Raw genomic sequence first — 57,671 nt, forward strand, 5'->3', positions numbered from 1 at the left:
ATGTTAATGATACGGTCGGGAAACCAATATCAGTTTAACATTTTAGGAGGCTTTTTTAATACCTCGCTGGAAGCTCTAAGGAACCACCCGCATAGCAGGTGGTTTTCAAAACATATAAAAAAAGGATCAAAAATCTTTTACAGATTTTTGATCCTTTTTTACTAATTTTTAAAGACTATTTCTCTTTTAAGTTCACACTGATGACTGCTCCCTCAATTCCTTGACCAACGCTTCAATCTCCTGACAGGCTCGCTCAAGTTCTGCTTCGTTCTCCCCGTAGTCTTTGCGATTGATGGTTGATAATAACCCGATAACAGCACTAAATTTCAAGTCATGACGCCAAAAAGGCATGTGACTTCCCCCGCTTAACTGGACGTAAGTATGTCGAGTTGTTTCCCGACCGCGAAACTTAAGCTGCATAACTGCTTCTTCCTCCATAGTTGCCACTCCTTATTGACTTGCTGGTCCGCTCTCATTGTTGTCCTCTCCTAAACCAAGGTCTCTCAGTAAAAACGGCGCTCCTTTTACCACATTTTGACAGAAGACTGATGTTTCCGTAAAATTGTCGAAATACCTGCGAAAATCAGCGAGACTAATAAGAACGCCCCTCCTACGTATATCAACACCATTAAACTACTAGACAAATACGTGGTAATTAATTTGTAAAGCGGTGGCGAGGCGATTGACACGCGTTTGATAATCCCACTCCACAAAATTGCTGCTGGCAACACGATCAACATCAAACCGCTGCCGCTAAAAATATACGCCATATAACGCAACAAGCGATGCCACCAGCCGTGTAATAAGTAAACGATCAACATCAACATTAAGAGCACACTGACCCCTAAAATGACTTGTAGTAAGACTAAATTACTGGCAAAGGCTTGAATTCGCTGACCAACAGCTGGCAAGTATGGTAAATTAATAAAATCACTGTAAACATCGTAGGACTTCTCTGAAAACAACTTAACCCCCTGAACATTTTCAGGTGTTAGTTTTTGACCTTTAGTGGCACCATAATCGTAGATGAGACCGCTGATTTGTTCTAAAAACGGCGCTTGCTCGATGGTCAAAGCATTCCCCATATAGGCCTGATAGCTGTAAGACTCAAAATCACGTTGGACTTGTTTGACATCTACGACTTCCTCCAGCACATCCTGAGGAATGCCACTGCCTAGCCCAATATCTTGAATTTGAACTGTGACTTGTTTGGTTAATGCTGTGTAATAATCCGATTTAACCGCTGCTTTATTTAAAAAATCAGCCGACATAATGGTCCGTTCCATTATCAGAATCAAGGTTAACCCTACCAGCAGGATACTACACATAAACGCAATAAATCCGACAGAAATATTACGGATGGTTCGCTTATTATTTTTCATGACTCAACTCTCCTCGTCTTGCTGATACTCTCTTGCTTTCTTCTTAATTTTCCGGATCAATCAATGGTCCCGACTGCAATTCCGCATAAACAAACAACCGCTCATCGGTTAACCCAATCATCTCGACTGGTGAACAGGTGTATAAAATCAAGTGATGGCCTTCTCGTTCAAAGACCGACTCAATCGCAGAGGCATCATCAAACCTGGCTTCCTTTGTGTCATTTACCTGATACACATAAGTACCATAATGAGTGAACACCGTAATCTTGTCACCTTTTTCGATCAGATTTAACGTTGCTAAATCGGTCGTATTATGACCACCAATCAAGGTAGTCCCCACTTCTCCTGGAAAAATACTGCCATTATAATGACCGACACCGACACGCAAATCTTCAGGTCGATCACCAAACGTCATAGCTGATTTGATTCCCAATTTTTCAATGACCAGTTGACCGTATTCATCGCCAATACTGGGATAGTTGACTTTACTGGAAGGAATCGTTTCAGAGGTATTCTTAGCTGGCTCGACTTTTTTAGTTTCATCAAAGAGTGCCACTCTTTCTTCTTTAAAGGTTGGGGCTTCGTTTAATACTAATAGATTAACTGTTGACGTTACAACGTTTAGAACGGGTGCTAACACGATGTAAAGAATCCCATAACCTGCGATAAAAAAAAGAAGGGGCATATAGAGATATGCCCATCCCTTCTTCTTCATAACCCTTAAGCTGCTGTTGCTGAGTATTTTTTACCAATAACAGCTGCGCCTAAAGCGGCAACCATTAATGATCCAAATACTAAGAAACTAATTGTGTAGTTAGCACCCGTTGCTTTAACTACTGGATTGGCTTTCGTTGTTGGTACAATCACTGTTTTACCAGCTTTGTTCACAACGGTTCCGTTTGAGCTAATGGCTAAATCCAAAGCATCTGCAGCTGCATAAATGTGATCCAAGATTTGATCTTGAATCGCTTTAGGCAATTGACCTAACAAGTTATTTAAGCTTGTTGCTGTCAAACCAGCAGAGTTGTTCACAACCAAGGCACGTGCTGCTTGGATATGTCCAACAACTGTTTGACACGTCGCTGCGTCAAAATCATTGGCTTTCAATTCATTTTCTGCTTGAGCGATATCACTTGCTGCAAAATAGAATGTGCCTCCACCGGCTGTTACACCAGCATTCAACTCATTCAAAATACTTTGTTCAGCAGCTGTAATTGCTCCGGCTGCTGATGCGGGTAATGCGAAACCAATAGCGACTAACGCTACTAGCAGCATACTCAACATTTTTTTCATTTTCTTCCTCCTATAAACTTAATCGCGCCGTTCGCCTATTCTTTTTCCTAACGGTTTTACGAACGGCACCATCTTAGTTTAACATAAGATACCTTAAAACAAAAATCATTTTCCGCTTTAAAATCACCAATCTACAGGCTTGCATTTAAGAGTAATTCATTAACCGATCGTTTATTTAATTTTATATAATGAACATTCCGTTACATAAAACTATGTAAATCACTGACGGCTAAATTATCTCGTTCTCTTTCGGCTTGTTCATTAACCTTCGTTTCTGATTTAATATCACTATAAACCTGACAAAAAATACTCCTAAAAAAAGCACTCAAAAGTAATCATTACCAAAACTTGAGTGCTTTTTTTCTTTATTTAGATGTGTTTAATCTGAAAAACAGCCACTATATTGACAAAAACACTTTAAGTAGTTGTTAAATTGTACAATGTGCTAAAACAATCAAATCAGCTCCTTCTACTCCACACATTTTTGCAAGGTTTCAATAATTGAGGCTCTTACGTCATAGGCTTTGTAACCTAAAATCGGCATGGTATCCTGAGGATCAAGATACAGGTTCTCCTCCTGTAATTGGGCGCTGACTGCGGCGTGGATACCATGTTCTTTTCCTGCTTCTGCGGCTTGTTGATCAATTCCTTGATAGACTTCTGCTAACTGTGAAAATGGCAGAACTGGGAGCTCAGTCTTTTGACCTAAGACATCAACCATCAGCTGATAAAATTCATGATAGCTCATGTTAATTCCAGAGATGGCGTAAGTTCCTCGATGCTGACCATTTTCCATAGCGCCAACTGCGGCTTCTGCCACTTGCTGAACGGTTACCATAGCAGTGCCACCACCTAAGCAAGGGAAGACCTCCTGGCCTTTGATTTGATCAGTAAACATCTTCCATAAAGGCGTGCGACCTGGCATCGTTCCAAAAATATAAGGGAGCCGTAAACTGCTGACGGTCATGCTCCCCTCTCCTTCAGCGAAAGCAATTTGTTCCTGTAGTAAGCGAGTATTGGGGTATGCTTGATTTCGCAAATTGAAAGATTCCAAGCGCTCGGCAAACTCAGCAAAGTAGGAACCAAATACAACAAATTTTTCTACTTTAGCCTTTTTAGCTAAGCGGGCTAATCGTTGAGTCGGCAACACATTAGCTTCATAAAAGAACTTAATCGCAGGAGCTTGGGGGATGATTCGTTCATCTGCCCCAGCAGCATAAATAAAACCATAACATCCTGACAGTTTTGCAATAATCTCTTCGTCAGTTAACTGATTGATATCACCTAATTCACACTTAACCCCTGCTGGTAATAGATCATCAGCTGGCATCGGTGGTAACGCCATTGTTTCCACCTCATAGCCTCGATTCAGTAATTCTTTTAAGGTGTAATATCCAAGAAAACCCGTACCGCCTAAAATAAATACTTTTTTCATTGTCACTCCGTCCTTTCTTTTATAACGTAATACCACCGTCAACACTAATAACTGCACCAGTCATGTAACGGGAGGCCTCTGAGGCTAAAAACGAAACGAGCTGGGCAATATCTGAGACGTCCCCTAAAGCGCCTTCATTTAATAATATATCTGGTGCTCTAGGAGGGATAAACTGATCAGCGATCATCTGTTGGCCAACCATTTGAGTCAGGGGTGTCACAATACCACCGGGACAAATCGTGTTTACCCGAATATTTTTCTTAGCATATTCAATGGCCGCATCTTGAGCTAAACCAAGAGCCGCTTTCTTAGTGGCTGAATACACGCCAAAACCTGTTTCAGATTTAATTCCTGAAGAAGAGCCTAAAACCACAATATGTCCTTCCTCTTGTTTTAACATCTCTTTTACGACATGCTTAATCCCAAAGAAACAGCCTTTAATATTAGTATTGATCACATAATCTGCATCCTCTTCCGTTATCTCATGAAATAATTTTGCCTGATGAATGACCCCTTGATTGTTTAAATAAAAATCTATTTGATCGTATTTTTCCTTGGCAAAGGCCACAAATTTGATAACATCTGCTTCCTTGCTCATATCCGCCTCAATAAAATCTGCCTGAACACCTAACTTACGACAGTCATCCGTCGTTGCTAATCCCGCTTCTTGATTCCAATCACAGATAACCAAGTCAAACCCATCTTTCGCCAATTGCAATGAACTTGCTCGACCGATTCCCAAGGCACCACCAGATACCAATGCTACTTTTGACATGAAAACCCCTCCTTGTGATTTTAGTAACATGTTAAGTATATAGTGAAACCGAAAAAAAATCTGGACAAACCGTTGACTATTCTTATCCTACTTGATCTGAACAACACTGACAATCGTGCTATAATAGCCTTAGAATCTAGTCTATTTCATTAAACATCAGGAAAGGATTTGATAAAAGTGACCAACCACCATCTTGAGCAGCTGCTGCCTTTTTCCAGCACCGACTATAAAGAACAGCCGATTAATATTGACGATATTTTTGTCAGCCAACAGACAGTAGTGGAACCAACCACAGCTGCTGTCCATTCCTCATTCCTGCTGATTTTGATAACCGCAGGGGCGGGCGAGATCATCATCAATAATTTGACCTACTCGATTAAAGAAGGAACTTTTTTGTGGCTATTTCCCTACCATACGTATTTCCTTAAAACGGTCACTCGTCCTCTTAATTGCCTGATATTTAAAACCACTTTAAACGTGTTGATGTATGCCTCGGTTTCCAATGATACCAATCAAAGCTTTATTTCCCAGCTTGAATACAATGATGTGCCATTGGTTCAAACTGACCCGTCTACCTTTTCTGAGCTCAGCTATTTATTCAGCTCATCTCTGACGGAATATCGCACTCGTCAGTCCCACTTTGAACTGGTACTGCTGGGAAATTTATACAAGATAATTGCGAGCTTTTCACGAATTAGAGAACAGAGTAAACCATTAAAAAGGAAACAGAAAAACAATCCTTGGGTTATTTATCAATATCTCCACTACCACTTTTCAGAAGACTTAAACATCACTGCTATCAGCCACCAGTTCGAGCTCTCAGCTAAGGAAATTAATGCTTCCTTAACAGAACTGACAGGCAATAATTTTCGTGATAATTTAACCGCTATCAGAATGATGAATGCCCGTTCTATGATGCGCTTTTCTGGCTTAGCCATTGACTTTATTGCTAAATTTGTTGGCTATCAATCAACCCCAAGCTTTAACCGCCAATTTAAAAAGCTAACTGGGCTAACGCCTAAAGAATTTCGCCATCAGCAGTTGGATAGGACTCTGACAATTCATTTTAAACAAAGTACGCCTTTTAATATTTTGCAATATTTATTTGAAAATTATTCTGAGCCTTTAACCAGTGTCAAAATTGCGCAGGTCTTTTACAGCAATAGCGCCGCTATCAACCAGTTACTTTATGATGAGTTCGGCTATAACTTTTCTCAGTTATTAATTTTTGTGCGGATGATTTTCGCGAAAAACTTCGTTGTCTTGACTGATAAAAAGATCATCGATATTTGCTCGTTTACGGGTTATAACTCCCTTCGCAGCTTTAACCGTCATTTTAAGGAGGTCTGGCATGAATCGCCTTCTGTTTATCGGGAGAAATATGGGAGTGGTGAAGTAGGAATTGATGGTAAATAGCCTCGAATCCATACTTATAGGAGTCGAGGCTATTTTCAATGTCGAGACTTATCAAGCTTAAGTACTTAAATTAAGCAATAAAGTGTGCCTTATCAATCAATCCAATCAACTCTCCATTTAAGTTAATTTCAATCCAAGTCCCTTGAGAACCATTCGTAAATTGAGTCACGATTTCTTTGGTTACTTTGACTGATTCATTTTGGAAATCCTTCGAATTAGCAATCACTTTTGAGCCTGGCACTCCATAAGGAATATCATAAATTAATTGCCCAGTTTTTAATGTTCCTTGGTACGACACTTCTTTACTTGACATCACTGTTGTGCATGGTGTTAAATGGGCTTTATCCACTAACCCCAACACTGTTCCATCTAGCCTAATTTCAATCCAAGTCCCTTGCAATCCGTTAGTAAATTTCGTGACTATCTCTTGGGTGACAGTAATCACTGAATTAACGTACTCTTTGGTATTACCAATTACTTTAGACCCTAATGCCCCATAGGGCAGATCATACACCAATTGTCTCGTTTTCAACGTTCCTTGATAAAATACCTCTTTCATCGATAAAATCGTCGTACATGGAACGAGATGAGCTTTGTCCAACAAACCCAAGACTTTTCCACCAACACTTATTTCAATCCAAGTTCCTTTCGAACCATTCGTAAATTGGGTCACAATTTCCTTAGCTACTGTCGCTGTTTTATTTTGATAGTCTTTTGTATTTGCTACAACTTTTGAGCCTAAAGCGCCATAAGGAATGTTATAAATTAATTGATCGGTATTCAATGTACCTTGGTAAAAAACATCTGTCGTTGATAAAATTGTTGTACATGGGACGAGATGAGCCTTATCTAACAAACCTAAGACTTTACCATCCACACTTGTTTCAACCCACGTTCCTTTGGTGCCATTCGTAAATTGAGTTACAATCTCCTTAGTTATTGTTGCTGTTCTATTTTGATAATCTTTAGTGTTTCCCACAACCTTCGATCCGAGTGCGCCATACGGACGGTTGTAAATTAGTTGATTAGTGTTTAATGTTCCTTGATAGAATACACCCTTCGTTGATAAAGTCGTCGTACATGGGACGAGGTGATTTTTATCTAACAAACCCAGTATTTTTCCATCCACACTTACTTCAATCCAAGTCCCTTTAGTGCCATTCGTAAACTGAGTCACAATTTCCTTGATTGCGGTTGCCGTTTTATTTTGATAGTCTTTTGTGTTGCCGACAACTTTCGACCCCACTGCACCGTAAGGGATGTTATAAATCAATTGATTACTATTTAACGCCCCTTGATAAAAAACATCTTTTGTAGATAAAACAACTGTATGGGCGGGAACTGAAACCGCCGTCTTAATCACTACTCGCGGATCCAACCAAACACCATTATTTGTAAAAGCTGAAGACTGGGCTTTTAACCAATCCGTTTTCGTCACACCTAAATGTAAATGATTGGTATTCCGAGTTGCGATAACTTGACCTAATGTTACTTTTTGACCGACTGATACCCGAATATTCCCTGCACTTGTCCCAAATTCTTGATACACTACATAATACCCATCTGTTGATTTAGTTGCTACGACGGTCCCTAACGCTTCATAACCTGAAGGTGCCCAACCGGCAAAAACGACTGTTCCCTCATGCACTGCACAAATTTCACTTCCCGGATGATCTACTGAACCGAAATCCAACCCGTTATGAAAACCATTTGGTCGAAATTCGCCACCGGGATTCTTTCCAAATAATTGACCGCCTAAAAAGCTTCCTTCCCCTACTTTTGGAAAAGGCCATCCCCATCCATTTGACATATTGTTTCCTCTTTTCTTTTTTCTATTTAAATACGCTCAGTCTATGTTGATATCACGTCTGATACCTTTAAATCACACAAATTTGTATACTCTTATTTTAAGGGCTGATCATAATAGAAAATGGTAAAGAAAAAAGGCGATTCTGGTAATCGTAAGGTAATAAAGGAAGACCTATTCATATTCTCCTAACAATATGAATAGGTCAATAATTGACAGATCAACGTAATGATTTCTTTCTCATCTTTTTTTAAAGATCATGAAAACAACCAATTTTTTTATATACTATTCGCTCAAATCATGGATAGTTAGTCACTTTTAAGATAATTAAAAAGTTGGAGTTAACATGCTTAATAATTTCGAAATTAGCTATCATTGATTAAAAGGAACTGTTTTTAACTGCCAAAATAATAAAAAAACTGGAAAAACAATCGTCATATTGATGGTTATAGCGATTTTCAGACTGACCGGTCAACGTCAACGGATTGCCGATTTGCTCCACAAATAGACACTTCTTAAACACAAACAAACCAACTCCCGCAAAACAAGAGTTGGTCTGTTATAGAACTAGCGTAGGAGCAGTTTAAGAGTTGACCTTTTTCTGGCGCTCCCCTTAAAAGGACCAAGCCCTCCTTTGCTAGACACTATCCAGTTGCTTCCACTTAACCCTTACTCAATGCCTTCAGCCTTTGCCAGCTCACTCAAACAAGCGACAATGGCCTTCACCCCTGCTTCTAAAGTCTCCCGAGGACAACCAATATTGACTCTAAAGAATAACCCGTCTTCCTCGAAAAAGTCATCGCCTGACTGAATGGCCACGCCGCTTTCCACCATCTTGGTTCGCAGTTCTTTCCCGGTTAAATTTATAGATGACAACTCAATCCACACAAGGTAGGTCGCTTCTAGCTTCGTCACTTCCACAAAGCTAAAAGGCTTCAGTTCTTCCACCAAATACTCGTAATTACTAAAAAGATACTCAGTTAAGCTATCCACATAATCGGCCCCATGTTCATAAGCCTTGGTTAAGGCCAGATAAGCAAAACTGTTTAACAAATCACCGGTGTGACTGTAGGCTTTGACTTGATCAATTTTCTTGATGAAGTCTTGATTGTCGGTGATATAATAAGATGCTTGTATGCCCGCTAGATTAAAGGTTTTAGTTGGGGCACTTAACATCACCACTTGATCATAGTCCAAGGCTCGCACCACCTTCATCAACGGGGTAAAGTGTTGCTCGGGCATGATCAAATCAGAATGAATTTCATCCGACACAATCGGAATGTTGTTGGCTTGACAGAGGGTCACCAGTTGAATCAGCTCTTCTTCGGCCCAAACTCGCCCAGTTGGGTTGTGTGGGTTACAGAGAATAAAGAGCTTGATTTGATGGTCTTCAATCAGTTGTGTCAAGGCGTTAAAGTCAATCTCATAGTAGCCCGCTTCTTTCAACAGCTTGGCTCGAACAATTTCTCTCTTCGCAAAGAGGGGTTCTTTTTCTAAGGGGCCATAGGTCGGGTTAAACAACAAGACCTGATCCCCTTCCTCTGTTAGGGCTCGCACCACATTGTTTAACGAAACCAAAACATTAGGCGTGAAAAAGATACTGTCCTTCTGATAGGTGATCTTGTTACGGCGCTGATGCCAATCAATGACCGCTTCTTTATAGGGAAAACCATAAAACCCGTAGCCAAAAATACCGTGTTTGGCCCGCTCAATCACTACGTCTACTACTTCTCTCGGCGGTCTAAAATCTGTGTCAGCCACCCACATCGGAATTAAGTCACTGTTACCATATAAAAACTCTAAACCGTCCCATTTCCCAGCAATCGTCCCTCTGCGATCAATTACTTGATCAAAATACTCACCATTATACGTCATTTTGTTACTCCTTTCTAAACGATCTTGCCAACTAATTTTTTCTCACCATCGGTCACTAAAATTAACGTCGCAATTCCCAAAGCAAAACTTAAGGCCACCATAAAGGAGGCTGTTGCCAGATTATCTGAAAACAAGCCTGCTATCCCATTCATCAACATCGGAGCGAAAGCAAAACCGAGACTGGTCAAGGCGGAAAACAAACTCATGCCCATCGGGACTGAGGTGGATTTCAGCAATGACGTGATCAAATACAACAAGCGGGTCATGACCGTGCCATAGCCCAAGCCAAAAATGAAAGAGCCTCCGACTAAGCCGACTTTTGCATGAAGGACGCCGATGATCAACAAGCCCCCCGCCATCAAAAGATAACTAATCCAAAGAGTATTCGATTTTAAGGCTTTGACTACTTGGCTTGCCACAAAGCCTGCTAAAATAGTGCCCAGGCTATTGACCGATAAGGCTAAACCTGAAACGGACGAATCGCCAATGCCATTAATATCCGCATGTAAGGCCATATTATTGGACAAGACAGACGTCAACATGGTCAACGTGACAGCTAAGGTCAATAATAAGATCACGGTCAAACTTCCTACGGCAAATTTTTGCTCATCAGATTCAACAGCCGTCCGCTCTCCTTCTTTGGCTGTTTTCAACACGGGGTCATTAGGCAGTAAAAACAACCCTAAGACAAACGCAATAATCGCTATCACAAAAATCGCGTAGTTGTATTGCCAGCCATAAACAGCTAAAACACCGCCGATAAAGGTCATTAACATCGTACCCAACCCTTGATAGCCGGTCTTCTTCCCTAACATGGAGGTCCGAGCTTCTCCCTCAAAATAGCGGGCAATTAAGGCGGGAATCGTGGCGGTCATCAAGCCACTTCCACCACCAAGAAAGACGGAAACTATTAACAAAAAGGTAAAATTTGACTGAACAATTAACGGCAAACAGCCTAACCCTAAAAAGGCGGCCCCGGTTAAAACGACGGTCTTTTGGCTGACTAGCGATTGTAATTTCCCTGCCGCAAGTGAGGCTAAAAAACTCAACAAGGCCGCAATCGATATAATTAATTGTAGCTGAGAGCGGCCGACTTCTGGGAAGGCATTGCCGATTTTAGCCAATGCTGGCGTAATCCCAGTGGCGATATTTGCCACAAAGATCAAGATAATTAAACCCAGTTGTAACTTCTTTTTTTCCACAAGATGCACTCCTCTTCTAAAAATGATTCAAACAAGTCTAGAATTTCTCCTGTGTTCAACTAGTTGCTAGCGAATTTGATCCTGTTGACGACATCATTTTTAAGAAGCGCTTCTTGACACCATTGGATAGGCCTGTCCAATGGCTAACACACCCCGACAACTCACTCATGATTATGACACCACCAGTTTTCCCAACGATCACTCTCTCGAAAAAAGGGATAAAAAAACAAGAAGTCTAGCTAGCAGATCGAGTAAAACAGTGAATAGAACGCAAAAAACGAGACCAGACTTGTCGTCTAATCTCGTTGATTTCCTTCTCCACTAACTAATGACACCGGCAACGATACCCAAATAAACCTAAGCAGTTCCTGTTTTTCACGAAAAAAACTAGAAAAAAACGCTTAAATTAGGTACAATAGATGAAGCTAGTGTAACAGCTAGCTTTGGCAACTGGGGGACTAGTTACGATAGTCTTTCTGGGCTTGTAAGGGGATTGCCGTCTCCTTGCAAGCACGCCATAAAATTTATTTAGTTGTCGTGGCTGTGTTAACAGGGTCATTGTACGATAAGATGAAAACGTTGTCAATAGTGTGTTTTTTAAATAACAAGTATTTTGAAAGATACAGTCGCTATAAGTGAAGTCAAAAAAAGTAGAAATCCGAAAATAGCAAAAACGCTCTCTCACCTAAGAGTGCGTTTTTTACTATCTATATAATAAAAAAATTTGCTACTGATACATTTCTCGTTTTTTTATGTCCTAATTCAAAATTCGTCTTGCGAAGGCTGGTGCCCAATCTTTGAAATATCCAACTTTTACATTTTGACCTTCTTGCGGAGAATGAATATACTGACCACTAGCAATAAAGATGGCAACATGACTAGTGTTTCCTCTCGGTCCCCAAAAAAGGAGGTCTCCTGGTAATAATGAATTAAGTGAAACTTCCTTACCTAATTTTTCTTGGTTTCCAGTAGGCGCTGAGACCGTCATCTTCACTGCATTTGCATAAACATATTGCACTAACCCCGAACAATCAAATCCATTGCGATCTTTCCCAGCCCATTTATATGGAATCCCTAATTGTTTTTTCGCTTCATCAACAACTAATGTTCCCTTGTCAACAGCTGGTTTTACAGTTGTTGCTCTGACATCTTGCTCTACTACCCATTGATTGAGTTCTTTCAACTTGTAAATACGGACACTGTTTGATCGTTTCACAATACTTTTTTGATCCGTAATTGTATAACTCTTTCCTCTAACAGATTGCGGAATACTTGAATTATCATAATATTGTGAAGCATTTGATTGTAACACAACATAGCTATTAACTGCTAAGTAAGGAAATGTTGTACTTTGCAAAGTAATATCTTGCTCTACTGCCCATTGATTTAGTTCCTTCAACTTATAGATACGGACACTATTTGATCGTTTCACAATACTTTTTTGATCCGTAATTGTGTATGCTTTACTTCTTACAGAAACTGGTATTGCTGAGTTATCAAAATATTGCGACGCATTAGCATTTAGCATGACCGATGAATGATTTGCAATATAAGCAAACGTCGTGTTTTGTTTGGTTATATCTTGTTCTACGACCCATTGATTGAGCTCTTTTAACTTATAGATACGGACACTATTTGATCGTTTCACAATACTTTTTTGTTCTGTAATTGTGTATGCTTTACTTCTTACAGAAACTGGTATTGCTGAGTTATCAAAATATTGCGATGCATTGGCATTTAGCATGACCGATGAATGATTTGCAATGTAAGCAAACGTTGTTGCTTGTTTCGTTACATCTTGCTCCACTACCCATTGATTTAACTCTTTTAATTTATAAATACGGACGCTATTAGATCGTTTCACAATACTTTTTTGCTCAACAATTGTATAAGCTTTACTTCTAACAGACGCTGGAATTGTCGTTAAGTCAACATATTGTGATGCGCCAGCATTTAAAATCACTGAAGAATAGTTGCCGATATAAGCAAACGTTGTTACTTGTTTCGTTACATCTTGCTCAAGCACCCATTGATTCAATTCTTTCAATTTATAAATTCGGACGCTATTTGATTGTTTGGTTATATTTTTAGCTTCAATTACAGTGCAAGCGGTCCCTCTAACTGCTTGAGGAATAATTGAACCATCATAGTAGTTTGTTGCCTTGGTAATTAATATTACAGAAGAATATACCTCAATAGCTGGGTAAGTTGAAGCTGGTGGGGTCACTGCTGTCAAAAATAAATTAACTTCATCATTTCTGCGATTCACTAATCCCTGCAGCACAGAACCACCTGCATAGACGTATTTTTTCATCTGTGTGCCAACATTTTGCCACTGACTTTTGTTGATATAACCTAGTAATGTTGCATCATTTTGTAAAACATACGGTCCCAAATTAAAATGGAAACTAGCTAGCGCATCGAACTGATTCTGATTTAAATTGACACTAATTACTTTTTTCATATGAACCACATGACTTGTGATATCATCTTTAAGATATGCCTCTGCTTGTGCTTGAGAAATAGACATTCCACTGGTGACACCTTTCGTATGTCCATATCCAATTGTCCAAACTCCAACTGAATCTTGATATGATGTTAACCGAACGCCTTCCCATTTCTTAATTAAATTGATCCCACCTTGAGATATTACCATGTTTTCATTTGCCATTTTTCTCACTCTCTTTTCGTTTGTTTTTTGAAATTTTTCCTATCACGTCTGACAGGCTTAATTCATATAACTTATATACTCTTATCATAAGGTTGATTGGGTATTAAAAACGGTAAAGAAAAAGGAATAATATGGTAACTCCCATGAAAAGCAAAAACGCACTACAAAGAGTGCGTTCCAATTATTATTAAAAATGTTTTGACTTAAAAAGGAATAATGTGTTCTTTTTTAAGTCAAAAAGTAAAACGTTACATCTTGATAAAACTTGAGTTCTATATTTCCCCTATTATTTAGTTTAGCGTTCCCCTTCAATTAAGAGTTTTTCTTTAATAAAACTCCCCCACTAATCAATAGACTCAACCAGCCAAAAATAGAGAGATATAAATTATTTTCTTCATCTGTTTTTGGCAATAAACTGGATGTCTTCTTCTTGAAATCCTGTTTTTCCTGCTTTTCATCATCTGTTTTTACTTCCGTTTTTATTGGAACTTCTCGATGAAAAGTTAGGAGACCTACCTCAAATATATCGTTGTCAGAATCAAAAGAAAAAATGAATGGTTGGGGGCTCCAAATTTCAGGTTGACCATATCTGTCTGTATAAGCCTTCTCATCCCAGTAAAGGGTGTAATCATTACCATCAATACCATAGGCCGTAATCTCATAAATTACTCCATTAACATTTAACGTCTTTCCTGATATTATCCACATTACTTTTGACCCTTCGCCTTGAGCACTCCAAGTTCCCTCTAGGAAAGTAGGTAAATTCTGACCTTCAATAAATTGGGCATGCTTGAATGTTGGTTCCCCCTCTGAAGATCCTTGACGATAGTATATAATAGAACCAGTTTCTAAAGTATCGGTATCTTTTTTGTAAGTAAACATGAATGGTTGTGGGCTCCAGATAACAGGATCTCCATATTTAGCAATATAGGCATCTTGATCCCACACAATCGTATAGACATTATTAATAGCTGTATAGCCTGTTACAACGTACTCAATACCATCTGTAATTAACTGATAATCTCCCAAAACTAAACTCAGGGTTTCCCCCTCAAAATTTGCTACCCAATTCCCTTTGATTTCATCTGGTATATCTTGTCTCTTCTTTTCATTTTTCGATGCATTTAAATTTACTTCCTCAGAATTAGCAACTTCGCTAGTCTCACTCGTTTCAACTTCAACGGCCTTAGTAGTTTGTTCAGTCGATAATACCTCACTTGAATTGACTTCCGAATCATCAGCTAATACTTTAATTGAATTACCACCAAGCAAACAAGTTAACATCACTATAAACATCATTTTTTTCATTTTCGCGATTCTCCTCTCACTTTTCAATGTCGATAAACTTCACTATTTCAACGTATCTTGTGCCCTGTCTTGAACGACCAATACAGAGTCAGAGCCATCATAATAGACATACTGGATATAATTAATGTGTACATCTCCATAAACCTTAGGCAAATCATCGATCATTTGTCTTGAAACATTGTCCATTAATGCAAGGCCCCCAGAAAAAGCGCTCTCATTCAATGCTTTCATGATTTTTTCATGATCTTCTTTGGTGTTAGGCAATATATCAATAAAAAATTCCTGACGTTTAGTTTCTTGATTAAAAATGGATGATTTAACACTAAAGTGTGTACCTTCTACAGAATAATTGGCTTGTACATATCCAGCCACTGTCTCTGTCGTTGTTGAAGCAGTTAACTCATTACTTATTTCTTGCTTAGCCTCTTGTTCACCAGCCACAGCCGACTCACTAATTAATGGCGTTTCAGCACTACTTTGAGATTGAGACTCACTAGCTTCAGGTTTAACCGACTCACTCGTTGTCTTTGTACGTTTATCTAGCTGACTTGTGCTCACCTTTGTCTTTTTAGGATGAGTTGCTTCTGAGCTCTTACTACATCCAACTAAACCAAAAGCCATAAACAAACCTAACATTGATATTATTACTTTCTTTTTCATTATTTTCTCCTTTTCCAAAATATCTGTTAATATTCTGATATATAAAACGAAATATTTCAAACTCTTTCTGTAATGATATTGTAACATTTGTAACACAAGAAATCTATACTTAATATTATTTCTTTTTTTTCTTAACACTAATTTAATAATTCTATTTGTTTTGACGTCGATAATAGCCACTCACTATACAATTAAAAAGGCATCTACGCTAAACTCAAAATAGTTCTAACAAACAATTTGGAAAGTAGGCAAATGACTTATAGTAATATCTCCCTATTTGGACTCTACACTTAAAAACTCAAAAATATCACATCATTGAAATCTATTTTTTAAAAATAACCCACTTACTAAAAACATAATTGACAATAAGCACGACAATATTAGCTAATACCTTAGCTACTAAAGCATTAACATTAAATAAGCTAACACAGATATACATTATAAAAAGATCTATTAATAATGATATCACCCTAAAACCAAAAAAAGTAATCATTTCATGTACTAAAGTACTTACATTCATATTGGTACTTTCAAAAACATAAAACTTATTAGACAGGTAAGCAAATAATACAGACAAAAACCAGGCGATCACAGTTGCTACAGAATAGCCTATTCCCAAAACGCTATAACACAACCAAAAGGTTACAATATTAATTATTGTTGTTACTCCTCCCATTACCAAATACATTAAGATAGAGTATCTTTGCTCATTCATACACTTAAAGGTTAAAACCCACTGCTTTATTTTAGTCATTTCAAAACTCCTCATGTACTCTCTCAAAATCAATAGAATTTTATCTATATTTCATCCTAATTATCACTCCTCCTTCAAACTATAGAGGCAACGAATAATTACATTTTACACTACTTCCCATTGTATACCAAACTCAAAATATGTAATGTCATACTATGCCGATAGTAACTTTTCTAATTTTGACACACGCATCAATTAACTAGTGTTATAATTGAAGAAACCACGAAAGGAAACCAAATGAACATGCACAAAACATTATCCATTATTGTTCCTTGCTTCAATGAAGAAGAGTCTATCCCGCTATTTTATGAGGCAATGGAAGATGTCAAAAAAAACTTACCCTATCAGTTTGAATATATTTTTATCAACGATGGTTCCAAAGATAATAGCCTTGAAACTATCAAAAATTTGCGAAAACAAAATGAAGCGATTCGTTATATTTCCTTCTCAAGAAACTTCGGTAAGGAGGCCGCAATCTACGCAGGTTTACAAAATTCAACAGGTGAACTTGTTACCTTAATGGATGTTGATTTACAAGATCCTCCAGAATTATTGCCAAAAATGATCGAACTTCTGACCTCCAAATCAATCGACTGTGTTGGTACTCGAAGATCCGACAGAAAAGGTGAGCCACCTATTCGCAGTTTTTTTGCAAGACAATTCTATAAAATAATCAATAAAATAAGCGATACGGAAATGGTAGATGGGGCAAGAGACTTTAGATTGATGACTCGTCAAATGGTCAATGCCATTTTAGAATTATCAGAATACAATCGATTTTCTAAAGGGATTTTCAGTTGGGTTGGCTTTGAAACGGAATACATTTCTTTCGAAAATCGTGAAAGACAAGTTGGAGAAACGTCTTGGTCTTTTTGGAAACTTCTTGATTATTCAATCAATGGAATTGTTAATTTTTCTGAAGCCCCATTAAATATCGCCTCGTTAATTGGTGCACTGTCTTGCCTCTTTTCAGGTATTGCGCTAATATTTATTATTATTAGAACAATTATCTTTGGTGACCCAACATCTGGATGGCCATCGATGGTTTCAATTTTTCTATTTGTTGGCGGGATGCAGCTCTTGAGTTTAGGTATTATTGGTAAATACCTTGGAAAAATATTCACGGAAACAAAAAAAAGACCTATCTATATCGTCAAGGAGACGGAGAAAGATAAGTAAGTGATTAACAGTGTTAGCACTCAACACTGTTAATCAACTCTTCAAACTAGTTTTTTTTGCGAACGCGCTAATATATAGGCTTCCAGAATGTAAGTCGCTCTTAACGAAGAAACAACACTTTTAAGCGAAACACCAAAAAGAGGTGAAGATGGGATGTAAAGTCGTTTCGCTCTGGGACTACCAAAAAAAAACAGATTCTGAGATGTCTATCGGCTCTTTTCATTATGCGATTTCCAACTCTTTTTCACTATTAGTAGCTAATAGCTCGTCTATTTTGTTTTGCCCAACAAGAATTGAAAGAAGCATATGTGATTTTAGCATTTTTTTGTCCTGACCAGCAATCATTATAATAAAAACCAGTGTTATCATAACCAGTCAACGTAATAGCATGGGTTAAGAAATTATGAAAATAACTGACCCAAACAACCACCGGTTTACCATCATCTAATTGTCTTTTTAGCCCTTCTGTGCTCGTTCCAGTCAAATTGACAGCTGAGCCTACGTGTTTCTTCACTTGAGCCATTAGCGCCCTAGGGTAAATAGTACACCAATATGATGGCTGTTGACCACTTGTTAGGAACGGACTACCTGAAAAACCATACTCTGGGTTATAATTACGTGGCATTTCATTAGCCATGGCTATTTTGTTAACATTAACCCCTGCATAGTTTAGCATCATGGTTACACTAACAATTTCACAACCTGTTGGCAATTCAGGCATTTGTTTAATAATAGGAACATCCATCACAGAAGAAAATGCACGTGAATCCATCCAGCCAATCACTTTACCATTAATGCTAAATTTTTGATAAATCCCTTTCACAGTGCGTGCCTCTTCAGTAATAGTGACTGATTTACCTTTATAGTGCCAATTACTGCCTATCCAATTAACTTCTGGTCCAGTATTATAAACACCGGTGTATATCCCGTGGCTCCCAGTGGAAGTAGTGATTACTTTTCTCGTACTGTTTATATTTTTTTGAGATAGAATCGAATCAAAAGGATTAAAATTAAAAGCTTTTTTATCCATCCAACCAATTGCTTTGCCTGCTATACTAAATTTTAGATACGTGCCTCTGGCAGTAATGGCTTCTTCTGTTATAACTGCTAATTTGTTGGCATACGTTGAATTAGAACCAATCCACTTAACAGCTGCCTCTGTATTAAAAACACCTGAATAAACACCATGATTGCCATTGTTAGTAACAATGCTCGCATACGTCGCAGTTAATTTTTTTTGACTAATAATTTTATCAAAAGGATCAAAATTGAAGGCTCGTTTGTCCATCCAACCAACTATCTTACCGTTTTGGCTGAATTTTATGTAAGTTGCTAAGCTTGTCACGACTTCTTCTTGTAAGGTCACTAATTTATTAGCATACCTACTCTCTTTATTACTTCCAAGCCAACGAACAGATGCATTGGTCCTGAACACATCACTGTAAATTCCATGATCACCAGTAGTCGTAATAATTTGAGCATCCATATTATCTAAAAGCGTGCGACTAATTATCTCATCAAAAGGAGTGAAATTAAACGCTCGTTTATCCATCCAACCAACTACTTTACCATTTTGACTAAACTTGATGTACGTTGCACGACTTGTGACTACTTCTTCTTGTAGCGTCACCAATTGGTTGGCATACTTGCTGTTCTTATTACTTCCTAACCACCGCGCCCCTGGATTAGTATTAAATACATCACTATAAATCCCATGTTCTCCTGTAGTTGCTAGCACTCTAGCATCAGCGTTGGCTAGAGACTTACGATTAATTATCTTATCAAATGGCGTGAAATTAAAAGCTCGTTTATCCATCCAACCGATATCTTTTCCATCAATAAAAAAGTGAACATAGACTGCTCTTCTCGTTGTAACTTCTTCTGTTACAATAACCAAACGATTATTATATTGAAGATTATTACCTATCCAACGAACGCTTCCATTAGTCATAAACGGGCCGGTATATAGTCCATGTTCTCCAGTTGTAGTAATCATTCGAGCATCTAAGTTCCCAGTACTTTCTTTTTTTACTATTTCTTCGTAATAGGAAAAAGCCCGCTTATCCATCCAACCAACTTCATTTCCTGCAATACTAAACTTTACATAAGTGGACAGAGTAGTCTCTGCTTCTTCTGTGATGACAGCCTCTTTTCCTTTTAATGTAGAATTAGAGCCTATCCATCTAATATTTGGACCCGTTCTATAGACCCCATTGTAAACGCCATGATTTCCAACATTATCGAGAATTTTTGCATTCCGATAAACAGCTTGCTGAGAAATAATTTCATCAAAACTATTTACGTTAAGTTTACTGCCAGTCTCGTTCAGTTTCTTTTTCTCTAAATCAGTAGTTTTTTCAAAATACTCTGACTCTAAAATTTCAAACATGTCATTACTAAATTGAGCATCTTCATTTTGCCACTCAACATAATTTTCGACTATCGTTTTGGAAACTCTCCCAACTTGACTATCTGCAATAAGAGTACTAGGCTGTTGGCCCATATCCCCTATCTGTTCTCTTAAGGCAGTTGCTAAATCAGGATAAAGTTTGTACTCTTGATCTTTTGTCTCTCTTGCATTAGTTTGCTGATTCCGACTAACAACTAGCTTACTAAATGAAGCATTGTCATATGTCCCTTCTTTATAAAAAGGATTCAGCTGAAGTGGTTGGCTCCACTCACTTTTTCCCCAATTCGTTTGTAAACCTAAATGTACCACTAATAATGACCTGTCAATTCTAAATTCTTCTGAAATCGAATAAAGCTCAGTTTCGTAATAATCAATAAACTCTTTTATCGCACTGTCTCTTTGATTAAAACTCTTCATTGCTTGACTATGAATTAATTGATTGATAACGTCTAAATCAATTGCCTCATAGCTGACTTCTTTTTCTCTAATTTCTAAATTATCACTGGATGTATCCTCTATCATCTCCTCTGGTATAGTTTGATCCGTACTTTCGCGTGATTCTTCTATTGATGTATCGGAGGCTAACTCATTATAATCTCCACTAGAAGAAGATACTATTTCCTCAGCAAAGATCAAACTTGGAGTCAATTGACCTACGATGACAAGTAATACCAACCACTTGCTAACTCTCTTCACCATTCTTTTTCACCCTCCAAAAACATTTATATTTTGAGTGTAACACATAAACGATACTTTTGACTAAAAAGTACCAGAATCAGAATTGCTAATAAACTACCACTCAATCAGTTTGTTCTAGTAAGAAAAAGCTCGTTTATCCATCCAACCAATTTCCTTATCATTTATTTTAAAATTAACATATGTCGCCCGTGTAGTCTTAACCTCTTTAATTTGAATCACCGAGCGGTTCGGGTAGCTATTGCTTGAACCGATCCATTTTACACTTGAATTTGTGTTAAAAACACCGTTATATAGACCATGGTTACCTTCAGTCGTAATAATCGTCGCTTTTACATTGTTTAGTTTTTTCTCACTAACAATTTGATCAAAGGGAGACATATTAAAGGCGCGTTTATCCATCCAACCAATTTCTTTACCATCTATCTTGAATTTTATGTACGTCGCTCTAGTAGTTTGAACTTCTTCAGTTAAAACCACAAAACGATTCGGATAACTATTACTTGAACCAATCCATTTTACACTTGAATTTGTATTAAAAACACCATTGTAAAGTCCGTGTTCACCAGCTGTGGTAATGATTTTAGCCTCTACATTATTTAACGTTTTACGACTCATCACTTGATCAAATGGATTCATATTAAAGGCACGCTTGTCCATCCACCCAATATCCTTACCATCTATCTTGAATTTTATGTATGTCGCTCTAGTTGTCTGGACTTCCTCTGTTAGAACAGCAAAACGATTCGGATAACTATTACTTGAACCGATCCATCTGACATTTTCATTTGTATTAAAAATACCATTATAAAGACCATGATTCCCAGCTGTCGTAATGATTTTTGCCTCAATATTATTCAAAGCTTTACGAGTAACTATTTGATCAAAAGGTGCCATATCGAAAGATCGCTTATCCATCCAGCCAATTACTTTACCATCAATTTCAAATTTCAAATAAGTAGAACGGTTCGTTACAGCTTCAGCCGTTATGTATGCAATTTTGCCTCCATAATTTGAATTACTCCCAATCCACTTCACATTGAAATTCGTATTAAAAATCCCATTATAAAGACCATGGGTACCATTTGTTAAAATAATCCTACTTACTGATCTATTAACAGGCTTTTGACTAATTATCGTATCATATTTTTTATCGAATTGATCTAAGCTATTGGCACCAATTATTTCATTTAGTTTTGAATCATATTTCGGATCTGTCGCATACCTACCGGTCAAAAATGCTGTCGCCTCTTTATAGTTTTTCGCATTCTCTACCCATGTGCCTTTGTAGAAGCTAGAATCCCACGTCAAGCCATTTCTAAGTAAAACAGCATTATCCCTCATTGATTCTTCATAATTGGGATATTTTCTAAATTTCGCTTTGATCGTAATCCACTTATTATTTTGGGCATCCCACTCGAGGGTGTCCATTAATACATAATTTCCGTTATATTCACCTTTAATACCAAATAAATTATAATTTGGGGCTTTAGCCAGAGTACTCCTTCCCCAATTACTTTCTAGTGATGCCTGAGCAATCATCACAGACGGATATAGCCCATATTGCTGTCCCAAGCGAACTGCACCAGCAGATACCGACGCAATGAAACTCTCTTGAACACTTGAACGAACCCTTAACTGGCTCATTGCCTGGCTTCTAATCTCATCCTGATTAATGACTTCTTTCAATTCTTCTGTTTCTTCTGTAGTTCCTTCTAATTCAGTGCTGTTCATCTTTAAATCTTGGTTAGAAATCTCCGTCGAACTTTCTAAACTTTGTTCCGCCACCTCGTTATTCTCATCATCTGATTCGGATGTACTTAGATCAGTTGAATCAAACGAGGGATTTACACTATTTGTGGTTGAGTTTTCTATTTTGCGATTATTTTCAAATGAATCCGCTGAGGCTGACAATGACAACGAGCTCATTAACAACACTCCGCACATCAACCCAGTTAGAACTTTTTTCATACTTACTACTCCTATCATTAAATATTTATTCTTTTTTTCGAATAAGTCGATGAACCACTTTGTCGAACTCTGCCATATACGCTCAATTTTCATGAGTTTTTCTAGAGTAAAATCATTAGTTTCTCTATTAATCAATAGTATTGTAACAATCAAATAAACTTTTACATATTTAGCTAAAAACGACTTCCACTCGGTATAGTAGACTGTCTAAAATAGCCGTCACGATTCCTTTATCTCCCGTTAACTTCGTTCAAAAAAAAATGAACCAACTGAAAAAAATATTAGCTTAATGTGCATGATCCGCCATGAACACTAAGGTGTCAATGATAAATAAATCCGAAAACCATAGTCGTTTAAGGCGTGTTTGGAATTTTTTAGTATAGGGTTCTATCACCCGTTTTGAGCAGTCACGCCTATAGGTAGCTTTTTAGCATAAGTGACCTTTCTCATTGCCTAGATGGTTATGCGGCAGTTCTTCACCAATATGTGGGCGACAAATCGCTAATTTCCACCCAGCAGATGTAGCTGTACCTGATTATTGGACAAGTTAGCAAAAACTGTTACTTTTAATGTAACAGTCACAAAAGAGAGTGGGCACTTTACAATGCCGCCTTCAACGAACACAAACCTTTCTATTTTTTACAAGTTTGAGTGGCTCAAAAGCTAGTGGATTAAGTGCCGTCAGTATCTTACAAGATTTTTTGAAGACATATCTCATTTTAGCTTTGTAAGGTCTCCTGAGTAATTGTTTCGTAATCGGTAGAAAACCAGTGCCTTTGTCGATAAAAAAAACATCTTTCCCCCTTCTATCGTTGGGTCTTTTCCAATGAAGAGTGGGTATGATGTTTTTTATACACCCTAATTCAATTACTCATTTGCAAGCTTTTCTCGTCTTTTTCACAATAAGAAACTTTATTAATCTCGCTCAAATAAATCTCTTGTATAAATTTTTTCTTTAACATCAGATAACATTTTATCAACCCGATTACTAATAATGATATCCGCTTTGTTTTTAAACTCCTCAATATCTCTAATAACTCTAGAATTATAAAAATAATCTTCATTATAAGTTGGCTCATACACAACAACTTCAATACCTTTTGCCTTGAGGCGCTTCATTACGCCTTGAATTGAAGAATACCTAAAATTATCTGAATTTGATTTCATTGTTAATCGATATACACCAACAATTTTTGGATTTTTAGCAATTATTTGATCAGAAATAAAATCTTTTCTAGTTCTATTCGAATCTACTATAGCACTTATAATATTATTAGGTACGTCATCATAATTAGCCAACAACTGTTTCGTGTCTTTTGGGAGACAATAACCGCCATATCCAAAGGAAGGATTATTATAATGATTACCAATTCTAGGATCTAACCCTACACCTTCAATAATTTGTTTAGAATTTAATCCACGTACTTCTGCATATGTATCCAATTCATTAAAATAAGAAACCCTCAAAGCTAGATAAGTGTTAGAAAAAAGCTTAATAGCTTCAGCTTCAGTTGGATTGCTCAATAGTACAGGAGCACTTTTCTCAATTGTGTTCCTTAAAAATATTTGACCTAATTCATAGCCTCTCTCAGTTTCCTCTCCAATAACAATTCTAGAGGGATATAGATTATCATATAGAGCTCTTCCTTCTCTTAAAAATTCAGGAGAAAAAATAATATTTTCAGTTTTAAATTTACTTTTTAACTCTTCGGTATATCCTACAGGTACCGTTGACTTGATGATAAAAATTGAATCTTTTTTTATTGCCATCACTTTTTCAATTACGTTCTCCACAGTTGACGTATTAAAATAATTTTTTTCTTCATCGTAATCAGTTGGTGTTGCAATTACACAGTACTCTGCATGATCCACAGCCTTTTTAAAATCACTTGTATATCTTATATTTAGATCCTCTCGACCAATAAAATCTTCAATTAAATCATCAACTAAAGGCGAAGTTCCATTAGTTAATAACGATACTTTTTCACTCACAATATCATATGCTATTACATCTTCATTTTGAGCTAGAAGTAACGCATTAGCTAATCCTACATATCCTAAACCAAAAACAGAAATATTCATTATTATTCTCCTAACTTAATATATTACTTATCTTTTAAAGTTCTTAATAATAATTTTCTTACCTATCTTTAGAAATCTCAATTAATTTATTATTATCAAGTTCTAATTCATCAAAACTATATATTGATTCTAAATTATTGGATATCTCCTCTTTCGTTAAACTTGACCAATCAAAAGCTTGTAATCTATTTATTGTTACATCACTAAAACGTTTCTTAACAACTTTATCCCCTACAAAAATACAATAGGGAGGAATGGAACTCCGTACTACACTTCCGGCACCAACAACACAACCTTTACCAATTGTTATGCCTGACAAAATGGTACAATTCGCCCCAATCCAAACATCATCTTCAATTCGAATAATTCCTTTTGAAAATGATTCTATTTGCCCATCTCCAAAATACCTTTTAAAAGGAAATGTCGATAAATTCTTGTAACTATGTTCACCACCAAGAATAAACTCAGTACCATTAGCAATAGAGCAATAGTTTCCAATTTCTAGTCCAGAATCTTTTTCTCCAAAATCTCTTACCATCAAAGCTCCGTATGTCTTTTTTCCAACAGAAACTTTTTCTAATGAAAAGAGATTTTTTACTGACGTATAATTATGCAGATTTTTATTTCTCCATTTTTTCCTACAAATAATTAATTTTATCATTTGACTCAAATAAGTATACATTTTTCACACTCCTTATTCTATATCTAATTATTTCCTCAAAAATTTTTTAGGGATTACAAGTAATAATAATTCATTCTTTGTAAGTATCAGCAAGGATAAATATAAACCTATACTGCTAAAAATACATATAAATAGATATATTATAACTGATCCAGTAACTTGCTTCAAAACTAAGCAAACTATATAAATCATAATACTACCTATCATAGCTACTATCAAATTCTTTCTCAAATGAATTTTATTATGATAATCTCTGGAATACATAATTGACAGAATCATTACTAATAATTCTGATATAAAGATTGAAATAGCAGCACCTATTTCTTGTAAAAAAGGGACAAAAAGAAGATTTAAAACAACATTAACAACTGCACTTATAATACTAACTTTCAGTACATTCTTCTCTTTGTGATGAGGAATTAATACTCCGTATATATAAAATGAAGAAAATAAACTAAAAATCATTGTCAAACTTAAAATAGATAAAGAATATACACTTCTTTCAAATCCTACACCTGCTAGAAGTTCAACAATCGGTTCTCGTAAAACAATAATCCCTATCATCGCAGGAATAGTTATCAACGTAATTGCATTAAGTATTTTTGAAATAAGATCATTATATTCTTTACCTTTTTTTGCGCTGACTAAGTAAGAAAGTCTAGGTATTGTGACTAATAAAACCGCATTCGCTACTTGTTTAACTATCGTATATATTTTAGTAGCAGTACTGTATATACCTACATAATAATCTCCACTAATCAAACCGATAATTGTAATATTGGAATTCAAGTAAATCATACTCGCTATTGAATTAAAAAATAAAATTAGCATAGGAACTATGTGGATTTTCCAATTTGTGGACAACACGAATTGGATGTTAGCATATTTTCTAGAATGGAAGAAATTAAATAAACTTGCGCCACCTAAAGAAAAAACAGTTATTAATGCATATTGAACGTAATCATTTTTTTCTTTAACAAAAATAAACATGAGAACTAAAGATAATAACTGTACAAAAAAACTCCTTATAGTGATATATTTAAAGTCTTCTTCAATAGTATATAGCCATTCAACTGAAAAAGTATTGCTTACAATATTCACACTAAATATCGAAATAAGTATTGCATAGTTAGACAACACTTTACTACTAAATAATAAAATAAAAAGAATCACATAGGATATTGCTGTCATAATAAGGTTAATGCTAAAAACTTCATTACAAAATTTTTCAAATGATTTTTGACTTCTTCTTAAACTACTACCTTCTCTTACCGCATATTGGGAAATTCCTAAACCTGAGAGAAGTATAAAATAACTTACTATTGACTTACTAAAGTCAAATTTACCAACATTATCAGCTTCCAAAATTCTAGTAATGTAAGGAAATGTTATTAAGGGAAATATAATATTCATTGTTGTTCTTAGCATATTTAATACTACATTTTTTTTAATCGATTTTTCTTTCAAATTACTTTCCTTTCACACTTACAAATTCTAGGGGAAAAAGCCATTATTTTCTAATAGCGGTCTAACCACTGTTTCGAACTCATTTCCAAAAATAAAGCCATAAAAAACCCACACAAAAACATAAATAAAAGTAAATAAAATAATTTTAATTCGTTCCTTTTGTTTGACTGAATGATTCAGACTAAGCTGCGAAAAAATCAAATTTATAGTTAGTAAATTTCTAGCTAATCTATAAAAATTAAGATTGACTGTAAATATTGGTATAAAAAGGATGCCGCTAACATTGAGTTTATAATTCAATAATAACTGACTTTTCCTACCTTCATTATCAATACTATTTATATCAGAAAAATTTACTGTCATCAAAAATTTTGCAAAAAGAATATTTATCATTTGTAATGCTAGAGGAAAAATGAACCCCCAACGCATCGATTTATCTAGGTAGCCTGTATACTTTGATTCTCTCAGAGAACCAAATATAACTTCCAAATAGGGAATCTTAGTTCCATTCATAACTATTATTATAGTGGTCAAAAAAGTAAATAAGATTATACAGAATTGTACCAAGTTTGTTTTCTTAAATTTAACAATTAAAAACGCTAGATAAAATATCATTGTTGTATGAAATGTCGTTGCCACTAAAACTGTAAAAATAAATTTTAATATGTCAAATTTGCCTTCTTCAAATAAATACCTTAATCCAATAATTATAATTGAAATTCCTAATGTATTTCTCAGCTGAATACTATCATAAAACAGTGAAAATAAGGCATACGATGATATAAAAAGAGATAATGGACCTTTCTTAATAAAAAAACTAATTCCCTTATACATCAAATAATAAGTAATAAACGCAATTGCAATTCTAAACTGAGGGAAATCGAAGCCTAAACTCAAAAATATTTTTTCTAAAAATTGATATCCAAATTCTGGTAAAATCGGTCCGTTCGCTGTAAAATTATAAAGATAATAATACCCTACCCAATCAGGATCAGAAAGACTCCATCCCATTATTAATATAAAAAAAGCAAATGAAATAACAACGAGAACGAGATTTCTTTTCCTACTAAAAAGAGTTAATATGTTTGATAAGAAAATAATGATGTATGCAGTAACCATAAAGTTTCTCCCTTACTAAATATTTCATAAATCCTCATTTATTCATTATTCGTTTGGTATCGGTGATTATATACTTCCATGATGGAAAATATGAAAAAAACTTAAGACCACACATAATTATCCTTGATATACTTCTCTTTTGATAAGCCTCATATCGCATCTCGTGGAAATTAATAGCTTTTTGTATTTTTTCTATTATCTGATCAGATTTGTCACTACTATTTTCTAATACGTAACCAATTAAAAGTTTTAAATGATTTATCTCGCTTTTGCTTAAAGCTATAATTTTATTATTGCTCAAATTGCTCCCAGAAGCATTATTATCATGTCGGCGATAAAGTAAAGAATAATAGTTATATATATATAAACTTTGTGTAACCAAAGCAGATTTCCAAACCAATGAATCATGTGCATAATCTTCCTGCCAATATCCCAAAATTTTTTCTAAAAAATTGCCTCTCACACAATACGAACAGCCTGGTCTCTGAACATTTAAATTTTTCCCATTAAATTTTATTCTTTCTATGCTTAAGTCCTTTTTAAAATATTTATGAACTTTCGTAACTTCGTCATTAGAATCAATTATTTTATAATTAGTTACAAGAACATTAATGTTATTGTTATTAACCATTTCATCAATCATCTTCTCTATTCTATTTTCGATCCAGATATCATCTTGATCACAAAAAAACACAAAATCTTTCAAGTTATTTTTACTGCCCTCGATAAAATTTTTTTTCCAACCCAAATTTTTAGGATTTATTGTTAAGTACCAATTTGATAATTGATTTCTCTTAATAAAAGCTTCAATTATACTCACAGTATTGTCAGTTGAACAGTCATCTAAAATTGCAACTTCAAAATTTTTATAGGTTTGATTTTTCAAAGAATTTAATTGTTTTTCAATAAATTTTTCGCCATTATAAGTAGTCATTATTATTACCGTTTTTGGAATACTCCTCATTTATATTACCTCATCTTCTTTTGATTCTCCGTTATCCAATTGATTAATGTATTATTAATACATTCTGCATATTTACCAATCGTAAGACTTTTCACCGATTCAATTGCTTTTTTAGACAAATTAAAATAATCATATTCGGTTATACTTAGTAATAATTCATATAACTGATTCTCATCATTATAGTCAAACAAAAATCCATTTTCCCCTTCAATAATTAAGTTGCACGCACCTGCATTTTTTGAGCATATTACTGGAGTACCCACACGCAAAGATTCTACAATAGATAGTCCATACCCGTCAGCTAAAGAAGGAAAAACTAAAAAATGATTCTCCCTATAGATACTTTCCATTGAACTTTTGGGAACATGTCCCAAAAAACTCACTTTATCTTTCATTTCATTGTATAAATATGTACTCTTATCCACTTGACCAACAAAAGTCACGTCGTAATTAATTGGTAATTTTTTAATCACATTATAAAAATGATACGCTCCTTTAGCCTTTGTTAAGCTACCTACGAAAAGCAACTTAATTTTGGCATTATCTCTGCGTTTCTTTTTTCCTTCCCAATCAGAAGGTTGAACTGCATATGGAACAACATTTATTAATTCTTCTTTAACACCATAAGTAACCAACGAATATTTTGTGAATTCAGAAGCCACTATGAATTTATCAGCAAATTCTAATTCAACCTTACTCTTCCTCATCAATGACCAATTTTTGTACTTTATACTGATACTTTTCTGTTTATTCTCAAAACTATCAGAGCTGTCATTTTGAAGAATATCATTCATGAAAGGATAATAAGGCGCGGACATATCTAAAATACACAAAACATTACTATTATTCAATTTCTTTAAAAAACTCGATGAAACTCTGTCATAAACGATAACTGCATCCACAGAGTTCTTATTAATATATTTAATTAGTTTGCGATTAAAGTTCGCATTATGAATATCCCACCAAAGAAAGTAGAAAATTTTCGGTAATTTTAATCTTTGTAATAATAATAGAAAAAGTCCACTTAATTCACAAAATAATACCACTTGAGAGTCATCTAATGATTCATTTTTACGATTAATAGCTCGTTTTAAAGAATCTCCTTTTAACAAGCTCAAAATTTTTTTTGTAACTGAGCCATTCTTTACGTAAACAGACGTAATATAGCTAAAAAGGGCATCATTAGATTCTAATGCTTCAGCAGTTTTATATGAATGTTGTTGAGCAGGATGTGCTACTACTATTTTTTTCACATTTTGTCTCTCCCAATAAAAAATTTACTTTTTAATTAATTCGCGAAATAAATACTTTTGGTGAATAATCTCCTCATTACTTATTATTTCATTTAAAATAAATTTTTCATTATTTTTTTCTATATTTTTATAGACATTATCGTCTATTAGTACTAAATTTTGAACTACTTCAATAAACATACTTTTATTTTTTAATGGGAAAACAAATCCACCTTCATATTCTACTATCTTATTCCACGGAGTTTGATCACTTAGAATAACTGGACATGATGCTAACATTGCTTCTACTATAACATGCCCATAATTCTCACTCAATGTCGGAAATAGAAGAAAATGATAATTAGATAATCTTGATTTTACCTCTTCATTTTTTAAAATACCTTTATAATTAACTACTATATTTGGTGGTAATTCTTTTATTGCCTTTTGACATTTTTCCCAATATAATTTGTCTTCAGTTGGACCAAAAATGTCAAAGATGACGTCACCCTTGATTTCTCTTAATATTTCTAAAGCATAAATCAAATTTTTCTTTGGAACTATCCTAGAAATGAATACTAATGAAAGTTTTCCAGAATCCTTCTTTTTGACATCCTTTTCTATATTTTTATCAAATTTGCCACTTGGTAGGTTTGGAAAACTTAATATAGTATTTTTGTTACCAAAGGCTGATTTAATAGAATTAATTTCATTTTCACTAGTAGCATGAAAAAAAACTTTTTCGTCTATATAAAGCCACTTAAGTATATTCTTATAAGGTAGTTTTTTCCATTTCTTTCTATACGCACCTTCTAAAAGTTCCCCTCTTGGAGCAATTAAAGTTTTAATGTCATTTTTCTTGGAAATTCGTAGCATCTGTGGAACATAAGTGTATGAAAAAAAGCTCTGTAAATAAATTAAATCTGGCTTTACCTCCTTAATAATTTTATTAAAACTGCTACTTTTGAAACTATCATTTGACAAATAAGTTACTTTTGCCTCATCTCGGGTATTCCATCCTTCAACAATTCCTGATAGTTTTTCTTTTGAATTCAAATCATGGGCTTTAGCTATTATAAAAAAATCAAATTCATCTTTTAAATTATTGCATAAATTTCTAACACTTACTGGTGGGCCACCATAATTTTCTGCTGGAAAATAACCTTCTGTTACAATTAAAATTCTTTTTTTCATTTTTTCCATACCACACTATTAATGTAATCAGTATATGAGATTAATATTCTCAATACTTTTTCTGAAACATTAGGCATCGAATAATCTTCCACAGCTCTTAGAGTATTCTCATTTTGATTTTCTAACACTACCATCCCTTCAAGAATACGTTCACTCTTAAGACCTACCATCATAACACTAGCCTCTTCCATTGCCTCTGGTCGTTCATGGGCCTGACGAATATTCAACGCCTTAAAGCCTAAGATAGATGACTCTTCACTAATTGTGCCACTATCACTTAATACCGCCTTAGCATTCATTTGAAGCTTATTATAATCGTTAAATCCCATTGGTTTCATTGTTTGAATTAACTCATGAAACTTAACACCCTTTTTCTCAATCATTTTCATTGTTCTCGGATGCGTACTTACGATTATCGGTAATTTATATTTATCAGCAATAATATTTAGACTCGCAACTAGATCCATAAAATTATTATCTGAACTAATATTCTCTTCTCGATGAGCAGATACAACAAAATATTCATCTTTTTTTAAGTCAAGTTTAGTTAAAATTTCAGATTCTTCAATGTCTTGCTTGCGAGTATTCAATACCTCATACATTGGACTCCCAGTTTTGATAATTCGATCTGCTGGTAAACCTTCTCTAAGTAGATACTCTCTTGCAATATCACTATATGTTAGATTAATATCCGCTGTGTGATCGACAATTTTTCTATTGGTTTCTTCTGGAACTCTTTGATCAAAGCATCTGTTTCCTGCTTCCATATGAAAAATAGGAATTTGTCTTCTTTTAGCAGCGATTGCACATAAGCAACTATTTGTATCACCTAATACCAAGAATGCATCAGGTTTAACTTCTTCCAGAATAGGATCAATTTTAATTAAAATATTCCCTACTGTTTCAATCGCAGTGCCTACAGCAGCATTTAGGAAATAATCAGGCTTGCCTAATTTAAAATCCTCAAAAAAAACTTCATTTAATTCATAATCGTAGTTTTGTCCAGTATGAACCAACACATGTTCAATAGCCTCAGACTCTTCTAATTTATTGATAACAGCTGATAAACGAATTATCTCAGGTCGAGTACCAACCACAGTCATTACTTTCAATCTTTTCATTCATTATACCTCCAAGTAAAATGTATCTGGCTTTAATGAGTCAAATACTTCGTTGACCCACATTACCGTCACCATATCGTTATCACCCATATTTTCGATGTTATGTGTATACCCAACTGGAATATCAACAACTTCTAATTTCTTTCCAGAGACATGGTATTCAATTATATCTTCAGTATCAACTCTTCTAAAGCGAATAACTCCTTCTCCACTAACTACTAAAAATTTTTCGTTTTTTGTATGATGCCAATGCTGTCCTTTGGTAATACCGGGTTTTGAAATATTGATAGATACTTGCCCAGCACTATTTGACTTTAAAAACTCTGTAAAAGAGCCTCTCTCATCAACATTCATTTTTAAGTCATATGAAAAATTTGTTTCTGGTAAATAACTAAGATAAGTGCTGTATAGTTTTTTAGTTAATTCATCACTCATATCAGGAACAAACTTATTTTCTCGACTCTTTTGAAAACTAAGTAAGGTGGACGCAATCCACCCTAATTTTTGTTTGTGAACCACAGGCACTTCACAGTATTCAGTTGGCTGAAACGCATTACCTTCTAATGCGTTTATCAATTCATTTACGACATCATCAATATAAACCAAGTTCATAATCACATCTGGATCATTGATGGTTATTTCCTTTTTACGAGTCACATTGTGGCAGAACGTAGCAATGACACTATTATAATTAGGCTGACACCACTTACCGAAAACATTAGGAAAACGGTAAATCATCACCCTGACTTGATTTTGTTTCCCATAATTAAATAATAACTCTTCACCAGCTTTTTTACTAACGCCATAAGGATTGTCTAACTCAGCTTGAATTGAAGAGGATAATAGGATCGAAGATGTATTATTATTCTTCAGTAAAAAACTAAGCAGCTTATCAGTAAACGAAACATTGCCTTCTATAAATTCACTATCAGTTTTTGGACGATTGATACCTGCTAGGTGAAATACAAACTCAGCCTTTTGACAGTAAGTAGCTAACTCTTCATCGCTTGTCTCTTTATCTACTAATAGCAAATCTGTAAAACCACGGTTGTTTAATTCCACTATCAGGTTTTTAGCAATAAATCCTCTAGCTCCCGTAATTAAAATTTTCATTTAGTTGTCCAACTTTCCAGTTCACTTCTAACGAAATCCAGTTCTAATAATTTCTCTTTGATCTCTTCTATAGTCAATATTTTTGTATTGTGTGAATTATACTCTTTTTGCTCCGTTAATTCTTCACTGCCATCTTCAAAGAACTTATCATAATTTAGATCTCGTTTATCTGCTGGCACGCGGTAAAAGCCATCAAGATCATCTGCTTTAATGTACTCTTCTTTCGTCAAAAGTGTTTCATATAGCTTTTCACCATGGCGGGTACCTATAATTCTAATTTCTTTGTCATAGTTAAACAGTTCTTGAAGCGCTTGAGCCAAATCTCTAATCGTTGACGCCGGAGACTTTTGCACCATAATATCGCCCGCTTTAGCATTATGGAAAGCAAAAACAACTAGTTCCACAGCCTCTTCTAAACTCATTAAATAGCGCGTCATATTGGGATCAGTTACTGTTAATTGCTCACCTTTTTTTATCTGATCAATAAACAACGGTATAACAGAACCACGTGAAGCCATCACATTTCCATATCTTGTTCCACAAATAAGTGTCTCATCTTCACTAACAGTTCTCGATTTGGCAACAAACACTTTCTCCATCATGGCTTTTGAAATACCCATAGCATTGATAGGATAAGCAGCTTTATCAGTTGATAAACAAATAACTTTTTCTACGCCCTCTTGAATAGCAGCATCTAAAACATTTTCTGTCCCAAGTATATTAGTTTTAACAGCCTCTAACGGGAAAAATTCGCACGAAGGCACTTGTTTTAAAGCCGCCGCATGAAAAACATAGTCAACATTGTGCATAGCATTTTTCACACTTTGTATATCTCTTACATCACCAATATAAAACTTCAATTTATCGTTTTTGTAAATTTTGCGCATGTCATCTTGTTTCTTTTCATCTCTTGAAAATATTCTTATTTCTTTAATATCAGTATTCAAAAAACGATTCATAACTGCATTTCCAAATGAGCCAGTGCCGCCAGTAATTAATAACGTTTTGTTTTTAAACAACCTTTTCACTCCTCTAAATAATTATCCATTTGATTTAACAACTCTTCTTTATCAAAATTAGTTTGATAATAATGAAGGGAGTTTTTTCCCATAATTTCTAATTCTTGCTGATCTAATTTTGACAATTGAATGACATTACTAACCAATTTTTCAATATCTCCTGATGCGCCAGTTAAACCACACTTAGATTCACTAACAATTCGATTAACTTCACCGTCAGCAACGACTAATACAGGTACACCACAAGCCATTGTGGACTGTAATTTAGCTGGAATTGTCATTTTAAAAATCTCATTCTTTGCAAGGGATATCAAAGACATATCGGTATCAGCTAGATACTTAGGTACAGCAGTAGCCGGTTGTTTTTCGATAAAATCAAAATAATCCATCACTGATTTTTCTTCAACTTCCTTCATCAAATTTGCCTTGTACCGACCATCACCAATAATTTCAAATTTACAATAAACACTAAGGTCTCTTAACTTGACAGCTACCTCTGGCAAAATTTCCAACCCTTGCGCATAACCAACATTACCAGCAAAAGTGATTTTCCTAAACTCCTTGGATTTTACGATATCCATACCATCAAGTACAGATTTAGAATAGAAATCTTCAGCATATTGAGGCCAAAAAATTATTTTATCTTCAAAATCGCCTTTGTCATTAATTGAGTCAGCAAATTTATTTGATGAAATAAATATTTTTTTACAATTTTTGTAAATATATTTTACCATTCTAGTTAATTGTTTTATGATAAACTGATTACTTATCCCTGTAATAATTTCAAAATTTTCTGGCCATAAATCTAAAACATAGATATAGCAAGGAATTTTTTTCCTTTTTGCATACCAAACACCTGGCAAAGCTTGCGTCATTGGAGATACTTCATAAACGAAAACTGAGTCCACATCACTTTTAGAAAACAGCGCCCAGAAAAAACCAAAAAAAACGAAGGACAAATAATTTAGTGCTAACATAATGGAATTGTTACCTCTCGGAATAAGTGGCAAACGAATAATGGTAGCACCTTCATACGTTTCTTTCCTTCTATTCCAGAAATTATAGCCTGAATAAAACTTTCCCTCAGGATAATTGGGTTTTCCAGTCAAAACAGTCACCTCGTAACCTCTAGAAATCCACTCTTTACAAAGATCATTCACCCTAAATTGCTCAGGAAAAAAGTATTGACTAACTATCAGTATGTGTTTTTTTTTCATTCCTTCAATCCTTACCTGAATTTAAGATTCCTCAGTCAATTTAATTGATTCTTCAAAATCAATAATTTGATAATTATCAATTTTCTCAGTACTGATTTTTTTATCATATACCAAATTACCAAATGCTTTATTTGTCAATTTGCCCACTTTCCCTGGAATTAAACTCAAAAGTATGATTCCCCAGTTAAACAATGGGGTTAGTATTAATTTATGGTTGTGAGTATCAGCCACTATTTTTACTAAGTCACTGGTTTTAATGTACTCCTTGTTCTGAGGAAAAAAAATACCTGAGATTTCTTCCATAATAAGCAATCTAATAAACTCAGATAAATTACTAATATGTAGCATAGAACGCTCATTATCAAATTTTGGGAAAACTGGAGTTTTCAAAGCTAAACGGGACAGCATCGAATAATTTCCTTTACTTCCTTTGCCATAAATCATTGGCGGCCTAACGACCGCTAATGTAAATCCATCATCTTCCAATTCAGATAATTTCAATTCTGCTTGTAGCTTACTATCACCATAGAAACTACTTGGATTTGGCTTGGTTTGAGAGGTAATAACTCTCTGCTTACTAACATTTGTTTTATCATCGTAAACAATGATTGAACTCATATAAATAAATTGACTTTTTTTTCCTTGTCGATCAGCTTTAAACTTTTCAGCGACATCAAAAGAAAGATCACGATTTATTTGATAATATCGCGCTTTCTCTTCTTCTGTTATTTTCCCAGTATCGGCATGAGCAATTCCCGCAACATGAAAAATGCAGTCATACTCTTTCCAGTTCTGAGAGCGCCAATCATTTCCTCTGACACTTACAACTGTAACTTCAAATAACTCCGAATCCTTTTTCAACCACTGCTCTACTGAGGTACCAATATAGCTATTTTCTCCAGTAATCAATACTCGTTTCATTGTTCACCCTCGTTATCTTCAATTGCGGCAGTATTTCCTTCAACTATACCATCTGATTTGAACACGGAAATGACTGTCCCAAAGAAACATTTCACATCCATGATAACCCTTTCATGACTCACATAATAGCCATCTAGTTTGGCTTTCAGAGGGATTTCCAACTCATCACGTCCATTAATCTGAGCCCAGCCAGTTAACCCAGGCCGAATGTCATTAGCACCGTACTTATCTCGCTCTTCTATCAAATCATATTGATTCCACAGCGCGGGGCGAGGACCTATAATAGACATCTCACCTTTCAAGATGTTAACTATCTGAGGCAACTCATCTAAACTCGTTTTTCTGAGGAACTTGCCAACTTTTGTAATAAAATAGTCGGGATTTTCAAGTAGGTGAGTTGGCATTTCTTTTGGAGTATCTATCCTCATCGTGCGAAATTTATAGATTTGAAAATGTTCTTTTTTCTTGCCAACTCTTTTTTGTGTAAATATGATGGGTCCTTTTGAATCTAATTTTATCGCCAACACTATTACCAACAAAACAGGTGACAAAACGATTAAACCAATCAAAGATAAACAAAAATCCACACATCGTTTAATTCCTTTATCGTACATTCCTAACACCTACTCGATTCATTCGCAAATTTAATTAATTCTTTTGATAAGTTTTGATCATCTACTGGTAACATTTGAATAAACTGCCAAACTTCTGCAAAATCAAAACCAGAAATGTTTCCTACAAAAATCTTATTATAGATTTGATCTGGTGATTTTTCTTTATCTACCAAAAGTTCTTCATACAATTTTTCACCTGGTCTTATGCCGGATTCAATTATTTTGATATCATCTTCAGAGTACCCACTTAATTTGATCATTTTTTTAGCTAGATCGCTTATTTTAACGGGTTCTCCCATATCTAAAATAAAGATCTCACCACCACTCGCTAAAGCACCGGATTGAACAACTAAACGGCTAGCCTCTGGAATTGTCATAAAGTATCGAGTCATTCTCATATCCGTGACAGTAATTGGTCCACCAGCTTCAATTTGCTCTTTAAACAAGGGAACAACACTTCCACGACTTCCCAAAACATTGCCAAACCGCACTGCAGAAAATTTCGTTTTGCCACTCTCATTTAAACTTGTGACAATCATTTCAGCAATTCGTTTTGTGGCGCCCATAACATTAGGTGGATTATTCGCTTTGTCAGTCGAAATCATAACAAACGATCCCACTCCATGTTCTTTAGCTGCTTCGGCTACATTTTTTGTTCCATAAATATTATTTTTAACTGCCTCCGACGGATTATACTCCATTAAAGGAACATGCTTATGAGCTGCCGCATGGTAAATAATGTCTGGATGATATTTTTTTACTAACTCAAAAATCCGCTCGCGATCCTGAATGTCTGCAATAATTGGAATGACTTTAGTAGTTTTATGTTTGTAGTTAGTCTTTAACTCTTTTTCAATCAAATAAATAGAGTTTTCACCATGCCCCACTAAAATCAATTGTCTTGGATTAAACCGAATGACCTGACGACAAATTTCTGAGCCAATTGATCCTCCAGCTCCTGTAACAAGAATTGTTTTATCCATTAACTGGCTAGATATTGACTCCATATCTAATTTGACTTCATCTCTGCCTAATAAATCAACGACATCTACTTCTCGCAACTTAGTTACACTTACATCCCCATTAACTATTTGCTCAATAGAAGGCATTGAATTTACGGTCACCGGCAAAGCTTCAAGAAGGCCAAGTATTCGTTCGAAACCTTCTGCCTTTAAAGAAGGAATAGCGATAGTAACATTCTCTACGTTATACTCTTTGATCAATTCAGGCAAATTCTCTGTAGTTCCGATTACCTTACTACCATAAAACAGAGTGCCGACCTTATCAGTGGCATCGTCTACTATTCCCACAACATTCACCTGATCGTTTGTCATGGAGGTATTTAATGTATTCAATAAGATGCCTCCACCAGCACCGGCACCTACAATAATAGTATTTTTTTGTTTTCGTTTATCTTTAGTCTTATTATTATTATATTCAATCAAAATGCGCCAAGCCACACGACTAGCACTAATGACAAACATGCTCAAGAGATAAGTAAAAAAAATGTACCGTTGACTATAGACATCTCCACTAAAAATGAAATACCCCATCTCAACTATGTAGGAAATTAATAAAGCAAAAAAAATAGCAACTAATTCCTTTAAACTCGTATAGCGATTTATTCGAGTAAACACTTTGAAGACTCGACCTAAAATCCAGTATAGGACTAATTGAATCACTAACGCTTTAACTAATACCTCAGTAGTGATAGCAACAAATGGCTTCATATATATATAAGAAAATAGATTCGCCAATGTTATTAACACCGAATCTATCGCTAGGATAATCATTATTTTAACTTTTCTACTCATACCTTACTAAACCCTCTTCCAAGCAAACGTTCTTTCATCACCTAAACAGATTAAACCGACTTTTCTTTACCTCAACAAAATTTGGGACTATAGCAGAATCTCCATTAATAATATCTTTTGTCACAAGCTGAAAAGACTCCACTTTATCACTTCCAAACTCTTTCCCCATCAACTCATAGGCCTCCTTCATATAAAAAGACCGTTTATCTACGTTATGAGCATCTGAAGCTACCATGTGAACTAAATTATGTTCCAACATAATTTTAGCCGTTTTTTGAATTTTTTTCCCAAAGGTACCAACATAGCTTGGAGCGGTCATCTGTGATAAGACTCCCATTTCCAAAAAGGGAATAATTTTATTAGGTTCATCAATAAAAACTGAATTACGTTCGGGATGAACAATAACCGGGGTTATTTCACGACTTAACAATTCAAAAAAGATCTTTTCAGTAAATGCAGGAACATCATTACTTGGAAACTCAATCAATAAATACTGATCGTCAATATCGGCAAACAAAATGTTGTCTTGCTCGATATCCTCAAGTAATTCGCCAGTAATCCTAACTTCCTGTCCTTCAAATAAAGTTAGAGCTATCTCTCGGCTATCCAACTCTTTTTGCAAAGCAGCAACCTGTTGAATCACATCATATTTAGGATTACGATAAGTTCCATTATTATGATGAGGAGTACAAAGAATATGAGTGATGCCACTGTCAACTGCGACTTTTGCCATATTAATGGAATCTTCCAAATTCTTTGCACCATCATCTATTCCTGGTAATATGTGACAATGTAAGTCAATCATTCTTTCACTCCTCAACTTCTGTTAATTAGGCTCCATAGTAATAATACCCTTGGTCAACATTACGTGTTGAACCATTATAAACAACACCTAACATATTGGCATTTACCATTTCCAACAAACTCTTAGCCTTTATTAAAGCATTCTTATTTGACACACCTTCACGAACAACCATAATAGTTCCATCGACTTGAGATGCCACAACTTGGGCATCTGTTACAGCCACAACCGGCGGCATATCAAAGATAACCAAATCAAAGGCGTCACGCATTTCTTTAATCACGGCATGCATACGCATTGAACCTAACATTTCTGAAGGGTTAGGCGGTTTTGGTCCACTGGATAAGATGGTTAGATTTTCAATTCCTGAGGATTGAACCACATTTTGAATTTTTGCATCACGTTCACTTAATAAATTGCTTAGTCCATGGTGATTGCGCAAACCAAAACTTTTAGCTACCGTTGGTTTTCTTAAATCAGCATCGACTAACAATGTTCTAATACCTGAATTAGCAAAAACTACGGCTAAGTTAGCGGAAGTAGTTGATTTGCCTTCTCCAGGACCAGATGATGTAACAATTAACGTTTTTAATTCCTTGTCAACCATAGCAAACTGAATATTCGTTCTGATAGTTCGGTACTGCTCAGAAACAGGAGAAGTCCGATCAGCTAAGGTAATCAAACTTACTGCTTGAGTTGTTTCTTTGATAGCTTTCTTTTTAAACATGTCATTCTCCTCTTTCTAAACTCTATTTCGCTGACGTCGGGTTTGTGGTACTGGGTTATTTGGGGTAGGATTAGTTACATTATTTCGAACATTGGCTGTTTCCACTGGCTTCTGAATGACTTGCCCACTTAATTCTTTAGCAGTCATTTCAGGAACAGTGCCTAATACTGAATAACCTAAAACGTCCCTAATAAACTTATCATCTTTGACAGTTTTATCTAATAGTTCCACTAAGAAGGAAATCCCCACACCAACCATCAGTCCCAAAACTAATCCAATTAACAAATTCAATTTATTGTTTGGAGAAATAGGCGAGACATTAAGTGGCGCTGGTGCAATGATTGAGACTTTATCCACTTCAAGAGTTTCTTTCGCTTGTTCCTGAAAGACTTGAGCTGCTGTATTTGCGACAGCTTGTGCTATTTTAGGATCCTCTGATGTGGCTTTAATGGAAAACATTTGAGAGTTTTGCTCTTGCGTGACTTGCAGCATGGCTTGAATGTCAGCAGCACTGCCTTTGAAGTTTGTTTCTCTCGCCACAATCTCTTGAGTTGATTCAGCCAGAGTATTAGATGTGGTGATAAAATCTTTATAGGTGGTAATCATATACAAGTTAAAGTTAACATCGTTCACATTGCTGTTTGTTCCCTCTGCTGCCCGAGGAAGTTTAACTATTAATTGCGTCGAAGAACTAAATTTCGGTGTCATGACAACAAAGGTCATCACGGCCGAAAAACCAAGGCCGATAAACATCAAGGTTATGATTAAGGCCAAACGTTTTTTGATAATCCCAAATATCTCTTGTAAACTTATTGTTTCTTCCATTTATATCCTCCAAAAAAATATTCTCGTTAAAATTTTACGTAACCATTATTATATCATATCAACTACCTAAGTAGTCTCGTTATTTGAGTTTACTCATCGTTATATTCGGAAAAAGATTTTTCGATAGCCGCCAAGATATATTGACTGGCATGACCATCTCCATAAGGGTTCTCGGCGTTAGCCATACGTTGATACTCTTTATCGTTATCTAAAAGCTCTAACATGCCGTTATAGACGTCTTCATACTTAGTACCAACCAACTTTAAGGTACCTGCCTTAACGCCTTCAGGACGCTCTGTCGTGTCTCTTAAAACTAATACAGGCTTTCCTAAGGAAGGGGCTTCTTCTTGAACCCCACCTGAATCACTCATGATAAAGAAGCTTTGATTGGCCAAGTTGTGAAAATCTTCTACTTCTAAGGGATCTATTAGGTGGATTCGTTTATGTCCCCCTAAGTATCTGTTCGCTAGGTCTTGAACCACCGGGTTTAAGTGAACTGGATAAACTATCTCAATATCTCCCTTTTCATCAACAACTTGCTTGACTGCTTGAAAAACTTCCCTCATCGGTTCTCCTTGATTTTCTCGTCGATGCATCGTCAATAAAATCATTTTATGGTCCGAAGCAATCTTGGGTATGTCTCCGTGCAGATAACCTTCTTTAATTGTATAACTAAGTGCATCAATCACTGTATTTCCAGTAATGGTAATTTTTGCTGGATTAATGTTTTCTTTCAGTAAGTTATCACGACTTTGCTCTGTCGGGGCAAAATATAAATCACTTAAGACATCGGTCATTTGACGATTCATTTCTTCTGGGTAAGGAGAATACTTATTCCAAGTCCGTAATCCCGCTTCTACATGCCCTATTTTGACTTGATGATAGAAAGCTGAGAGGCTTGCAGCAAAGGTTGTTGTCGTATCTCCATGCACTAAAATAATATCCGGCTTACTTTCAACAATAACCTTTTCCAACTGCAGAAGGATATTCGTCGTAATTTCCGCCAGACTTTGATTGTCTTTCATAATATTTAAATCATAGTCAGGAGTGATTTTAAAGGTTGCTAACACCTGATCCAACATTTCACGATGTTGAGCTGTCACCACCACAACACTTTCAAATTTTTCAGCTTGAGCTTCAATTTCTTTAATCAGTGGTGCCATCTTGATAGCCTCTGGTCTTGTACCAAAAACTGTCATTACTTTGATTTTCACCATTTTTTCACCTGCTCAACTCATATTTTTTCAGTTCTTCACTTCTTCTATTATATAGAGTCTTCGCGTAAATTCAAGGGTTATTGGCCAATTTCACAAGAAAATAACGCGTGTAAACGTTTTGGCAATCACAAGTATCCTATACAATTCTATCATACTTCTTGTTCATTTAACGTTAAAATATTAATCAAAAGGCTTTACATCGCATTTTAGGAGCAATATTCTCTCAAACGTCTGTAAAAAACTACTCATCAGCTAAGTTGGGTCACTTTGGTCAAATGAATAGTTTTAAAATAGTCAGCCTTCGTTAGGCAAAGCCTCTTTTAATACAATCTGTTAAACCAGCCTTGACAGAGTATTCGGGATTGAAACCTAATCCTTTGATCTTGTGGATATCGGCTAAAGAATGTTCAATATCTCCCTCTCTGCTCTCCTGATAATCAATTGGCAACTCAATTGCCAATAGTTCTGACAAGATCTCAACTAGCTCATTTAAGGTGGTCTCCACGCCTGTCGCCACGTTATAAACTTCTCCTAATGACTCTTTTGACGTGGCAACTAGCCTTAAGGCCAGCAGCACGTCTTCAATATAGACGAAATCTCGGGATTGTTTCCCTGAGCCAAACATAGTAAAAGAACAGTCTTCACCGGCTTGTTTTCGTTTTAAGCGATCAAGGATGATCGAAATAACGCCGGAATAAGGCGAATTAGGATTTTGTTTAGGTCCATATACATTAAAAAAGCGGACGGCACTTGTTGGGACATTATAAAGATTGCTATAAGCCAGTACATATTTCTCGGCGGCAAACTTGTCAATTGCATAAGGCGTTAAGGGCTTAATAACTGACTCTTCGGCTTTTGGCAACGTAGGCTCATCTCCGTATACAGCTGCTGAAGAAGCAAATATCAGTCTTTTTAAACCGCTTTGATACTTCTTGGTTAACTCTAACAAGCTAAAGACACTATCAAAATTAATCTCGTGGGTCTCCAAGGGGCGCTCCACAGAATCAGCCACACTAGCAACAGCCGCCAAATGATAGATGTAATCAAAATTATTTTCTGATAAAACTTGAGTCATTAAAACCTTATCAGTCACACAACCTTCGATAAACGTAATCGTGTCAGTCTGAGGTAAATTACTTTTACTCCCCATCGATAAATCATCGACAATGACTAATTCATTTGTTAAGCAGAGCTGATTAGCTAGAGTTGAACCAATAAAGCCTGCCCCACCTGTAATTAATATTTTATCCATCTTACAATTTATCCTCTCAAGTTCTGATATTTATTCTTATTTGTGATTCCATCCCAGAAATACCTGCTAAATCGCCAACCGTCTGCTTTTGTCATACCACTCTTTAAAGAGAACAAAGCAATATAGGGATAAAAAATCAATTTATTCATCAATGTTCCGTTCCTTCTGATAAAAATCACTAGATTCCGATACATAAAATACTCTGAAAGCCCCGATACTTTATTGATAGAAGCTGAACCTTTATGAATTACTTTAGCGTCAGCCACACAAACAACATCGTATCCTGCTTGTTTAATTTTTAAGCACCATTCATTTTCCTCATAAAATAAAAAGTAATCTTCTGGAATGTAGCCAACCTGATTAATTACCTCCATACTGACAAGCATACAAGCACCGCCAATATAATCACAAGGGATTATTCTCCCCTGAACTACCTCTTCATTTTCTTTATGGAATAATCTCGTGACCTTACCATAGTTCAGATCAACAGTCGAACCGGCAGATTCAATAAGACTGTCGTCTTCATATTCACAAATTCGTGGTCCGATAACGCCTGCTTCCGGATGCTCATTTCCATAAGTAACTAACTGACTTAAAAAATCAGGTTCAACGATGACATCATTATTAAGAATACAGACATAATCATATTCTTCTTGTCTTGCTCTCTTGATTGCTAAATTATTGCCATATGCATAACCGCCGTTTATTGAGGAAGCTATCAAATCCAGTGAAGGATATTCTCTTTGAAGAACGCTAATAGAATCATCTGTAGAATGATTGTCGACGACAATGGTGTGATAGTTATCGTAAGTCAACTGATTGATACTTTTAAGACACTCAACCGTGTCAGCAGCGTTATTATAATTCAAAACGATGATCGCAACGCGTCGCTGTTTCATAACTCAAACAATCCTTTCACATTAGTATAAATTTCTTTTTGCCAAATTTTGAGCTTTTTTTTGTGCTAGCTGCTTAAGGAATGGTAACTTAAGCAATACTGAAATTACAGCATACCTTGTTGGACTGTTTTCAGCTATTATGTCAACAGTTGCCTTTTCTTTCTCTTGGGTAAAGTAATGAATAACAAACAACTTTAATTCATTTAGTAACAGCTGTTTGCTTTTTATCGGATACATTGCTTTAATTTTTTGCTGAACATAGAGTTGATACTCGTTCATTCGGTCTTTTTGTCCCATTGTATTCCCCTCATGAATGTGAACTATTGCTCCAATTGTTTCATCAAAAAATAGAGGGTGACCATGCAACGCATATACCCAAAATAGCCAGTCTTCACAATAGTCTATCTCTTCATCGAATGTCACATTTTTGTCATTACGAAAGAGAACTGAATGAATTGGAAATAAATTATGAGCCAGTAACTCATTGGGATAATGTAACCTCGGTAAAACTTTAGCGACTTCTTTTTCATTTTTTATGTATTGAACACCAGTCACATAACCTTTATAATCCAAATGTTGTTCTAAATAAGTCACAGCTGTTTCAATTTTGGATGCAGTGAGCTCATCATCTGCATCCAAAAATTGTACATAGCTTCCTTCTGCCTTTTTTAACCCAATATTACGAGCTAGAGAGCGTCCCTTTTTTTCAGAGTATATATAACATACCCGAGAATCTTTATTGCTCATAATAATGTCAGCAGTTTTATCTGTTGAATGATTATCTATAATAATTACTTCTATATCTTTATAGCTTTGATTTAGACATGAAGTAATAGACCGCTGAATTGTCTGTTCCGCATTGTAAGCAGGAATAATTATTGAAACTAAAGATCTAATGAATATCACCACACTTTTTATAACATTATAGCATATTTTTCCTCTAATATAAAAATCAAAATCATTTCAAATACAAAGTGAAGTAGCCTTATCAGACTGTTACATTACAGTCTGATAAGGCTACTTCACTGACTAACTAATAATTAACTTTATGATAAATCTGCTAGACTTAGTCTCAACTAAATACTATTTTTCTGCTAATTGAGATCTTTTGGAGCTGATTGCATTTCTTAGCAACCCAACAACTTGTTTCCTAATAAATTCAATTACTAAACAAACAAAAAAAACTAGTAATGGTTGCATCAGAGAACGAAAAATTAGCGTACTATCAGAGAAGTGCTCGCTATTCTTAAAAAAATCCTTCCAAATAAATTGCCTAATTATCGTATTATCATGAATTAGATAGATTCCCAGAGTACAAGAACTAATTGCGTTGATAATTTTACTAGAGATTGTTACGCGCAAAAATAGAGCAAAGAGTGACACTGAAAAAATTATCGAAATCAAACTACTTTGATCAGCCAAAAAAAACATGCCCAAAGGTAATTTAGTAATTTCAGTAAACTTATTAATTAACCAGGGACTGAGCACTAAAATAGTCAACGTTACACTAAAACATAGATTAACCCAAGGCTTTAATATAGTTACCAGTTCTACCTGATAAACACTTATCAAATAACCCGCTAAAGCTGTTAGAATAAATAGAAAATAATCTCCAATATAAAATCGAATTGGACTTTTAGTCAAAATGGCAATTATTGCTGGTAATCTCAATAGTGTTAAAATAGTTACCACATAGATTAGTATCATTTTTTTATCCACTTTAGAAACAACTGACTTTAGAGCTGGTAATGAAAACTGTAAGAAGAAGAAAAAACTTAAAAACCAATAACTAGAAAGAGATATTGGAAAAAAAGATGACCATTTAAGACTTTCTACATTCATGTCAGTAAAAGACGAAAAGATTATAAAAATAGAAGACGAATAAAAAAAGATATGTGCCCATAAGTTAAACAACTTTGATGGTCTAAAATTAGCTTTTCCTAGAAAATATCCAGTAATAAGTAAAAATAATGTTACACCCACTTTTCCAAAAATACCAATAGATCTAATAAAAAATTCTCTTTTAGAAAATTCTGCAGGGTATATCCATCCACTATGGGCACTGTAATGATGAAAAACAATCATTAGCATACTGACGATTCTAATAAGCTCAATATTTGACTTACGTTCCATGTTTCCCTCCTAAACTTCACTTCGTTACTGTTTACTCCAAATCGTAAAGAGTTTTATCCTACTTCTTACTGATTATCTCAACTCGCAGATTAGTTTCTTCAAATAACCACTCGACATATTTTATCACTCACTTGAGAAGCTCTCCCAATTATAAAAGAATATCGGTAATAAATTCGATTCATTCGCAGAATTCTAATATAACTTCACCTTTTTGTGAATAAAGTAGCAACTATCATCACCCATTAGTTGTCGCAAATTATCGTAATAACTCTAACAAACCAAAAAATGAACAAATTAAACTGATAGAAACCATAGTTACTATTCGATATAGTATATATCGAATAGCTTCGCATATTCACAAAATGGAGTATAAATTTATCAATTATGTGTCCTAGCAACAATAAACGCATAAGAAGTTTTTAACGAACTAGTGATTTCATTTAACGTAAAAGTCATTAAGCCCTAGACAAACGGAATGAACTCAATGACTTTATCATTTTACAATACATTTTCTCTAACAATTGCTACAGTGTGACTCAGTGTCTCCTCTAGTTTAAATATTGGTTGCCAGCCTAAATTTCTTATTTTATTTGTATCCAATAATGCTCTATTTACTTTTGAAAACCCCTTAGCTTCAGTTTCAGTTGGTAAATCAAAAATCACTTTGGTATTTGCAAGTGTTGCTAAGCTTTGAGCCAATTCTTTTAGCTGGAGATTAAACTCCGGACTAGCTATATTATACGCCTGCCCATTTTGCCCATTCAATAGTAAGAATAAGAGTGCATCAACAACATCTGCCACGTAAGCGTAAGAAAACAATTGCTCTCCTTTGCTTTTAAGAACAATATCTTCTCCACGAGCTGCTTTCATAATAAATTGAGAGGAGGCTTTACTATCATTCAATAGCATTGTAGGCCCAAAGACACGACACACTCTAGGGATCACGACATCAATTTTCTTCTGCTCGATATAGGCTTGGCATAATGCCTCACTCGCTCTTTTTCCTTCTGAGTATCCCGCACGCAACGTATTGCAATCAATATAACCAAAATCAGTTTCTGAAAAACTAGTCGTATTATCTAAGGCCTCACCGTAAACCTCTACAGTCGATAAAAATATGGTGCGTGTCACTTGGTGTTTTACTGCATAATCTAAAACTTGCTGAGTTCCCAAAATATTAGTCATTACTGTGCCGATTGGGTCTGTCGCATATGCTTCAGGATGAGTATTGCTTGCCGCATGAAAAACATAATCAAAACGCTCACTAGTTGGCACACCTTTGGTAATATCTCCCTCTAGCATCGTAAACAGCTCATCTTCCTGATAAGCTAAAAATCGTTGTTTCAATTTACTAATTGAGCGTCCCATAGCGCCTATGCGAATGTTTGCTCCTTCTTTTTTATTGAGTGTCATCAGTGTATCAATTAAAAAAGAACCAATCATTCCTGATGCACCTACAATCAAAAAAGAGCTGTTTTTAAGAGTGTCCCAAGAAGACTTGGCTGATAGAATTTTCTGAATATCGGACATATACAGCGGATTATTAATCAGCATACTCTACTCCCCTTTCATTCTCAAGAATCCTTTAAATAATTCTAAATCGTCTGGTGTAGTCAATTTGATATTCTTATCTGATCCTAAGGCAAAATATAGACGTTCGCCTAAATCCACCATCATCGTATTTGTGTACGAGGAGTCGGTTATTCCTATATTCTCTCTAAATGCTTTCTCATAAGCCCAAGTCAATTTTTCAAACTTGTAGGCCTGAGGAGTTGATACGCGTCTCAACGTCTCACGATTGATATATTGAGTAGTGGTTTCTTCTGTTTCTTTTATAAATATTTGCTCATTGTAAGGTAAAGAAGTCACCGCATTCCCATGCTTTTTAGCCTTAATAATCACATCAGATAATACTAACTCGTCAACTAGTGGCCTAATCCCATCGTGAATAACCACGATATCAGTTGGCTCAAGCTCCGTCTTAAGAAATTGTACGCCATTGTTTATCGATTCCTGACTTTTCGAACCACCTTGGATAATCCACTTGACTTTCTTAAGGCCAAACTCTTTGATATACCCCCATAGTGTTTCTTCCCATCCTTCTTTACAGACAACTAATACTTGATCTACTAACGGATGTTTGTCAAAACTTTCAAGCGTGTAGATAAGTATCGGTTTATTATCAACCATAATAAATTGCTTGGGAATTTCTTGCCCCATTCTTTTACCTACGCCACCTGCTACAACTATTGCTGTTATCATTTGAATCCTCCTCATTTAATTCACTTTCTGTTTATCCCGCTTAAGTGTTTGCTTCAATACATTTACAACTGGAGCTTTTGAATAGAGAATATATAGATAAATCATTAGTAGATAAGCTAATCCACCTAATGCCACTTTTAAACTAAGACGCACTAAAATTGAAAAGTGGCTAGGTATAAGTTGAATAATCCCAAACATCATTCCCCCACTAAAAATAGCGAAAAATAATGGTTGAATAAATTTTTTGAAATTTATTTCATGTCGAGCTGCAATTATTTGATATGAGGCTAATACCACTTCTGAGGCAAATGTCCCAATAGCAGCACCGATTACACCAAATGGCTTAATTAACAGTAAGTTAACTATAATACTAACAATTGCTCCTAATAAGACTGATATAACAAAAGGGCGGTCGTTTCCTTGAGGAATTAAACTTTGAGTACGAATTACATTTCCCCATGAATAGAACGGTAGATACAGACATAGAATCATTAATACTGAGACACTTGGCTCAAACCCTTCACCATAAAAAAGAGGAATAAAGTCCTTACCAATCCCCAAAATACCGAATGCAAAAGCCACCGATAAAAAAGTCACAAACAACAAAGATAAATCCAAGTACTTTTCTGCACTCTTTTTAAGATTTTTATCAGAATAAGAAGCAGCCATTTTAGGTAACATGACAGTTCCTAAAGCCGCAATAATTCCCTTTGGCATAGATAAGATTTGACTACCTGCGTTGTAGTAGCCCACATTACTCATATTACTCATACTACCCAACAAAATTGACGTAAAACTAGTGTAAATAGTAGCAGATACGATTGGAATAAATAAGACACCTGTTGGTTTAAGGTGGCTTAAAACATTTTTGATCGACACCTTCTTAAACTGAATGTAATGTCTTAGCTGTAACCAAGTAACCAGAAAGCCCACTACAGTTCCTAAATTTAAGATTAACGTATACATGCCGATATCTTCTGGTTTTTTTACCAATAGAAAAATAAAGATTAACGTACTTATTTTCACTAACACATTTCGAATCAACACAATATTAAATCGTTCCATACCATAAAAAAACCAATTGATGTCAAGCATATAACTTACGATTAGAAATACTTGAATATAAGCGACTGTTTTATTAGTTTGCACGAAAAAACCAACTGTTATCAAATAAGCCAGAATACAGATAAGGCCATTAATAAGCTGTACTGAAAAAATTTCCCAAAATAATTGACTTCTTTTCTCTAGGTCTTTTCCAACTTTTGCAATGCTACGATTTCCATAATGATCTGCTCCAAGCTTAACAAATAAAGCAAAATAAATTGCGATAGAGTATGTATAGTTATAGACTCCTAACTGCTCTGCTCCTAATACCCTCGCTACATATGGCATAGTCAACAATGGGAAAATAATAATAAAAAGTTGATATGACGCGTTGGAAGCAAAATTTTTCACTATTTGTTTCACTTTAGTCCAACCCCTCATCTGTAATGATAAATTGATAAACGGAATTTGAAGTTGTTTCTTCAATATCCTTATAGGTTAATTTATGTATGGCACTTTCTCCTAATATTTGCCGGAATACCTTCTCATCAAAAACATTATTTAGCTGAAATTGTAAGAAATGGGGTTCTAAATTTCCTTTTTTAGGAACAGTTATCCAATGGCTTGGTAAACTATGACAAGCGAGTGAAAATGCTATATGAAATAGAAAATAATTCATTAACACATTATGATCCCGCCAATATTCGAAGAGTAATTCTCTGGTCATAAGTAAAATAGGATGATTACTTTTCGCAACAATTAGCCAACTTGAGGCAATAATTGCTCTCTTATCATCAAAACTTGATCTATAAACAAACAAGTCTGATGCTAGAAGGGGTTCATCCAATCTACCACTAGCAAATAGAGTTGCATCCATCCAAATACCACCATGCTCAACAAGAAGTTGAATCCTTATTAAATCAGAGTAGTGGGCGTCACTTATTAAACCAGACTTCCTTTTCTCAAAAATATGTGTTGGAAAATCCACATAGTCCTGCAAATTGTCATGTGTAATAAGGATTATCTCATAATCTGGATAATACTTTTTAATAGACTTTACGCAGACTTTAACTATTTGTGGAGCCTTTTCCAATCCTTGTAACCAACAAATCCAAATCTTTTTTGTCTGGACGACCTGCGACTGGAGTTTCGAATCCAAGTTTCTGGACGCTAATAATGTTGCATATTTTTTGGCGATAAAACGATACGTATTTTCTTCCCGTTTATTCGCCTGAGAAATCTTTTTATTTCGATACTGCAGATGATTCAACTGAAAGCCGAAATAGACTGACTCAAACAACGTTTTTTTTCTGAGCGCCTCTAATAGTTTCTGAAACATGTTGATCTTCACACTCCCATTTCTTCTAACAACCGATCTCCGATTTGCATACTTGCTTTTCCTGATTCAAAAATGTCCCACTTCGATATAAAATCAGCAACATCCTTACGATAAGCTTCTTCATCAAATCTACTAACATTATCGACTAATGCTCCTTCGGTTTGGGCAAATGGGAAAGGCAACTCTGTTAATTCCAGTTTCATTCCTTTAGTTGCCATATATGTCTCGTAGTCATCAGCAAAAAGAAAACATCTTTTCCCCGATACTAGCATTTCACCAATAGTTGATGAGTAATCAGTTATCAACACTTCAGTTGCACATAACAATTCTTGCATGTCTGGAAAATCACAACCATCTATTACTTTCTCAGTGGTAATGTTTGCAAATAGTTGCTCTTTTTTTTCAAAATCATTGGGATGCAACCGTAATACTAATCTATAGATCCCCTGAAACCTTTGTTCAAAGGCCTCAATCAGCCTCAATAAAAATTGTTCTGTTATATTTAACTCACCCGTTTCTTTAAAGGTTGGGGCAAACAGAACAATATGTTCATGTGGCTTCAAATTCAGATACTGATAAACTTTATCTTGCACTTCTGGATTTTGATTAACGACAATATCATTTTTAGGAATACCCTCTCTGAATATTTCTCCGTCATACCAGAATGTTTTCTGAATGTCGGGAAAAACATTTGAGTGTTCAAATATGAGTAAATCACACATCTGCGAATCCTTTTTAGCAATTTTAACATATCTTTTTGGTAATAGTGCCTCAATGTCATGCTCTATTTCTTTAAGGCCAAACCCCGCATGCCATGTCTGAATATAAAATTGTTCTTTTCTTTTAGGCGGATAGAAATTTTTGCGACAATTATCCATCCAAATTTTTGCTGTGTGCAGTTCTATTAACGCTCTAAAGGAGTTAGTCTTAACCAAGCGAATCCCTTTGGGAAACAACTGATTTTGATTGATTATGACCTCTTTTTTACACAACCAAACGATGTCTAAATCCTTGCCTGTGTTTAACAAATACTCACAAATATATTTAGGATTATCGCCATAACCTCTCCCCCAAAAATTTGAAACTACTACTTTATTGCGTTTGATGGGTCTCAATAACAACAGAGGATACAAAAGATAAAACATGCCGTAAGTTAACACTCTCAATAGGACTTTTCTTCCTATACTATAAAAATGTGCTATTTTACTTTTCATTAGAACCTCCCAAATAAAGTATCTTTTAAGTCAAATGACACTTTAGTCACTTAATAGTTCTCCGCTTTGTCATTTATAACAGCCTGTAACACTCTTCCTAAAAGAAGCCAAAATATAAACGCACCAATTTTATTCACTAAAACAATTTCTGATGAGACGACTGCATTTATACTAATCAATAATGTGATTAAATAGAAAACAAAATCAATGCTGTACACAAACTTTCTATCTTTAAACGAATGCAGAAAAATTTTCAACATGTTTAAAATAAAGAAACTAAAGAAAACGATGAAACCTAGAATTCCAGTTCCTGTCAGAGTTTGAACAAGGAAACTATGAAGAGATAAGCCTGTTTTGGCAATAACACTGTCTGGAAATTTGTCTTCTGCAAATGCTACGATCCCTTCCCTAGACGGGCCGACACCAATTATTTTTTGCTCATTAAAAAGTTTTATACCTGTCTTCCAAATGTTGACTCTCCCATTCGAAACATCCTCGCTATTTTCGACATCAGCTCGGCTTAAATCGATTTTTTTAGATATACGATTCTTTTTAATCTTTGAACTATTACCGTCGTTTTCAATCGTCGTTACAGACTCTACGATATAGCTTGGTACTGTAATAAACACTTCTCTTATTATTTTTAGCGACACGAACGCACTTAAAAACATGATACCACTCGCAAGGATAGATATCATAAGTTTTTGATACATTTTTTTGTTCTGTTTAAAATTAAACTGATACGTATACATAAATGTAGCGAAAAGCAATACCACATATAATTCCAATAAACCTGTTCTGGATCCTGAAAGAACTACAAAGGCCAATTGAAAGATAATATTAATAACAAAAAATATATTTAACGCCAAGCGTTTCTGCTCTTTTTTCTGAAATAAATAGTATAAAGATACAGCCACCGTTACCAAACAAATGGTTGCTGCAAAATTGGGGTCAGAAAAAATACCAAATAATCGATTTTCCACAAACCCTAATCTTAAAGGATGGAATCTATTTTCCAAAATATAAATATATTCTGTTTGAGTCACAAACATCCCCAAAGATATCGTGACCAGAACGAACCATAATCCAACTAACCAATGTAGAAACGTTTTAATCGTGTCTAAAGACTTTGAGTTGTGTCTGGTAAAATTAAAAATGACAAAAAAGTAGATTATCTCATTGAGGATTAATTTAACATTTGCCGTAAAAGCATATTGATAATTAACTAATGTGGTAATCATCAATATGACCGTGAAAATAATCAACAGCTTGTCATAGGTTAACTTTTTCTTATTCTTTAAAAAATCGAAAAAATCATACATCACAAAAAGAATTCCCAAGAATCCTGCTGGAAGTATGAATATGGCGTTAATAACTCCTGGAACGAAACTGTACGGACCGATTTCTTTCACTATTAATACAATCCCAAAATAGATAATATAATAGGCTTTTACTTTCTCAACAATATTTTTAAAATTCACATTCGCTACCTCTTAACCTTTTATTTTTTTAGTACAAGCTTGTATAAACGATTGTACAAATTACCATTCATTAACAATAGTCTCAGAGCCATTCTTTTGGTCAGCGGCACAGCCTTATTACCAACTATTTTTTCTTCATTATTTTTTATATCATGTCTAATTTTCGTTAAATATTGCTCTCTTTCTGTTTCATTGCCTTTAACAGATGTAATTTTATAACCAGTTGATAAGTAGCCATCTGCTAATTTTGAAATAGCTAACGGAAGTAGCTGCGGATAGTCTATCCGTATGCTGTTCAATAAAATTTTTCGTTGATCAATATTATCATACTGTTTTGAATTGAAATGTTGATAAACAATACTATCAGGATTTTGAAAATAAAAGATTCCCACAATACTGTGATAACTAATTCTTGACGACGCGTTAACCAATTGATAAGTCGGCATAACATCTTCATAGAGCTTGCCTTCAGGATAAGCTATTTCTTTAAAAAGAGTTGATCGATAGATTTTATTCCAAGCATAAAAATCAACCGCCTTTTCCGTGAATAGCTGCTCTATATTTTTTTCCTTATTATCAATAATCCTATCAGTGACTGTTAACTTCGTTGATTCTGTTAATGAGCCTTTTTCAATACCAAAAACGGCAATGTCAATTTCGTTCTCAATAAAAAAAGGTATTACTTGAAAAAAAGTATTATCCATAAAATAATCATCACTATCTAGGAAAGAAATAATACTTCCACTTGCTTTTTTTAAGCCATAATTTCTTGCGGATGACAAACCACCATTTTCCTTGTGATAGCAAACAATTTCAGAACATTTGCTTGCCCAGTCTTCACAAATAGTACTACTAGAATCGGTAGAACCATCGTTAACAAGAATTATTTCCAAATCGTACTGATCACTACTTTGTTTTATAATACTTTCGATTGCCCTATTCAATGTCTTTTCAACGTTATAAACAGGCACAATTACCGATACTAATGTCATGATTAATCTTCTCCATGTGTGATCTTTTTTCTCAAAAGAGTATTATAAAATGTACTTCTCATTTTAGGGGGGATGAGACAAAAAATTGTATGGCCAATAAAGGTAATCCCATAGTCAATTATCGAACCAAAACCATTTTTGTAGATCTTCCAACGGCCAACAGCTCCTTGCTTAAAATAAGCAAGTCCACCTCTCCTATTTATCATTTCTTCTCCAGCTTGGGCGTAGACAAGTGGCTCTAAAATATTAGCTCCCTGAGAACCATTTTTTAACATTCTAACCCAAAGAAAATAATCCTCAAAACCTGGCAGAGGCAGGTAATTTCCTGCTTCCAAAACCCTTTCCTTACGATACATGACGGTCATATGATTAAAGGGATTTCTCCTTTTAGAATAGTTTACTATTTCACTGTTCGTTTCCTTTACTTCTCGTTGACCAATAATATTATCAACCGTGCCTTCAAATTCAACAATGTTGGAACCAACAATTGCTACTTCAGGATGAGCTTGTAAATAAAGATATTCCTTTTCAATCCTATCTTCTCTCATGATATCATCAGTATCCATTCTGGCAACCAAGGAAAAGCTAGTCTTTTGAAGCCCTATCGATAAAGCTTCTCCAAGTCCATAATTTTTCTCAAGGGGTACTAGCCAAAAGTTATTTGGATATTTTTCTACAGCTTCCGCAATTGCTTGATCTAATTCTTTAGTAAGTGGTCCATCCTTAACAAGGACTATTTCTACCGGTAAGAATGTTTGCCGTAAAATACTCTCCATACAAGCATTAAAATTATTGACTGTCTCATTCTTATAAATAGACATCAACAAACTCACATTAGCATTTCTCATTTTTTACTTCCTATTCTTCATAAGTACTTTAATAACAAGCCTCAGAGAGAGCTTGGCCTAATCACATACTTTGATTGAGCGTTCAGAAAGTTCTGCTACTGATAAAATAGTAACTGCTTCCTCATCCAATCCCTTTGCAGAAACTTTATCAAATAAAATTTTAACCGTTTGAATCATTATCTTCAAATCCAAAATCAATGAATAATTCTTGATATAAAGCAAATCAAAATTCAACTTCGTATTGAAATCTGACGTATACTTACCATATACTTGTGCATATCCTGTCAAACCAGCTTGAACATTATGTCTAATACTATAAAATGAATTTTCTTCGCAAAATTGATCAACGAAAAAAGGTCGCTCTGGCCGGGGACCAACTAAGGACATATCACCTTTTAAGATATTTAACAATTGAGGTAATTCATCAATTCTTAGAGATCTTAAATATTTACCAATGGGGGTAATTCTATTGTCTTGACTTTTGGCCAAGACCGGCCCAGTACTATCTTCAGCATCAATCTTCATGGTTCTGAATTTTAAAATATTAAATTCTCGTCCGTTTTTAGTAATCCTCACTTGCTTATAAATCGCAGGACCTTTTGATGTTAATTTTACTAAAACAAAGGTGATTAGAGTAATCGGTGACGTAATAAGTAACAATAATCCCGATAGAATAATATCAAATAAGCGTTTGAACAAATAGTCTTCAGAAGGAATTCTAAAATCCGACACCTCAACAATACTTTCATCTTCAAAGTTCATCATGTTAGAACGCATACCCAATAGTATCGAAAAGTCTGTCTCAACAAACAACTTTTTATCTTGCTTAACGACAAATTCAGCTAGCTTAATCTTTTCAGCTTCCGAGATATTATTTGTCAAATAAAAAATATCAATTTCATCGGCATACTTTTTGGCATTTTCAACGAACTCAGAGAACACAACAGTGGTCACTTTATGTTTATTATTTTTAGATTCTTCAAAGTTTGTCACGGCAACCAGAACATCTTCCATGCTTCCCAAAATCATAATCCGTTTTTCTCCACTTGCCTTCAGGTATAAAGTAAAAATTAATAACCGCCATAACGACAAAAAGAGAATTCCAACCACAATATTTATTAAGAGTACCGATCTAGGGAATGAGAACCAGCGACCGGCAAAGGTAACCATCATCATCACGGCTGTGATTGCTATTTGCGATATAATCGTAATAATGATGATATCGCTCACTGATTTATTATAG

At 35.1% G+C, this 57,671-nt stretch carries 49 protein-coding genes and 1 pseudogene (1 of these 50 running past the window's edge); 2 read left to right on the forward strand and 48 right to left on the reverse strand.

Translation table 11 applies throughout. The features are described from left to right. Window positions 1-192: 192 nt before the first annotated feature. From I6N95_RS21565 to I6N95_RS21590, 6 genes are all read right to left on the reverse strand, one after another. Window positions 193-438 (reverse strand): hypothetical protein, encoded by a 246-nt coding sequence (locus tag I6N95_RS21565; protein WP_209531436.1) that lies wholly within the window; start codon window positions 436-438, stop codon window positions 193-195. Between the two features lie 86 nt (window positions 439-524). After that, complete coding sequence (locus I6N95_RS21570) at window positions 525-1,382, reverse strand: hypothetical protein (RefSeq protein WP_209531437.1); 858 nt, start codon at window positions 1,380-1,382, stop codon at window positions 525-527. A 43-nt stretch (window positions 1,383-1,425) separates the two neighbouring features. After that, the gene (locus I6N95_RS21575; RefSeq protein ID WP_209531438.1) at window positions 1,426-2,097 is read right to left on the reverse strand and encodes a class D sortase; all 672 of its coding nucleotides are present in this window, start codon (window positions 2,095-2,097) and stop codon (window positions 1,426-1,428) included. 5 nt (window positions 2,098-2,102) lie between these two features. After that, window positions 2,103-2,675 (reverse strand): hypothetical protein, encoded by a 573-nt coding sequence (locus tag I6N95_RS21580; protein ID WP_209531439.1) that lies wholly within the window; start codon window positions 2,673-2,675, stop codon window positions 2,103-2,105. 469 nt (window positions 2,676-3,144) lie between these two features. Then, entirely contained in the window at window positions 3,145-4,110 is a 966-nt protein-coding gene (locus I6N95_RS21585; RefSeq protein ID WP_209531440.1) for an NAD-dependent epimerase/dehydratase family protein, read from the reverse strand. Window positions 4,111-4,129: 19 nt separating this feature from the next. Then, the gene (locus I6N95_RS21590) at window positions 4,130-4,885 is read right to left on the reverse strand and encodes an SDR family NAD(P)-dependent oxidoreductase (RefSeq protein WP_209531441.1); all 756 of its coding nucleotides are present in this window, start codon (window positions 4,883-4,885) and stop codon (window positions 4,130-4,132) included. 177 nt (window positions 4,886-5,062) lie between these two features. On the opposite strand from I6N95_RS21590, the gene I6N95_RS21595 reads away from it, so the two are divergent. Further along, window positions 5,063-6,301: an AraC family transcriptional regulator gene (locus I6N95_RS21595; protein ID WP_209531442.1), complete on the forward strand. Its 1,239-nt coding sequence runs from the start codon at window positions 5,063-5,065 to the stop codon at window positions 6,299-6,301. A gap of 70 nt (window positions 6,302-6,371) precedes the next feature. Here I6N95_RS21595 and I6N95_RS21600 read toward each other — a convergent pair whose 3' ends face one another. The 9 genes and pseudogenes from I6N95_RS21600 to I6N95_RS21635 all read right to left on the reverse strand — a co-directional run bounded on the left by I6N95_RS21600 (window position 6,372) and on the right by I6N95_RS21635 (window position 16,578). Beyond that, window positions 6,372-7,664, reverse strand: coding sequence for a GW dipeptide domain-containing protein (locus tag I6N95_RS21600; RefSeq protein ID WP_430727557.1), 1,293 nt, complete (start codon window positions 7,662-7,664; stop codon window positions 6,372-6,374). 6 nt (window positions 7,665-7,670) lie between these two features. After that, window positions 7,671-8,105: pseudogene (locus tag I6N95_RS27865) on the reverse strand (peptidoglycan DD-metalloendopeptidase family protein); the annotation flags it as partial. 382 nt (window positions 8,106-8,487) lie between these two features. Then, complete coding sequence (locus I6N95_RS21605) at window positions 8,488-8,631, reverse strand: hypothetical protein (protein ID WP_209531444.1); 144 nt, start codon at window positions 8,629-8,631, stop codon at window positions 8,488-8,490. 146 nt (window positions 8,632-8,777) lie between these two features. Beyond that, entirely contained in the window at window positions 8,778-9,983 is a 1,206-nt protein-coding gene (locus I6N95_RS21610; protein ID WP_209531445.1) for a MalY/PatB family protein, read from the reverse strand. Between the two features lie 14 nt (window positions 9,984-9,997). After that, window positions 9,998-11,185 (reverse strand): MFS transporter, encoded by a 1,188-nt coding sequence (locus I6N95_RS21615; protein WP_209531446.1) that lies wholly within the window; start codon window positions 11,183-11,185, stop codon window positions 9,998-10,000. 757 nt (window positions 11,186-11,942) lie between these two features. After that, entirely contained in the window at window positions 11,943-13,856 is a 1,914-nt protein-coding gene (locus I6N95_RS21620) for a glycoside hydrolase family protein (protein WP_209531447.1), read from the reverse strand. Between the two features lie 312 nt (window positions 13,857-14,168). Further along, on the reverse strand, window positions 14,169-15,164 hold the full coding sequence (locus I6N95_RS21625; protein ID WP_209531448.1) for an LPXTG cell wall anchor domain-containing protein: 996 nt from the start codon (window positions 15,162-15,164) through the stop codon (window positions 14,169-14,171). A 42-nt stretch (window positions 15,165-15,206) separates the two neighbouring features. Beyond that, the gene (locus I6N95_RS21630; RefSeq protein WP_209531449.1) at window positions 15,207-15,824 is read right to left on the reverse strand and encodes a hypothetical protein; all 618 of its coding nucleotides are present in this window, start codon (window positions 15,822-15,824) and stop codon (window positions 15,207-15,209) included. 322 nt (window positions 15,825-16,146) lie between these two features. Further along, entirely contained in the window at window positions 16,147-16,578 is a 432-nt protein-coding gene (locus I6N95_RS21635; protein WP_209531450.1) for a GtrA family protein, read from the reverse strand. A 243-nt stretch (window positions 16,579-16,821) separates the two neighbouring features. Here I6N95_RS21635 and I6N95_RS21640 point away from each other — a divergent pair, with 243 nt between their 5' ends. Then, complete coding sequence (locus I6N95_RS21640) at window positions 16,822-17,757, forward strand: glycosyltransferase family 2 protein (RefSeq protein ID WP_209531451.1); 936 nt, start codon at window positions 16,822-16,824, stop codon at window positions 17,755-17,757. Window positions 17,758-18,007: 250 nt separating this feature from the next. On the opposite strand, the gene I6N95_RS21645 is transcribed toward I6N95_RS21640, so the two are convergent. The 33 genes from I6N95_RS21645 to I6N95_RS21805 all read right to left on the reverse strand — a co-directional run. Then, on the reverse strand, window positions 18,008-20,866 hold the full coding sequence (locus I6N95_RS21645; protein ID WP_209531452.1) for a GW dipeptide domain-containing protein: 2,859 nt from the start codon (window positions 20,864-20,866) through the stop codon (window positions 18,008-18,010). Window positions 20,867-20,980: 114 nt separating this feature from the next. Next, window positions 20,981-22,834 (reverse strand): GW dipeptide domain-containing protein, encoded by a 1,854-nt coding sequence (locus I6N95_RS21650; RefSeq protein WP_209531453.1) that lies wholly within the window; start codon window positions 22,832-22,834, stop codon window positions 20,981-20,983. A gap of 915 nt (window positions 22,835-23,749) precedes the next feature. Continuing rightward, window positions 23,750-24,916 (reverse strand): nucleotide sugar dehydrogenase, encoded by a 1,167-nt coding sequence (locus I6N95_RS21655; RefSeq protein ID WP_209531454.1) that lies wholly within the window; start codon window positions 24,914-24,916, stop codon window positions 23,750-23,752. 58 nt (window positions 24,917-24,974) lie between these two features. Then, complete coding sequence (locus tag I6N95_RS21660) at window positions 24,975-25,598, reverse strand: CatB-related O-acetyltransferase (RefSeq protein ID WP_209531455.1); 624 nt, start codon at window positions 25,596-25,598, stop codon at window positions 24,975-24,977. 27 nt (window positions 25,599-25,625) lie between these two features. Next, window positions 25,626-27,065: a flippase gene (locus I6N95_RS21665; RefSeq protein ID WP_209531456.1), complete on the reverse strand. Its 1,440-nt coding sequence runs from the start codon at window positions 27,063-27,065 to the stop codon at window positions 25,626-25,628. Between the two features lie 27 nt (window positions 27,066-27,092). Beyond that, on the reverse strand, window positions 27,093-28,184 hold the full coding sequence (locus I6N95_RS21670; RefSeq protein WP_209531457.1) for an EpsG family protein: 1,092 nt from the start codon (window positions 28,182-28,184) through the stop codon (window positions 27,093-27,095). 34 nt (window positions 28,185-28,218) lie between these two features. Then, complete coding sequence (locus I6N95_RS21675; protein ID WP_209531458.1) at window positions 28,219-29,148, reverse strand: glycosyltransferase; 930 nt, start codon at window positions 29,146-29,148, stop codon at window positions 28,219-28,221. A gap of 5 nt (window positions 29,149-29,153) precedes the next feature. After that, window positions 29,154-30,401 (reverse strand): glycosyltransferase family 4 protein, encoded by a 1,248-nt coding sequence (locus I6N95_RS27765; protein WP_209531459.1) that lies wholly within the window; start codon window positions 30,399-30,401, stop codon window positions 29,154-29,156. Window positions 30,402-30,425: 24 nt separating this feature from the next. Next, a complete protein-coding gene (locus tag I6N95_RS21685; RefSeq protein WP_209531460.1) occupies window positions 30,426-31,583 on the reverse strand; it encodes a glycosyltransferase family 4 protein in 1,158 nt (385 codons plus the stop codon). Next, window positions 31,571-32,695 (reverse strand): non-hydrolyzing UDP-N-acetylglucosamine 2-epimerase, encoded by a 1,125-nt coding sequence (gene wecB / locus I6N95_RS21690; protein WP_209531461.1) that lies wholly within the window; start codon window positions 32,693-32,695, stop codon window positions 31,571-31,573. The genes I6N95_RS21685 and wecB (I6N95_RS21690) overlap by 13 nt, the downstream gene beginning before the upstream one ends. Before the next feature lie 3 nt (window positions 32,696-32,698). Beyond that, window positions 32,699-33,808, reverse strand: a complete 1,110-nt coding sequence (locus I6N95_RS21695; protein ID WP_209531462.1) for a polysaccharide biosynthesis C-terminal domain-containing protein — start codon at window positions 33,806-33,808, stop codon at window positions 32,699-32,701. Further along, entirely contained in the window at window positions 33,805-34,827 is a 1,023-nt protein-coding gene (locus I6N95_RS21700) for a nucleoside-diphosphate sugar epimerase/dehydratase (protein WP_209531463.1), read from the reverse strand. Before I6N95_RS21700 ends, I6N95_RS21695 begins: the two co-directional genes overlap by 4 nt. A 5-nt stretch (window positions 34,828-34,832) precedes the next feature. After that, complete coding sequence (locus tag I6N95_RS21705; protein WP_209531464.1) at window positions 34,833-36,044, reverse strand: glycosyltransferase family 4 protein; 1,212 nt, start codon at window positions 36,042-36,044, stop codon at window positions 34,833-34,835. 21 nt (window positions 36,045-36,065) lie between these two features. Continuing rightward, complete coding sequence (locus tag I6N95_RS21710) at window positions 36,066-36,965, reverse strand: NAD-dependent epimerase/dehydratase family protein (RefSeq protein WP_209531465.1); 900 nt, start codon at window positions 36,963-36,965, stop codon at window positions 36,066-36,068. Next, window positions 36,962-37,579: a sugar transferase gene (locus I6N95_RS21715; RefSeq protein ID WP_209531466.1), complete on the reverse strand. Its 618-nt coding sequence runs from the start codon at window positions 37,577-37,579 to the stop codon at window positions 36,962-36,964. Before I6N95_RS21715 ends, I6N95_RS21710 begins: the two co-directional genes overlap by 4 nt. Window positions 37,580-37,581: 2 nt before the next feature. Next, the gene (locus tag I6N95_RS21720; RefSeq protein ID WP_209531467.1) at window positions 37,582-39,393 is read right to left on the reverse strand and encodes a polysaccharide biosynthesis protein; all 1,812 of its coding nucleotides are present in this window, start codon (window positions 39,391-39,393) and stop codon (window positions 37,582-37,584) included. Between the two features lie 37 nt (window positions 39,394-39,430). Continuing rightward, the gene (locus tag I6N95_RS21725; protein WP_209531468.1) at window positions 39,431-40,198 is read right to left on the reverse strand and encodes a tyrosine-protein phosphatase; all 768 of its coding nucleotides are present in this window, start codon (window positions 40,196-40,198) and stop codon (window positions 39,431-39,433) included. Window positions 40,199-40,223: 25 nt separating this feature from the next. Further along, window positions 40,224-40,922 carry a CpsD/CapB family tyrosine-protein kinase gene (locus tag I6N95_RS21730; RefSeq protein WP_209531469.1) on the reverse strand — a complete coding sequence of 233 codons (699 nt, stop codon included), beginning with the start codon at window positions 40,920-40,922 and terminating at the stop codon, window positions 40,224-40,226. A 15-nt stretch (window positions 40,923-40,937) separates the two neighbouring features. After that, the gene (locus tag I6N95_RS21735) at window positions 40,938-41,747 is read right to left on the reverse strand and encodes a YveK family protein (protein ID WP_209531470.1); all 810 of its coding nucleotides are present in this window, start codon (window positions 41,745-41,747) and stop codon (window positions 40,938-40,940) included. Between the two features lie 89 nt (window positions 41,748-41,836). Further along, a complete protein-coding gene (gene wecB / locus I6N95_RS21740; protein ID WP_209531471.1) occupies window positions 41,837-42,964 on the reverse strand; it encodes a non-hydrolyzing UDP-N-acetylglucosamine 2-epimerase in 1,128 nt (375 codons plus the stop codon). Between the two features lie 304 nt (window positions 42,965-43,268). Next, window positions 43,269-44,216 (reverse strand): NAD-dependent epimerase/dehydratase family protein, encoded by a 948-nt coding sequence (locus I6N95_RS21745; protein ID WP_209531472.1) that lies wholly within the window; start codon window positions 44,214-44,216, stop codon window positions 43,269-43,271. Between the two features lie 8 nt (window positions 44,217-44,224). Then, on the reverse strand, window positions 44,225-45,115 hold the full coding sequence (locus tag I6N95_RS21750; RefSeq protein WP_209531473.1) for a glycosyltransferase family 2 protein: 891 nt from the start codon (window positions 45,113-45,115) through the stop codon (window positions 44,225-44,227). A gap of 21 nt (window positions 45,116-45,136) precedes the next feature. Next, window positions 45,137-46,021, reverse strand: a complete 885-nt coding sequence (locus tag I6N95_RS21755) for a glycosyltransferase family 2 protein (RefSeq protein WP_209531474.1) — start codon at window positions 46,019-46,021, stop codon at window positions 45,137-45,139. A 177-nt stretch (window positions 46,022-46,198) separates the two neighbouring features. Next, a complete protein-coding gene (locus I6N95_RS21760; RefSeq protein WP_209531475.1) occupies window positions 46,199-47,248 on the reverse strand; it encodes an acyltransferase family protein in 1,050 nt (349 codons plus the stop codon). A 498-nt stretch (window positions 47,249-47,746) separates the two neighbouring features. After that, a complete protein-coding gene (locus I6N95_RS21765) occupies window positions 47,747-48,802 on the reverse strand; it encodes an NAD-dependent epimerase/dehydratase family protein (protein WP_209531476.1) in 1,056 nt (351 codons plus the stop codon). Window positions 48,803-48,805: 3 nt separating this feature from the next. Continuing rightward, window positions 48,806-49,510 (reverse strand): IspD/TarI family cytidylyltransferase, encoded by a 705-nt coding sequence (locus tag I6N95_RS21770; protein WP_209531477.1) that lies wholly within the window; start codon window positions 49,508-49,510, stop codon window positions 48,806-48,808. A gap of 15 nt (window positions 49,511-49,525) precedes the next feature. Beyond that, window positions 49,526-50,977 (reverse strand): flippase, encoded by a 1,452-nt coding sequence (locus I6N95_RS21775; RefSeq protein WP_209531478.1) that lies wholly within the window; start codon window positions 50,975-50,977, stop codon window positions 49,526-49,528. Between the two features lies 1 nt (window position 50,978). Continuing rightward, the gene (locus I6N95_RS21780) at window positions 50,979-51,893 is read right to left on the reverse strand and encodes a capsular polysaccharide synthesis protein (RefSeq protein ID WP_209531479.1); all 915 of its coding nucleotides are present in this window, start codon (window positions 51,891-51,893) and stop codon (window positions 50,979-50,981) included. Between the two features lie 8 nt (window positions 51,894-51,901). After that, entirely contained in the window at window positions 51,902-53,107 is a 1,206-nt protein-coding gene (locus I6N95_RS21785) for a CDP-glycerol glycerophosphotransferase family protein (RefSeq protein WP_209531480.1), read from the reverse strand. 50 nt (window positions 53,108-53,157) lie between these two features. Next, window positions 53,158-54,588, reverse strand: coding sequence for an O-antigen ligase family protein (locus I6N95_RS21790; protein ID WP_209531481.1), 1,431 nt, complete (start codon window positions 54,586-54,588; stop codon window positions 53,158-53,160). Window positions 54,589-54,608: 20 nt separating this feature from the next. Beyond that, complete coding sequence (locus tag I6N95_RS21795) at window positions 54,609-55,580, reverse strand: glycosyltransferase family 2 protein (RefSeq protein ID WP_209531482.1); 972 nt, start codon at window positions 55,578-55,580, stop codon at window positions 54,609-54,611. A gap of 2 nt (window positions 55,581-55,582) precedes the next feature. Then, window positions 55,583-56,428 carry a glycosyltransferase gene (locus tag I6N95_RS21800; protein WP_209531483.1) on the reverse strand — a complete coding sequence of 282 codons (846 nt, stop codon included), beginning with the start codon at window positions 56,426-56,428 and terminating at the stop codon, window positions 55,583-55,585. Window positions 56,429-56,485: 57 nt separating this feature from the next. Next, a protein-coding gene (locus I6N95_RS21805; RefSeq protein ID WP_209531484.1) for a sugar transferase crosses the window boundary here: on the reverse strand, window positions 56,486-57,671 show its 3' portion. The gene runs 209 nt beyond the window's last position; only the last 1,186 of its 1,395 coding nucleotides appear in the window; its start codon lies off the right edge, out of view — the gene reads right to left on this strand; its stop codon occupies window positions 56,486-56,488.

Origin of the sequence: Vagococcus allomyrinae (genome assembly GCF_017829975.1) — a bacterium.
Lineage (GTDB): Bacteria > Bacillota > Bacilli > Lactobacillales > Vagococcaceae > Vagococcus_D > Vagococcus_D allomyrinae.

Coding starts and splice junctions, on each gene's coding strand:
- I6N95_RS21705 (WP_209531464.1), bottom strand. CDS start 36,044: ATGAAAAAAAAACACATACTGATAGTTAGTCAATACTTTTTTCCTGAG.
- I6N95_RS21730 (WP_209531469.1), bottom strand. CDS start 40,922: ATGTTTAAAAAGAAAGCTATCAAAGAAACAACTCAAGCAGTAAGTTTG.
- I6N95_RS21565 (WP_209531436.1), bottom strand. CDS start 438: ATGGAGGAAGAAGCAGTTATGCAGCTTAAGTTTCGCGGTCGGGAAACA.
- I6N95_RS21770 (WP_209531477.1), bottom strand. CDS start 49,510: ATGATAACAGCAATAGTTGTAGCAGGTGGCGTAGGTAAAAGAATGGGG.
- I6N95_RS21660 (WP_209531455.1), bottom strand. CDS start 25,598: ATGTATACTTATTTGAGTCAAATGATAAAATTAATTATTTGTAGGAAA.
- I6N95_RS21670 (WP_209531457.1), bottom strand. CDS start 28,184: ATGGTTACTGCATACATCATTATTTTCTTATCAAACATATTAACTCTT.
- I6N95_RS21610 (WP_209531445.1), bottom strand. CDS start 9,983: ATGACGTATAATGGTGAGTATTTTGATCAAGTAATTGATCGCAGAGGG.
- I6N95_RS21715 (WP_209531466.1), bottom strand. CDS start 37,579: ATGTACGATAAAGGAATTAAACGATGTGTGGATTTTTGTTTATCTTTG.
- I6N95_RS21650 (WP_209531453.1), bottom strand. CDS start 22,834: ATGAAAAAAGTTCTAACTGGGTTGATGTGCGGAGTGTTGTTAATGAGC.
- I6N95_RS21675 (WP_209531458.1), bottom strand. CDS start 29,148: ATGAGGAGTATTCCAAAAACGGTAATAATAATGACTACTTATAATGGC.
- wecB (WP_209531461.1), bottom strand. CDS start 32,695: ATGAAAAGATTGAAAGTAATGACTGTGGTTGGTACTCGACCTGAGATA.
- I6N95_RS21590 (WP_209531441.1), bottom strand. CDS start 4,885: ATGTCAAAAGTAGCATTGGTATCTGGTGGTGCCTTGGGAATCGGTCGA.
- I6N95_RS21800 (WP_209531483.1), bottom strand. CDS start 56,428: ATGAGAAATGCTAATGTGAGTTTGTTGATGTCTATTTATAAGAATGAG.
- I6N95_RS21720 (WP_209531467.1), bottom strand. CDS start 39,393: ATGAGTAGAAAAGTTAAAATAATGATTATCCTAGCGATAGATTCGGTG.
- I6N95_RS21795 (WP_209531482.1), bottom strand. CDS start 55,580: ATGACATTAGTATCGGTAATTGTGCCTGTTTATAACGTTGAAAAGACA.
- I6N95_RS21625 (WP_209531448.1), bottom strand. CDS start 15,164: ATGAAAAAAATGATGTTTATAGTGATGTTAACTTGTTTGCTTGGTGGT.
- I6N95_RS21780 (WP_209531479.1), bottom strand. CDS start 51,893: ATGTTTCAGAAACTATTAGAGGCGCTCAGAAAAAAAACGTTGTTTGAG.
- I6N95_RS21645 (WP_209531452.1), bottom strand. CDS start 20,866: ATGGTGAAGAGAGTTAGCAAGTGGTTGGTATTACTTGTCATCGTAGGT.
- I6N95_RS21785 (WP_209531480.1), bottom strand. CDS start 53,107: ATGAAAAGTAAAATAGCACATTTTTATAGTATAGGAAGAAAAGTCCTA.
- wecB (WP_209531471.1), bottom strand. CDS start 42,964: ATGGTGAAAATCAAAGTAATGACAGTTTTTGGTACAAGACCAGAGGCT.
- I6N95_RS21750 (WP_209531473.1), bottom strand. CDS start 45,115: ATGAAACAGCGACGCGTTGCGATCATCGTTTTGAATTATAATAACGCT.
- I6N95_RS21630 (WP_209531449.1), bottom strand. CDS start 15,824: ATGAAAAAGAAAGTAATAATATCAATGTTAGGTTTGTTTATGGCTTTT.
- I6N95_RS21575 (WP_209531438.1), bottom strand. CDS start 2,097: ATGAAGAAGAAGGGATGGGCATATCTCTATATGCCCCTTCTTTTTTTT.
- I6N95_RS21585 (WP_209531440.1), bottom strand. CDS start 4,110: ATGAAAAAAGTATTTATTTTAGGCGGTACGGGTTTTCTTGGATATTAC.
- I6N95_RS21620 (WP_209531447.1), bottom strand. CDS start 13,856: ATGGCAAATGAAAACATGGTAATATCTCAAGGTGGGATCAATTTAATT.
- I6N95_RS21580 (WP_209531439.1), bottom strand. CDS start 2,675: ATGAAAAAAATGTTGAGTATGCTGCTAGTAGCGTTAGTCGCTATTGGT.
- I6N95_RS21760 (WP_209531475.1), bottom strand. CDS start 47,248: ATGGAACGTAAGTCAAATATTGAGCTTATTAGAATCGTCAGTATGCTA.
- I6N95_RS21765 (WP_209531476.1), bottom strand. CDS start 48,802: ATGCTGATTAATAATCCGCTGTATATGTCCGATATTCAGAAAATTCTA.
- I6N95_RS21640 (WP_209531451.1), top strand. CDS start 16,822: ATGCACAAAACATTATCCATTATTGTTCCTTGCTTCAATGAAGAAGAG.
- I6N95_RS21635 (WP_209531450.1), bottom strand. CDS start 16,578: ATGACTAAAATAAAGCAGTGGGTTTTAACCTTTAAGTGTATGAATGAG.
- I6N95_RS21695 (WP_209531462.1), bottom strand. CDS start 33,808: ATGAAAATTTTAATTACGGGAGCTAGAGGATTTATTGCTAAAAACCTG.
- I6N95_RS21735 (WP_209531470.1), bottom strand. CDS start 41,747: ATGGAAGAAACAATAAGTTTACAAGAGATATTTGGGATTATCAAAAAA.
- I6N95_RS21725 (WP_209531468.1), bottom strand. CDS start 40,198: ATGATTGACTTACATTGTCACATATTACCAGGAATAGATGATGGTGCA.
- I6N95_RS21655 (WP_209531454.1), bottom strand. CDS start 24,916: ATGAATATTTCTGTTTTTGGTTTAGGATATGTAGGATTAGCTAATGCG.
- I6N95_RS21710 (WP_209531465.1), bottom strand. CDS start 36,965: ATGAAACGAGTATTGATTACTGGAGAAAATAGCTATATTGGTACCTCA.
- I6N95_RS21685 (WP_209531460.1), bottom strand. CDS start 31,583: ATGGAAAAAATGAAAAAAAGAATTTTAATTGTAACAGAAGGTTATTTT.
- I6N95_RS21570 (WP_209531437.1), bottom strand. CDS start 1,382: ATGAAAAATAATAAGCGAACCATCCGTAATATTTCTGTCGGATTTATT.
- I6N95_RS21745 (WP_209531472.1), bottom strand. CDS start 44,216: ATGGATAAAATATTAATTACAGGTGGGGCAGGCTTTATTGGTTCAACT.